Annotated in this window: 38 protein-coding genes (2 of these 38 running past the window's edge); 18 read left to right on the top strand and 20 right to left on the bottom strand. The window is 69.0% G+C overall.

Annotation, left to right across the window (positions count from 1 at the left end; all coding sequences use genetic code 11):
- Positions 1-1483, bottom strand: partial view of a non-ribosomal peptide synthase/polyketide synthase gene (locus ACFTS5_RS23255; RefSeq protein WP_378634441.1) — the 5' portion only. It extends 42662 nt beyond the left edge of the window; only the first 1483 of its 44145 coding nucleotides appear in the window; it begins with the start codon at positions 1481-1483; the stop codon falls past the left edge of the window.
- A 417-nt stretch (positions 1484-1900) separates the two neighbouring features.
- On the bottom strand, positions 1901-2644 hold the full coding sequence (gene cobM, locus ACFTS5_RS23250; RefSeq protein WP_378634439.1) for a precorrin-4 C(11)-methyltransferase: 744 nt from the start codon (positions 2642-2644) through the stop codon (positions 1901-1903).
- Between the two features lie 92 nt (positions 2645-2736).
- Here cobM and ACFTS5_RS23245 point away from each other — a divergent pair, with 92 nt between their 5' ends.
- Positions 2737-3426, top strand: coding sequence for a DUF3105 domain-containing protein (locus ACFTS5_RS23245; protein WP_378634436.1), 690 nt, complete (start codon positions 2737-2739; stop codon positions 3424-3426).
- On the opposite strand, the gene ACFTS5_RS23240 is transcribed toward ACFTS5_RS23245, so the two are convergent.
- The 3 genes from ACFTS5_RS23240 to ACFTS5_RS23230 are packed head-to-tail and all read right to left on the bottom strand — an operon-like array spanning position 3423 to position 5709.
- Positions 3423-3848 carry a PPOX class F420-dependent oxidoreductase gene (locus tag ACFTS5_RS23240; RefSeq protein WP_378634433.1) on the bottom strand — a complete coding sequence of 142 codons (426 nt, stop codon included), beginning with the start codon at positions 3846-3848 and terminating at the stop codon, positions 3423-3425. The two genes, ACFTS5_RS23245 and ACFTS5_RS23240, sit on opposite strands and share 4 nt — an antisense overlap.
- Before the next feature lie 59 nt (positions 3849-3907).
- Positions 3908-4525, bottom strand: a complete 618-nt coding sequence (locus ACFTS5_RS23235) for a LuxR C-terminal-related transcriptional regulator (RefSeq protein ID WP_378634431.1) — start codon at positions 4523-4525, stop codon at positions 3908-3910.
- On the bottom strand, positions 4522-5709 hold the full coding sequence (locus ACFTS5_RS23230) for a sensor histidine kinase (protein ID WP_378634428.1): 1188 nt from the start codon (positions 5707-5709) through the stop codon (positions 4522-4524). The genes ACFTS5_RS23235 and ACFTS5_RS23230 overlap by 4 nt, the downstream gene beginning before the upstream one ends.
- 130 nt (positions 5710-5839) lie before the next feature.
- Between ACFTS5_RS23230 and ACFTS5_RS23225 the strand changes: the two genes are divergently transcribed.
- The 4 genes from ACFTS5_RS23225 to ACFTS5_RS23210 all read left to right on the top strand — a co-directional run bounded on the left by ACFTS5_RS23225 (position 5840) and on the right by ACFTS5_RS23210 (position 9495).
- Entirely contained in the window at positions 5840-6880 is a 1041-nt protein-coding gene (locus ACFTS5_RS23225) for an ABC transporter permease (RefSeq protein WP_378634425.1), read from the top strand.
- A gap of 85 nt (positions 6881-6965) precedes the next feature.
- Positions 6966-7676, top strand: a complete 711-nt coding sequence (locus ACFTS5_RS23220; RefSeq protein ID WP_378634424.1) for an ABC transporter ATP-binding protein — start codon at positions 6966-6968, stop codon at positions 7674-7676.
- A 29-nt stretch (positions 7677-7705) separates the two neighbouring features.
- Complete coding sequence (locus ACFTS5_RS23215) at positions 7706-8137, top strand: NYN domain-containing protein (RefSeq protein ID WP_378634421.1); 432 nt, start codon at positions 7706-7708, stop codon at positions 8135-8137.
- A 47-nt stretch (positions 8138-8184) separates the two neighbouring features.
- Positions 8185-9495, top strand: a complete 1311-nt coding sequence (locus tag ACFTS5_RS23210) for a chloride channel protein (RefSeq protein WP_378634419.1) — start codon at positions 8185-8187, stop codon at positions 9493-9495.
- Between the two features lie 20 nt (positions 9496-9515).
- On the opposite strand, the gene ACFTS5_RS23205 is transcribed toward ACFTS5_RS23210, so the two are convergent.
- Positions 9516-10115, bottom strand: coding sequence for a TetR/AcrR family transcriptional regulator (locus tag ACFTS5_RS23205; protein ID WP_378634416.1), 600 nt, complete (start codon positions 10113-10115; stop codon positions 9516-9518).
- A gap of 87 nt (positions 10116-10202) precedes the next feature.
- On the opposite strand from ACFTS5_RS23205, the gene ACFTS5_RS23200 reads away from it, so the two are divergent.
- The 8 genes from ACFTS5_RS23200 (at position 10203) to ACFTS5_RS23165 (ending at position 21143) form a co-directional block, all read left to right on the top strand.
- Positions 10203-11810: a carboxyl transferase domain-containing protein gene (locus tag ACFTS5_RS23200; RefSeq protein ID WP_378634413.1), complete on the top strand. Its 1608-nt coding sequence runs from the start codon at positions 10203-10205 to the stop codon at positions 11808-11810.
- Between the two features lie 5 nt (positions 11811-11815).
- Positions 11816-13924 carry a biotin carboxylase N-terminal domain-containing protein gene (locus ACFTS5_RS23195; RefSeq protein WP_378634411.1) on the top strand — a complete coding sequence of 703 codons (2109 nt, stop codon included), beginning with the start codon at positions 11816-11818 and terminating at the stop codon, positions 13922-13924.
- The gene (locus tag ACFTS5_RS23190; RefSeq protein ID WP_266293533.1) at positions 13921-15081 is read left to right on the top strand and encodes an acyl-CoA dehydrogenase family protein; all 1161 of its coding nucleotides are present in this window, start codon (positions 13921-13923) and stop codon (positions 15079-15081) included. The genes ACFTS5_RS23195 and ACFTS5_RS23190 overlap by 4 nt, the downstream gene beginning before the upstream one ends.
- Positions 15078-15560: a MaoC family dehydratase gene (locus ACFTS5_RS23185; protein ID WP_378634408.1), complete on the top strand. Its 483-nt coding sequence runs from the start codon at positions 15078-15080 to the stop codon at positions 15558-15560. The genes ACFTS5_RS23190 and ACFTS5_RS23185 overlap by 4 nt, the downstream gene beginning before the upstream one ends.
- 43 nt (positions 15561-15603) lie before the next feature.
- The gene (locus ACFTS5_RS23180; RefSeq protein WP_378634405.1) at positions 15604-16419 is read left to right on the top strand and encodes an HpcH/HpaI aldolase/citrate lyase family protein; all 816 of its coding nucleotides are present in this window, start codon (positions 15604-15606) and stop codon (positions 16417-16419) included.
- A 56-nt stretch (positions 16420-16475) separates the two neighbouring features.
- Positions 16476-18419, top strand: a complete 1944-nt coding sequence (locus ACFTS5_RS23175) for an acetoacetate--CoA ligase (RefSeq protein WP_378634402.1) — start codon at positions 16476-16478, stop codon at positions 18417-18419.
- A 12-nt stretch (positions 18420-18431) separates the two neighbouring features.
- Positions 18432-19646: a TetR/AcrR family transcriptional regulator gene (locus ACFTS5_RS23170; protein ID WP_378634400.1), complete on the top strand. Its 1215-nt coding sequence runs from the start codon at positions 18432-18434 to the stop codon at positions 19644-19646.
- An 81-nt stretch (positions 19647-19727) separates the two neighbouring features.
- On the top strand, positions 19728-21143 hold the full coding sequence (locus ACFTS5_RS23165; RefSeq protein WP_378634397.1) for a DUF1254 domain-containing protein: 1416 nt from the start codon (positions 19728-19730) through the stop codon (positions 21141-21143).
- 19 nt (positions 21144-21162) lie between these two features.
- On the opposite strand, the gene ACFTS5_RS23160 is transcribed toward ACFTS5_RS23165, so the two are convergent.
- The 9 genes from ACFTS5_RS23160 to mftA form a co-directional block, all read right to left on the bottom strand.
- On the bottom strand, positions 21163-21816 hold the full coding sequence (locus tag ACFTS5_RS23160) for a hypothetical protein (protein ID WP_378634396.1): 654 nt from the start codon (positions 21814-21816) through the stop codon (positions 21163-21165).
- Positions 21817-21864: 48 nt separating this feature from the next.
- Entirely contained in the window at positions 21865-22080 is a 216-nt protein-coding gene (locus tag ACFTS5_RS23155) for an MbtH family protein (protein WP_056814159.1), read from the bottom strand.
- Positions 22077-24203: an AMP-binding protein gene (locus ACFTS5_RS23150; protein ID WP_378634392.1), complete on the bottom strand. Its 2127-nt coding sequence runs from the start codon at positions 24201-24203 to the stop codon at positions 22077-22079. Before ACFTS5_RS23150 ends, ACFTS5_RS23155 begins: the two co-directional genes overlap by 4 nt.
- Entirely contained in the window at positions 24203-42178 is a 17976-nt protein-coding gene (locus ACFTS5_RS23145) for a non-ribosomal peptide synthase/polyketide synthase (protein WP_378634390.1), read from the bottom strand. The genes ACFTS5_RS23150 and ACFTS5_RS23145 overlap by 1 nt, the downstream gene beginning before the upstream one ends.
- A gap of 425 nt (positions 42179-42603) precedes the next feature.
- On the bottom strand, positions 42604-43968 hold the full coding sequence (locus ACFTS5_RS23140) for a GAF domain-containing protein (RefSeq protein WP_378634389.1): 1365 nt from the start codon (positions 43966-43968) through the stop codon (positions 42604-42606).
- Positions 43969-44073: 105 nt separating this feature from the next.
- A complete protein-coding gene (gene mftG / locus ACFTS5_RS23135) occupies positions 44074-45465 on the bottom strand; it encodes a mycofactocin system GMC family oxidoreductase MftG (RefSeq protein ID WP_378634387.1) in 1392 nt (463 codons plus the stop codon).
- A 10-nt stretch (positions 45466-45475) separates the two neighbouring features.
- Complete coding sequence (mftF, locus tag ACFTS5_RS23130) at positions 45476-46873, bottom strand: mycofactocin biosynthesis glycosyltransferase MftF (protein WP_358060798.1); 1398 nt, start codon at positions 46871-46873, stop codon at positions 45476-45478.
- A 140-nt stretch (positions 46874-47013) separates the two neighbouring features.
- Positions 47014-48489 carry a mycofactocin radical SAM maturase gene (mftC, locus tag ACFTS5_RS23125; RefSeq protein WP_378634509.1) on the bottom strand — a complete coding sequence of 492 codons (1476 nt, stop codon included), beginning with the start codon at positions 48487-48489 and terminating at the stop codon, positions 47014-47016.
- 2 nt (positions 48490-48491) lie between these two features.
- Positions 48492-48596 (bottom strand): mycofactocin precursor MftA, encoded by a 105-nt coding sequence (gene mftA / locus ACFTS5_RS23120; protein WP_378634384.1) that lies wholly within the window; start codon positions 48594-48596, stop codon positions 48492-48494.
- 185 nt (positions 48597-48781) lie between these two features.
- Here mftA and mftR2 point away from each other — a divergent pair, with 185 nt between their 5' ends.
- Complete coding sequence (mftR2, locus tag ACFTS5_RS23115; protein WP_378634382.1) at positions 48782-49414, top strand: mycofactocin system transcriptional regulator MftR2; 633 nt, start codon at positions 48782-48784, stop codon at positions 49412-49414.
- A 37-nt stretch (positions 49415-49451) separates the two neighbouring features.
- Positions 49452-50507, top strand: a complete 1056-nt coding sequence (locus tag ACFTS5_RS23110) for a 2Fe-2S iron-sulfur cluster-binding protein (protein WP_378634380.1) — start codon at positions 49452-49454, stop codon at positions 50505-50507.
- Here the strand turns inward: ACFTS5_RS23110 and ACFTS5_RS23105 are convergent.
- From ACFTS5_RS23105 to ACFTS5_RS23095, 3 genes are all read right to left on the bottom strand, one after another.
- On the bottom strand, positions 50504-51277 hold the full coding sequence (locus ACFTS5_RS23105) for a DNA alkylation repair protein (RefSeq protein WP_378634378.1): 774 nt from the start codon (positions 51275-51277) through the stop codon (positions 50504-50506). The genes ACFTS5_RS23110 and ACFTS5_RS23105 overlap by 4 nt on opposite strands.
- Positions 51278-51324: 47 nt before the next feature.
- Entirely contained in the window at positions 51325-52089 is a 765-nt protein-coding gene (locus tag ACFTS5_RS23100) for a glutamate racemase (RefSeq protein WP_378634376.1), read from the bottom strand.
- A 66-nt stretch (positions 52090-52155) separates the two neighbouring features.
- Positions 52156-53355, bottom strand: a complete 1200-nt coding sequence (locus tag ACFTS5_RS23095) for an NAD(P)/FAD-dependent oxidoreductase (RefSeq protein WP_378634373.1) — start codon at positions 53353-53355, stop codon at positions 52156-52158.
- 218 nt (positions 53356-53573) lie between these two features.
- Between ACFTS5_RS23095 and ACFTS5_RS23090 the strand changes: the two genes are divergently transcribed.
- The gene (locus tag ACFTS5_RS23090) at positions 53574-53930 is read left to right on the top strand and encodes an SPW repeat protein (protein ID WP_378634370.1); all 357 of its coding nucleotides are present in this window, start codon (positions 53574-53576) and stop codon (positions 53928-53930) included.
- Complete coding sequence (locus ACFTS5_RS23085; RefSeq protein WP_378634368.1) at positions 53930-54547, top strand: TetR/AcrR family transcriptional regulator; 618 nt, start codon at positions 53930-53932, stop codon at positions 54545-54547. Before ACFTS5_RS23090 ends, ACFTS5_RS23085 begins: the two co-directional genes overlap by 1 nt.
- Before the next feature lie 13 nt (positions 54548-54560).
- Here ACFTS5_RS23085 and ACFTS5_RS23080 read toward each other — a convergent pair whose 3' ends face one another.
- A complete protein-coding gene (locus ACFTS5_RS23080; protein ID WP_378634365.1) occupies positions 54561-56075 on the bottom strand; it encodes an MFS transporter in 1515 nt (504 codons plus the stop codon).
- Positions 56076-56177: 102 nt separating this feature from the next.
- Here ACFTS5_RS23080 and ACFTS5_RS23075 point away from each other — a divergent pair, with 102 nt between their 5' ends.
- On the top strand, positions 56178-57080 hold the full coding sequence (locus tag ACFTS5_RS23075) for a helix-turn-helix transcriptional regulator (protein ID WP_378634363.1): 903 nt from the start codon (positions 56178-56180) through the stop codon (positions 57078-57080).
- A gap of 53 nt (positions 57081-57133) precedes the next feature.
- Here the strand turns inward: ACFTS5_RS23075 and fusA are convergent, their stop codons facing one another.
- Positions 57134-57671: the 3' end of an elongation factor G gene (fusA, locus tag ACFTS5_RS23070; RefSeq protein WP_378634360.1), read on the bottom strand. Its footprint extends 1541 nt past the window's final position; 538 of the gene's 2079 nt are visible here — the last part of the coding sequence; its start codon lies beyond the right edge, outside the window; its stop codon occupies positions 57134-57136.

Here is a 57671-nt window from a genome sequence, read left to right as displayed (position 1 = left end):
CGAAGTCCAGGGCGATGTTGTCCGGGGTCAGCGGGATCTGCGCGTCGAGCAGTGCGGGCAGGGTGGTCGCGGGGACCTCGTGTGCCGCGTCGTTCCACTCGGTGAGCGAGCGTTCCAGCTCGGCCGTGCCGGTGACCGGCAGGTTCCACACCGGCAGCTCGGCGTCGGCGGCCAGGAAACGGTCGAAGAACTCCAGGAACCGGCCGTGATGGGTCTGCGCGTCGGCGGCCGAGTACAGGTTCGGGTTGGTCTCGAAGTCGATATGGGAGCGGGTGCCACCGTGCGACTGATAGAAGTTGACGCCCAGGTCTTCGATGCTGCCCGTGGACAGCACGTTGAGCGTGCCCTCCATGCCGCCGAAGCTCAGGTGGTTGTCGAACAGCATGATGTTGACCCACGGGCCGAAGAACTCCGTGGAGACCATGCCCTCGCCCGCCGAATCACGGCGGATGTCCTCGTGGCGGTAGCGCTGGTGGCGCAGGGCGCCGGAGACCTCGGTGGTCACCGAACGCAGCAGCTGCGCGACCGTGGTGTCGTGGCCGACGCGCAGGCGCAGCGGGACGATGTTCGAGGTCACACCGCCCGAGCGACGCATCACCGCGGTGGTCCGGGCGGTGACCGGGAGGCTGAGGATGACGTCTTCGGTGCCGGTGATCTGGGCCAGATAGGCCGCGAAACCGGCGATCAGCAGGGGTGCGGCGGTGCTGTCGTGGCGGGCGATCGCCGCGGTGAGCAGCTCGTCCTGGGCGGTGCTCAGCGCCGCGCTGGTGACGTCGTTGACCGGCGAGGGCGGGGCCGAGCGGCCGGTGAGGCTGCTGCCCTCTTCCAGGCCCGCTACCCGCTGAGCCCAATGCTCTTTGTCGGACTGGAAGCGGGTGCTGTCGCGGTAGACGAGCTCGGACTCGTAGAGCGCGCGCAGATCGGTGGCTTTGTTCGGCGGGGCCGGGGTGCCGGTGACCTCGGCGGTATAGAGCTGTGCCGTGCGGTTGACGAAATTGTTGGCGCCGAAACCGTCGAGCACGATGTGGTGGACGCGGGCATACCAGTACCAGCGGTCATCGCTGAGCTGCAGCGCGGCGGCCTGGACGAGGCGGTCGTTGACGATGTCGAGCGGGCGGCTGTACTCGGCCCGCATCCAGGCGGCGGCGGCCGCTTCGGGGTCGGCCTCGCCACGCAGATCGACATAGATCAGCGTCGCGTCCTGGGTGGGGTCGATGGTCTGCATCGGCTCACCGTCGACCTCGACGATGCGCAGCCAGCCCGATTCGAGGTCGGTGGCCGCGTCGGCGCTCGCGCGCTCGAGCACGGCGACATCCAGGCGTCCACGCAGGTCGACGTACTGGGCGATGTTGATCGGCACCTGTGGGTCGACGTGCTGCGCGTACCAGATACCCAGCTGTGCGGGCGAGAGCGGGAAGTACTCCGAAGAGCCTCCACGTCCGTCACCAGTTTCGCCGTTTCCGCCGAAATCCAGCCGGTCCAACCCAAACCTCGCTTCCGGAACACCCGGTCAGGCGCTCCCCGACGACACCGGAACGCGAGCGCCCACCTGAATAAGCGTGGCGCCCGCGTCTCGGGTTCAGTTCTCGAATCAATCAGGCAAAAATGTCCATTGGCACTATCTGTCACCCAGGCTGGTCTCGTTACACGGCCGAGACCATGCACCTGACCGTCCGGCCGCCAGCGCCGGTCTACTCGTCGCAAACCATCGCACCAATCTACCGGTGTGCTCGCCCCGCAACCAACCACCTCCATAGCCGCCGAGCATCGGCCCAGGTAAAGCCTGCGACCCACGTTTGCTGACGCTTGTCTGCGTTCTCACATCCCCGCTGGATGACCTGTGCACCGCGGCGACTGAGTGATGGATCACACCGATTGGTCTGCTGTGCTGGAGTGGGTGTTACCGGGCCCTGGCCGGGTCGTAGAGGTGCGACTGGGCGCAGTCGATGGACGTGGCCAGCGCGCGGCCGACCAGGATCACCGCGGCTTGACGAAGGCCTGCCGCCTCCACCTGGTCGGCGATATCGGACAGGGTGCCGCGCAGGACGAGCTGTTCGGGTTGGCTGGCGCGATAGACGACGGCGACGGGGCAGTCCGCGCCGTACTCGGCGACCAGCTCGTGTGCCAGCACTCTGATCCGGGTGATCGCGAGATGCAGGACGAGCGTGGCACCGGTGGCGGCGAAGTTCGCCAGCGCCTCACCGTGCGGCATCGCGGTGGAGCGCGCCTGGGTCCGGGTGAGGACTACCGACTGGACGACCTCGGGGACGGTCAGTTCGGTGCCGAGGGCGGCCGCCGCGGCCGCGTAGGCGGGGACGCCGGGGGTGATGTCCCACGCCACGTTGCGGGCGTCGAGCCTGCGGGTCTGCTCCGTGAGAGCCGAATAGAGCGAGGGATCGCCCGAACACAGCCGGGCCACGTCCTTGCCCGCCTCGGTGGCGCGCACGAGGTGGTCGATGATCTGGTCCAGGTTCAGGTGCTGGGTGTCGATCAGTTCGGCGCCGGGCGCGCAGTGGGCGAGGACCTCGGGGTCGAGGTAGGTGCCCGCGTAGAGGCAGACGGGGCTGTCGCGCAGCAGGTTGACCGCTCGCACCGTGAGCAGGTCGGCGGCGCCGGGGCCTGCCCCGATGAAGTGCACAGTCATGGTCGGGAGTCTAGGAGTGCCCCCGGCGCGGGCAGACAAGTAGGTTCTGTGTCGGACGGCAGGTGTCGGCGACGAGGAGACGGGGGTCCGCGATGCGGGTTTCGAGTAGGTCCGGTGGGGTGCGCGGCGCAGGCGCTTGCGCGGTCGTGGTCGTGGCCGCCACGCTGGCGACCGGGTGCTCGGGTGAGAAGGTCGCCGGTCAGGCGACCGCCACCGCGGACAGCTTCGCCCCGTCCTCGGACAACCGTGACCCCTCGCTGCAGATTCGCGGCGTCGTCGTCACCGAGATCGCGCCCGGCCAGCAGCACGTGCGGCCGAACCAGCGAGTCGCCTACCCGGCGATCCCCCCGGTGGGCGGACCGCACGACGCGCAGTGGGCCGCCTGCACCGGCGTCGTCTATTCGAAGGCCCTGCGCACCGAGAACGCGGTCCACTCGCTCGAACACGGCGCGGTGTGGATCGCCTACGACCCCGCGAAGGTGAGCGCGCAGGATCAGGCGGTGCTGAGCGCCAGGGTCACCGACCGCCAGTACACCCTGATGTCGCCCATCCCCGACATGAACCACCCGATCTCACTGCAGTCGTGGGGCCACCAGCTCACCGTCGACTCCGCCACCGACGAACGCATCGACCAGTTCATCGTCGCCCTCCGCGAAAACCCGTACACCACCCCGGAAGTCGGCGCGACCTGCTCGTCTCCACTCTTCGACCGCACCGATCCCCCGCCGTACGACCCGACCCCGCCCGGCCCCGACGCGGTCCCGATGACCGGCGCCCGCTAGCCCGTCATATCGAACTGCGCGATGATCTTCGTCGGCCGCACCCGCACCACCAGTTCGCCCGCGACCCCGTTGCGCTGACCGAATTCGTCCGCCTTGTCCGGGCCCATGTACCGGGCGGCGATGGCGGTAGCGGTTCGCACGAGCTCATCGAGGTCTTCGGACAGCGTGACCGTCCCCTGCACCTCCACCAGCGCGTACGGCGGCTCCTCGAGGTCGACGCACACCGCGACACGCGGATCACGCGCGAAAGCCCGCCCCTTGGCCGTGTTCTTACCCGTATTGAAAACCAGCTCGTCACCTTCGACGACGAACCACACCGGCGTCACCAGCGGACGCCCGTCCGCCGCCGCGAACGCCACCTTGCCCGTTCGCGTTCCGTGGGAAAGAAATTCGCGCACCTTCGGATCAGACAGAGAGGCCATGCGCCCAGGGTAAACGCAGCGGCGGCGGTGGCGCCGAAGGTGAATCAGCATGTCGACAGTCAGATCGCGCCGCTTTCGCGTGCCGTGGCGACGGCGGAGGTTCGGGACTTCACGCCGAGTTTGGCGTAGATGTGGACGAGGTGGGACTTGACGGTGGTTTCGCTGAGGAACAGTTGTTTGGCGATATCGCGGTTGGACAGGCCCGCGGCTACCAGGCGGAGGACTTCTACTTCGCGGGGGCTCAGAGTGGTGTCGGCTCGGCGGACCCTGGTCATCAGGCGGGAAGCGACTGTTGGGGAGAGGACGCTTTCGCCCGCTGCGGCGGCGCGGACGGCGGCGAGGAGTTCGGTGGGTGGGGTGTCCTTGAGGAGGTAGCCGACGGCGCCCGCTTCGATGGCGCCGAGGATGTCAGCGTCGGTGTCGTAGTTGGTGACGACCAGGACATTCGGTGGGGTGGGCAGGGCCCGCAGGCCCGCGGTGGCGGAGGCTCCGGAGCGGCCGTCGCCGAAGCGCAGGTCCATCAGGACCAGATCGACGGGCGTGGCGGCGCAAAAGGCCACCGCCGCGTCGGCATCCGCGACATCGCCGACGACGGTGATGTCGGCGGCAGCGTCGAGGAGCGCGCGCAGGCCCGCACGGACGATGGCGTGATCGTCGGCGAGGAGAAGGCGGATCATGAGGCCGCTCCGAGCGGGAAGGTCACCGTCACGGCGGTGTGGCCGGGCTCGGATTCGACCGTCATCGCACCGCCCTGTTGCTCGACGCGGCTGCGCATGGCCGCGAGGCCGAAGGCCCCGGATCGGGGGTGGCGCAGCGTATCCGGATCGATGCCGATGCCGTCGTCGACGATATCCAGGTGCGCGTCGGTGTCGTCGTAGGTGAGGGTGACCCGCATGCGCTCAGCCTGCGCGTGCTGGACCACATTCGCCACCGCGCTCTGCGCGATCCGCACCAGCGCCGCCTCGACCGGCATCGGCAGTCGTTCCGGCTCACCCTCGACGAGCAACTGCGTGGTCAGTGCCGGCGACTGTGCGCGCAGGCAAATGCGTTCCAGCGCTTCGGCCAGCGATTGCCCGTCCAGTGCGGCGGGCGACAATTCGTCGATGAGCCTTCGGGTTTCGGCCAGGTCTTCGGCGGCGGTCTCGCGCGCGAGCCGAATACGGTCCAGCGCAGGATGATCCGGTGCGGCCTGCTCAGCGCTGTGCAGGAGCAGTTGGATACTGCTCAGGCCCTGGGCGACGGTGTCGTGGATTTCCTTGGCCAGGCGTTCGCGCTCGGAGAGCTTGCCCGCTGTCCGTTCCTGTTCCGCGAGAATCGCTCTGGTGCCGATCAATTCGTCGATCAGCCGCTCCCGCTCGACCGCCTCACGGCGCAGTGCCTGATAGCCGAGCCCGATCCCGATCGCCACCAGCGCGCCGAGAACAGGCCCCACCACCGCACCCGCGGACCAACCACGATGCGCCGCGAACCCGATCACACCGACCGCCGTCGCCGACACCACCGCGACCAGATTCCACGGCCGTGGCAGCAGGTGCAGGTAGACGAAGAACAGCCCGAACGCCAGGTAGACCGCATCAGGGGTGAGCGCGAGCAGGACCAGCCACAACACGGTCAGCGCCGACAGCCACACCCACACCGCCGCCGCCCCATCGGGATAGGCATGCGAACACGAGCGAGGGAACTCGGTCCCCGCGAAATACACCAGCAACCACACCACCGTCAGCGCGACCACCGCGACACCGTGACCACCGCCGCCGGGCAGCAGCGCGCGCACCGCGACCACCACCGCCAGCACCGTCACCAGCACATGCAGGCCGAGGCGCAGGGTGGTGACCACCGGGGTCAGGGGGGACGAGTGCACGTCGACCAGCTTATGTGCGGCAACTACACGGGCATCCATCGAAAGATGTAAACGCCGCCAGACCTTGGATGGACGGCGTTTCGTGCGCCGGTGCGATGGCGTCGACCGACAAGAACGACAGAGTGGAGTCATGTTCGTCGCACTCCGAGATCTGCGAGCCGCCCGTGGCCGCTTCCTGCTCATCACCACTGTCGTGCTGTTGGTGGCGGTGCTGGTGAGCTTCCTCAGTGGCCTCACCGCTGGGCTGGCGCACCAGAACATCTCCGCCGTCCAGGGGATCGACGCCGACCGGGTCGTTTTCGCCGAGACCGGGGCCGACCCGTCTTTCGACTCGTCGGTGCTCACCGAGCAGCAGATCGCGCAGTGGAAATCGGCGGACGCGACCCCGATCGGGATCTCGCGCACGAGGGCCGAGCACGCTGGTGCCAGCCCGACGCAGGTCGCGTTGTTCGGCGGCGACCCGTCGGCGTTCAGCAATCGCCCTGCTACCGAACCCGGTGCGGTGGTGCTGAGTTCGGCGGCGGCTCGTGAACTGTCCGCGGGCACCGGCGATGTCGTCCTGCTGGCGGGCCACGAGTTCACCGTCGCCGACGTAGCCGGTGACGAGTGGTACAGCCATACCCCCGTGATCTGGACGAGCATGCAGGACTGGCAGGCGGCCAGCCCGCGCGCCGGCGACGCGACCGTGCTCGCGGTGACCGGCGATGTCCCCGGCGGCCTCGACGCCGAAGCCGGAACACACTCGCTGCCCGCGAAGGATGCCGTCCAGGCGATCGGCTCCTACCAGGCCGAGAACAGCTCACTCACGCTGATGACAGTGCTGCTGTTCGCCATCTCGGCGCTGGTGATCGGGGCCTTTTTCACGGTCTGGACCGTGCAGCGCCAACCCGACATCGCCACGCTGAAAGCGCTCGGCGCGACCACCGGCTCCCTGGTTCGTGACGCACTCGCCCAAGCCGCGATCGTCCTGACCGCGGGCGTCACGGCGGGCCTCGCGATCACCGCCCTGGCCTCACTGTTCCTGGGCGAGGCGATGCCTTTCGTGCTCAGCCCGGCGACGACCCTGGTCCCCGCGCTGGCCCTGATCGTCCTCGGCCTCGCCGGCGCCGCTGTCGCCCTGCGCTTCCTGTTCACCACCGACCCGCTGACCGCGCTCGGCGCGACCCGCTGACGAACCCATGACGACCGTCGCCCGCACCGATGCCGCAGTCGCGCCGCCGATCCGGTGCACCGCGCGACCAACCGAAGGATCCACCGTGGCAATCACTCTCACCGACGTCACCCTCACCTACCCCGACGGCACCGGCCGTCTCACCGCCCTCGACCGGGTGAACATGCACGTCCCCGGCGGCACCATCGCCGCGGTGACCGGCGCGTCCGGATCAGGGAAGTCGAGCCTGCTGGCCGTCGCCGCGACCCTGATCCGGCCCGACTCGGGCACGGTCGTGCTCGAAACCGATTCGGCCACTATCGATCTGGCGACGCTGAGCCGTCGAGCAGCCGCAGCAGCTCGCCGGACCTCGATGGGCATCGTCTTCCAGCAACCGAATCTCATCCCGTCGCTCACCGCCGTCGAGCAGCTGGAAGTGACCGCCCACCTCGGCGGCCCGAAGCGGGCATCGCGTAGTGAAACCCGTTCCCGCGCACGGGAACTACTCGAAGCGGTAGGTCTGACCGAACAGGCTCACAAACGTCCCGCCCAGCTCTCCGGTGGCCAACGCCAGCGCGTCAACATCGCCCGAGCCCTGATGAACGACCCCGCCCTGCTCGTGGTCGACGAACCCACCAGCGCGCTGGATTCCGAACGCGGCGCCGCGATCATCGCCCTGATCACGACCATCGCCCGCGAACACCGCGCCGCCACCATCCTGGTCACCCATGACCCGACCCACCTGCACCGCATGGACGCGGTCTACCGCATGACCGACGGCCGCCTCACCGGCGTCGCCGTCCCCACGCCTGCCTGACGCTGCTGCCACCGGGCAGACTGGGCCCCATGAGCGATCCGAGGCATCTCATCGTGGTGGATGCGGCCAATGTCATCGGCTCGCGCCCCAACGGTTGGTGGAAGGACCGCGCGGGCGCCGCGCGCAGGCTTCTCGCCGGCCTGGCGAACCTGACTACTCGCCTGCCCGAGACCACCGAGGTCACCGTCGTCCTCGAAGGCGCGGCCAAAGCCGCCGCCGACGGCGCCGAACCCTCCGCGCCGCGGATGAAGGTGGTCCTCGCCGAACGCTCGGGCGACGACAAGATCGTCGACGTGGTCGCCGAGTCCGATTCCCACGAACAGATCACCGTCGTCACCGCCGACCGCGAACTCCGCACCAGAGTCGAAGCCCATGGCGCCGAAACCGTCGGCCCCGGCTGGTTCTGGAACCAGATCGAAGCTTCACCCGCTTCGGGTGAGGACAGGACCGAGTCGAGCTGACAGGCTGACTTCGCTCCTCGTCGCGGGGATTCGGTCATGGAGGTGTGATGGCGGATACGCATGCCCCGGACGTCGATCCGGTTGCGGTCATGCGCTCCAAGCGGTACCTCGTGGCTCTACTGCTGGCGGCGGCTCTGGGCATACCGATCTCTTTGGTCGCGTATGGCTTCCTGGCCGCGGTAACGAAGATCCAGCAGTTCCTGTTCAGCGACCTCCCGGGCGACGTCTTCTCCGGTGGCACGCCATCATGGTGGCCACTGCCCTGGTTGGTGCTCTGCGGCGTGTTGACCGGTGCGACCATCCGCTACCTGCCAGGCAACGCCGGTCACTCTCCGGCATTCGGGTTCCACGCCGGAGGCACGCCGGTCGACAAGGAAATGCCGGGCATCATCCTGGCGGCACTGGCCACGCTCAGCCTGGGGGCCGTCCTCGGTCCGGAGGCCCCGCTGATCGCGATCGGCGGCGGACTCGCGGTGCTCGCGGTGCACCTGCTGAAGAAAGACGCGCCCCCGATGGCGCTGGTGATCATGGCGTCGGCGGGCAGCTTCACCGCCATCAGCACCCTGTTCGGCTCGCCGATCCTGGCAGCGTTCCTGATCATGGAAGCCGCCGGAATCGGTGGCGCGACGCTGAGTCTCGTCGCGGTACCGGGACTACTCGCCTCCGGTATCGGTGCCGTCGTCTTCGTCGGACTGGACAGTCTCACTGGACTCGGCACGTTCTCCCTCGCGCTGACATCCGTTCCGGCGGCGGTGAACCCGACTCTGGCCACGATGTGCTGGGCTGTCGTCGTCGGCGGGATCGCGGCACTCCTCGGCTGGGCGATCCGCTGGGCCGGGCTGGCACTTCGACCGCTCGTCCACACCAATCGCATTCTCGTGACGGCAATGCTCGGGTTGCTCATCGGTCTTGCCGCCACCGCCTACCAACTGATTTCCGGGAACAGCTTCAACCAGGTGCTGTTCTCCGGCCAGGACGCCCTACCCGAACTCGTCGCCCACGCCGCCGACTATTCGGTGGGTGTCCTGCTTCTGCTCGGTCTCTGCAAAACGGTCGCCTATTCGATTTCGCTGAGTGCGTTTCGTGGTGGACCGGTGTTCCCGTCGATCTTCATCGGCGCCGTTCTCGGCATCGCGATGAGCGGACTGCCGGGCATGAGTATGGGTCCGGCGATCGCGATGGGCATCGGCGCGATGTGCGCGGTGATGCTGCGCCTCCCGTTGACCTCAGCGCTCCTGGGTGTTCTGTTGCTCGGTACCGATGGCATATCGGTGACTCCCCAGGTGGTCGTCGCTGTGGCCGTGGCCTTTGTCCTGATCAATGTCCTCCCGATCACCCCAGCCGAAGAAACCGGCTGACGGCGCTTCCGACCGGAGAACTACCCGGCCGACAGCGCTGCCAAAGCCATCTGCCTCAGCACCGGACGGGCCCGCGAAGCGCTCGCCGCCGACGCGCTGTGCGGCGTGGAGTTGATCAGGCCGAAGGCGGCGTGGGCCTGAATGCGGGCGGCTTCCTCGGGGAGGGCGGGGTTCAGTTCGCGCAGGACACCCACCCAGATCTCGACGTATTGGCGCTGGGTGCGGCGCAAGATCCGGCGGTCGTTGGCGGGCACGTTGTCGAGGTCGCGGTCCTGGATACGGATGAGTTCGGGATTACCGAAGGCGAAGTCGAGATGGAAGTCGACCAGGGCCGTCAGCGCCGAGGCGGCCGACGGCGCTTCGTCGACAACGGCGCGACCGCCCGTGAGCAGGCGCTCACTGATGCCGACCAGGAGTTCGACCAGCAGCGCCTCTTTGTTCGCGAAGTGCCGGTAGACGGCGGGGCCGCTGATGCCGACCGCCGCGCCGAGGTCGTCGAGCCGCACGCCGAAGAAGCCACGGTCGGCGATGAGCCGGGCGCCCGCGGCCAGCAACTGCTCGCGCCGCTGAGCCTTGAGCTGCTCGCGGCGGGTCGCCTGGACAGGCTCGGTAGTCGACATTGTGGCCGCCCCCTCTGGACAACTTGGTTAGTCAAGATTAACCTGAATTTCAGTTATTGGCGATTAACCGAGTGAGAGAATGGCGCGATGACGGTTACGCACGAGACCGAAGACGGCACCGTGGCCGTGACGAGCAACCGGGACGCACACGGCGCCCTGGTCGCGGATCTGCGGCAGCGGCTTGCCGCAGCCGCGCTCGGCGGTCCGGAGAAGTCCCGCGAACGGCATGTGGCCAGGGGCAAGCTGCTCCCCCGCGAGCGCGTCGAGCAGCTGCTCGACCCGGGCAGCCCGTTCCTCGAGCTGGCGCCGCTGGCCGGCAACGGCATGTACGGCGACGAGTGCCCCGGCGCGGGCATGATCGGCGGCATCGGCCGCATCTCGGGCCGTGAGTGCCTGATCCTGGCCAACGACGCGACGGTCAAGGGCGGCACGTACTACCCGATCTCGGTGAAGAAGCACCTGCGCGCGCAGGAAGTGGCCGCGCAGAACAACCTGCCGTGTGTGTACCTGGTGGACTCCGGCGGCGCCTTCCTACCGCACCAGGACGAGGTGTTCCCCGACCGCGAGCACTTCGGCCGCATCTTCTACAACCAAGCGAACATGAGCGCCAAGGGCATCGCCCAGATCGCGGCAGTCATGGGCTCGTGCACCGCGGGCGGCGCGTATGTGCCCGCGATGGCCGACGAAGCCGTCATCGTGCGTGATCAGGGCACCATCTTTCTCGGCGGCCCGCCGCTGGTGAAGGCCGCGACCGGTGAGGTCGTCACCGCCGAGGAGCTCGGCGGCGGCCTGCTGCATTCGCGGACCTCCGGCGTCACCGACCATCTGGCCGACGACGATCGCGACGCGCTGCGGATCGTCCGCAAGATCGTCGGCACGCTCGGCCCGAAGCCGGAGGCGCCGTGGGAGGTGCTGCCCAGCACCCCGCCCGCCAAGAACGAGGACGAGCTCTACGACGTGGTCCCGGTGGACCCGCGCACGCCGTATGACGTGCGCGAGGTGATCGACCGGATCGTCGACGGCGAGGCCGGATTCCACGAGTTCAAGGCCGAATACGGCAAGACCCTGGTCACCGGGTTCGCTCGCATCCACGGCCATCCGGTCGGCATCGTCGCCAACAACGGCGTGCTGTTCGCCGAGTCCGCGATGAAGGGCGCGCATTTCATCGAACTGTGCGACAAGCGCACGATCCCGCTGCTGTTCCTGCAGAACATCACCGGCTTCATGGTCGGGCGCGACTACGAGGCCGGCGGCATCGCCAAGCACGGCGCGAAGATGGTCACCGCGGTCGCATGTGCACGGGTGCCGAAGCTGACCGTGGTGATCGGCGGCTCCTACGGCGCGGGCAACTATTCCATGTGCGGGCGCGCGTATTCGCCGCGCTTCCTGTGGATGTGGCCGAACGCGCGCATCTCGGTGATGGGTGGCGAGCAGGCTGCCTCGGTGCTGTCCACGGTGCGCGGCGATCAGCTCGACAGCGCGGGCAAGCCGTGGTCCGAGGAGGATCAGGAGGCCTTCAAGGCGCCGATCCGGGACCAGTACGAGACCCAGGGCAACCCCTACTATTCGACGGCCCGGATCTGGGACGACGGCGTCATCGCGCCGACCGACACCAGAACCGCACTCGGCCTTGCCCTTTCGGTGTGCGCGCAAGCGCCGCTCGAACCCGTTTCCTACGGCGTCTTCCGGATGTGAGCGACATGCTGAACAAGAACCATCTCGTCGAATTCGACACCGTCCTGGTCGCCAATCGCGGCGAGATCGCGGTGCGTGTGATCAAGACCTTGCGCGACATGGGCATTCGCTCGGTCGCGGTGTACAGCGACGCCGATGCCGACGCGCGCCATGTGCGTGAGGCCGATGTCGCGGTGCGGCTCGGACCGGCGCCGGCGCGCGAGAGCTACCTGTCGATCGAGAAGGTCGTCGATGCCGCCGTCCGTTCGGGCGCACAGGCGGTACACCCGGGTTATGGCTTCCTGTCGGAGAACTCGGCCTTCGCGACGGCACTGGCCGACGCCGGCATCGTGTTCCTCGGCCCGCCGGCCGAGGCCATCGAGGTGATGGGCGACAAGATCACCGCGAAGAAGACGGTGACGGCGTTCGGGGTTCCGGTGGTGCCCGGCATCGCCGAACCCGGCCTGACCGATGACCAATTGATCGCCGCCGCGACGGACATCGGCTACCCGGTGCTCGTGAAGCCGTCCGCGGGCGGTGGCGGCAAGGGCATGCGCCGGGTCACCGACCCCGCCGATCTGCCCGCCGCGCTGGTGAGTGCCCGGCGCGAAGCCGCCGCGGCCTTCGGCGACGACACCCTGTTCCTCGAACGGTTCGTCAACCGGCCCCGCCACATCGAGGTGCAGATCCTGGCCGACAAGTTCGGCAATGTGGTGCACCTGGGTGAGCGCGAATGCAGCTTGCAGCGCAGGCATCAGAAGGTGATCGAGGAGGCTCCCTCACCGCTGCTGGACGCGCAGACCAGGGCCCGGATCGGCACCGCCGCCTGCAATACCGCCCGCAGCGTGGACTACGTGGGCGCGGGCACCGTGGAGTTCATCGTCTCGGCCGACCAGCCCGACGAGTTCTTCTTCATGGAGATGAACACCCGTCTGCAGGTGGAGCATCCGGTGACCGAGATGGTCACCGGTATCGACCTGGTGGAATGCCAGGTGCGGGTCGCCGCGGGCCAGAAGCTGGCGCGCACCCAGGACGAGATCCACCTCGTCGGGCACGCGATCGAAGCACGTGTCTACGCGGAGGACCCTGGTCGCGGGTTCCTGCCGACCGGCGGCGCCGTGCTCGCGCTGTCGGAGCCGGAAGGTGCCGGCGTGCGGGTGGATTCGGGGCTCTCGGTGGGCACCGTGGTCGGTAGCGACTACGACCCGATGCTGTCGAAGGTGATCGCGCGCGGCGATACTCGCGCCGACGCGCTCGTCGCGCTGGACCGCGCGCTGGAACAGACCGTGCTGCTCGGCGTCACGAGCAATATCGAATTCCTGCGGTTCCTGCTCGCCGACGATGATGTGCAGGCGGGCCGTCTCGATACCGCCTTGCTGGACCGCCGCGTCGCCGACTTCGTACCCGCCGAGGTGACCGACGACGAATTCATCGCGGCCGCGACACATCACTGGTTGCGACGCTGGCCCGCCACCGGCGGCGACCCCTGGTCGACCCCGTCGGGATGGCGCCTCGGCGAACCCGCCCCGACATCGATCAGGCTGTCCGCGGGCGACCAGGCGCGCCACGTGTTCATCACCGGCACACCGGCTTCGGCGACCGTGTGGCTCGACGAGCCGGAGTCCGGCGGACTGACGAGCCGCCCCGAACCCCGCACGCTCACCGCCGCCGTCTCGGCCGACGGTCTCGCCTCGACGCTCGACGGTCTGCGACGCACCTACCGCATCGCCGAGGCCGACGGCCAGCTGTGGGTGAGCCACGACGGCGGCCTCGCGGTTCTGCGCGAGGTCGCCGAGGCGAGCGTGCGTGGCGACGCCGCCCACGTGGGTGATGCCGAAATCCGCAGTCCCATGCCGGGTTCGGTGATCGCCACGCCGGTCGAGAGCGGCGCGACCGTCGCCGTCGGCGATCCGGTGATCGTGATCGAGGCCATGAAGATGGAGCACGCGCTCACCGCGCCGGTGGCAGGCACGGTGGAGGTGCTCGCCGTCCCCGGCGCCCAGGTGAAGCTGGACCAGGTGCTGGTGCGTGTCGTCGCCCACCCCGCAGAAACCGTCGTCGCGGCTGCCGCGACAGAACCCGCCGTCGCCGAGACCGCCGCGGCACCGACCGAGCCCGAAGGAACCCCCGCATGACCGACTACCTGTCCACCGGTTCGCTGCCGGAGGAATACCGCCAGCTCGCACTCACCGTGCGCGATTTCGCCAACCAGGTCGTCGCGCCGGTGTCGGCGAAACACGATGCCGAACACAGCTTTCCGTACGAGGTCGTGGCGGGCATGGCCGAGATGGGCCTGTTCGGCCTGCCGTTCCCCGAGGAGTTCGGCGGCATGGGCGGCGACTACTTCGCCCTGTGCCTGGCGCTCGAGGAACTCGGCAAGATCGACCAGAGCGTGGCCATCACCCTCGAGGCGGGGGTGTCGCTGGGCGCCATGCCGATCTACCGTTTCGGCAACGACAAGCAGCGCACCGAATGGCTGCCCCAGCTCACCAGCGGACAGGCGCTGGCAGGCTTCGGCCTCACCGAACCCGACGCGGGCAGCGACGCGGGCGGCACCAGGACCACCGCCGTGCAGGACGGCGAGAGCTGGGTGATCAACGGCAGCAAGCAGTTCATCACCAACTCCGGCACCGACATCACCCGCCTGGTCACCGTCACCGCGGTCACCGGACAGGCAGGCGGCAAGAAGGAGATCTCCACCATCCTGGTGCCGACCTCCACCCCGGGTTTCGTGGCCGAGCCCGCCTACAACAAGGTCGGCTGGAACGCCTCCGACACCCACCCGCTGAGCTTCACCGACGTGCGGGTGCCGCAGGAGAACCTGCTCGGCGAGCGGGGTCGCGGCTACGCCAACTTCCTGCGCATCCTCGACGAGGGCCGCATCGCCATCGCCGCGCTGGCCGTCGGCGCCGCGCAGGGCTGTGTCGACGAGAGCGTGCGCTACGCGGGCGAACGTCAAGCCTTCGGACAGGCGATCGGCCGCAACCAGGCCATCGCGTTCAAGATTGCCCGAATGGAGGCGCGGGCCCACGTCGCGCGCACCGCCTACTACGACGCCGCCGCGCTGATGCTGGCGGGCAAGCCGTTCAAGAAGGCCGCCTCGATCGCCAAGATGGTCGCCAGCGAGGCCGCGATGGACAACGCCCGCGACGCCACCCAGATCTTCGGCGGCAACGGCTTCATGAACGAATACCCGGTGTCGAGGCACTACCGTGACAGCAAGATCCTGGAAATCGGCGAGGGCACCACGGAGGTACAGCTGATGCTGATCGCACGGGAGCTGGGTCTGTGAGCGAAGTCAGGCGGGTGGTCCAGCGCGGGCTGTGGTTCGAGGAGTTCGAGATCGGCACGATCTACGAGCACCGGCCCGGCCGCACCATCACCGAGGCCGACAATGTCCTGTTCACCACGCTGACCATGAACACTCAGGCCCTGCACCTGGACGCGGCCTTCGCCGACGCGCAGCCGCCGTTCAACCAGCGCCTGGTGAATTCGATGTTCACGCTGTCGACCCTGGTCGGGCTCTCCGTCGCCCAGCTCACCCAGGGCACGCTGGTCGGCAATCTCGGTTTCTCCGAGATGACCACGCCCGCACCGCTGTTTCACGGCGACACCATGTACGCGGAAACGCTGGTCACCGACAAGCGCGAATCCAAGAGCCGTCCCGGCGAGGGCATCGTCAGCCTGGCCCACACCGCACGCAACCAGCACGGCGTGATCGTGGCGACCGCGATACGCAAGACACTGGTCCGCAAGGCGCCGCGGGCATGAGCGGCCGGCACCCCGCCACCGGGCACCGTCGAAAGGACGCAGTATGAGCTGGCAGCCGAGTGGTCCCGCGTGGTTGTTCTGCCCGGCCGACCGCCCCGAACGCTTCGCCAAGGCCGCCGCGGTGGCCGATGTGGTGATCCTCGATCTCGAGGACGGTGTCGCGGCGGGTGACAAGGCCGCGGCCAGGCAGGCGCTCATCGACACCCCGCTCGACCCGCAGCACACCGTGATCCGGGTCAACGCGGCCGATACCGACGACTACGCGGCCGATCTGGCGGCGCTCGCGCAGACCGCCTACCGCCGGGTCATGCTGCCCAAATGCGAGTCGGCCGATCAGGTTCGCAGCCTCGACGGCTACGAAGTGATCGTGCTGGTCGAATCGCCGCTCGGGGCGGTGCGGATCACCGAGTCGGTGCAGGCCGGCAATGCCATCGGCGTGATGTGGGGTGCCGAGGATCTGGTCGCCGGACTCGGTGGCAACTCGAGCAGGCATGCCGACGGCAGCTACCGCGATGTCGCCCGTCAGGTGCGTTCGTCGACTCTGCTGGCGGCCAAGGCCTTCGGGCGCTTCGCGCTGGACTCGGTGTATCTGGACATCAAGGATCTCGACGGCCTCGCCGCGGAGACGAGCGATGCGGTCGCCGTCGGATTCGACGCCAAGGTCGCCATCCACCCGAGTCAGGTCGCGGTGATCCGCGACGGTTACGCACCCGACCCCGCCGAGCTCGACTGGGCGCATCGGGTGCTGGCGGAGGTGCCCAACCATCGTGGCGTCTTCGCGTTCGAGGGCCGTATGGTCGACGCGCCGGTGCTCCGGCATGCCGAGCAGATCGTCCGGCGCGCAGGCGTGCCCAGCTGATCATCGGGTAACCCACCCCCCGAGACACGAGTAGTCCAGACCGAGGAGGACATCCGGTGCAACCGCAATGGGTCCCGAGCGCGCACGACGTCGCGTCGGCTCGAATCACCGACTTCGCCACCTTCGTCTCCACGCGAACCGGCGACCAGTACCCCGACTACCAGGCCCTGTGGCAGTGGTCGGTGGACGACATCGCCGGCTTCTGGCAGGCCGTGTGGGACTACTTCGAGCTCGGCGAGACCGCCGGTGAGGTGCTCGGCTCGCGGGAGATGCCGGGCGCGCAATGGTTTCCCGGGACCCGGCTGAACTACGTCGACCAGATCATCCGGATGGCCCAGTTCGGCCGCCCCGCGGTGATCGCCCTGCACGAGGAGGCCGAGCCGCAGGAGGTGTCCTGGGCCGAATTGATCGAACAGGTCACGGTTTTCGCGCGCACCTTGCGTGAGCAGGGCGTCGAGGCGGGCGACCGGGTGGTGGGCTACCTGCCCAATATCCCGGAAGCGATCGTCGCCTTCCTCGCCACCGCCAGTATCGGCGCGGTGTGGAGCGCCTGCGGTCAGGACTATTCCGCCAAGGCCGCGCTGGACCGGCTCGGCCAGCTCGACCCGACGGTGCTGGTCACCGCCGACGGCTACCGGTTCGGCGGCAAGGCACACGACAAACGGGCCGACATCGCGGCACTGCGCGACGGGCTGCCCGACCTGCGCGCCACCGTCGTCGTCGCGCAACTCGGACTCGAGGTCCCCGACACGCTGTCCTGGACGGACTCGGTCGCCGATGCCGGACTCGGTGTCATCGAAACAGTCCCCGTCGATTTCGATCATCCGTTGTGGATCGTGTTCTCCTCCGGCACCACCGGGCTGCCCAAGGGCATCGTCCACGGACACGGCGGCGTGCTGCTCGAACACCTCAAAGCCGTAGCGCTGCAATCGAACATGGGCCCCGAGGACACGTTCTTCTGGTACACCAGCCCGAGCTGGATGATGTGGAACTTCCAGGTAGCGGGTCTGCTCACCGGCACCACCGTCGTCACCTACGACGGCAGCCCCACCGCGGGCGGGCCGGATGCGCTGTGGCGCATCGCCGCTCAGGTGGGCGCCACCGTTTTCGGGACCAGCCCCGGCTATGTTCTCGGCTGCGTCAAGGCGGGGTCGGTGCCACGCGCCGAGCACGACCTTTCGGCCCTGCGCTCCGTGGGTATCACCGGTTCGTCGCTGCCGGTGTCGAGCGCGCTGTGGTTGAACGAGAATGCCGGAGACCACGTTCAGGTGAACTCGATCAGCGGTGGCACCGATGTGGTGTCGGCGTTCGTCGGCGGTGTCCCGACCGTGCCGGTGTGGCCGGGTGAGCTGTCGGCGCCCTATCTCGGCGTCGCCCTCGATGCCTTCGACGAGCAGGGCAACCCCGTGCGCGGCGAGGTCGGCGAGCTGGTGGTCACCGCGCCGATGCCGTCGATGCCGGTGAGCTTCTGGCGTGACGACGACGGAAAGCGCTACCACGCGGCCTATTTCGACACCTACCCCGGCGTATGGCGCCACGGCGACTGGATCACCCTCACCGAACACGGCAGCATCGTCGTGCACGGTCGCTCCGATTCGACGCTCAACCGCCACGGCATCCGCATGGGCAGTGCCGACATCTACCAGGTCGTCGAACAGTTCCCGGAGATCGCCGAGGCCCTGGTGATCGGCGCCGAACAACCCGACGGCGGCTACTGGATGCCCCTGTTCGTCGTGCTCGCCCCCGGCGCGGAACTCACCGAAGACCTGAAAACCCGTCTCGCCACCGCGATCCGCACCGAGGTCTCCCCGCGCCACGTCCCCGACGAGATCCGCGAAGCCCCCGGCATCCCCCACACCCGAACCGGCAAGAAACTGGAAGTCCCCATCAAAAAGCTCTTCCAGGGCGCCGATCCCGCTCGTGTCGTCGAACGCAGCGCCGTCGACGACCCCGCACTCCTCGACTGGTATGCCCGGATAAGCCCACCCGACAAGGGCTAATACACTTGAACTATGAATGTCAGCGAGTCTCGTGGGGCGCGTGGGGTAGCTGGGACTGAAGTTCGGCGGCGGCCGAAGAATCGCCGGGCGCAGATCGCGGCGTCGTCGGCGGTGGCGTTCGGCGCCGCCGGATATCACGGGGTGAGTATGGAGGACATCGCGTCCGGGCTGGGGATCAGTTCGGCCGCGCTGTATCGGCACTACCCCAGTAAGTACGCGTTGTTCCGGGAGGAGTTACTTCGGGTCGGGCAAGCGTTCACGGCATCGATCGTGGTGTCGGCCGAAGACACCCTGCCCGCGGCGCAACGGTTGCGGCACATGCTGACCGGGCTGATCGGCGCGACCGTCGAGAATCGGGCGACGGTACGGCTGGTGCGATGGGAGGGCCGCTACCTCGAGCCGACGGACCGGGTGGTGCTCGACGAGCAGCAGGGTTCGGTGCTGGTCGCGCTCGACGAACAGCTGGCGATCTTGCGTCCCGAATTGACCACGGCCGAGCTGCGGATGATCTCCACGGCGATTCTCGGTGTGGTCACCAGCGTCGCCGATCATCACGCCGCGCTGCCCCTTCGCACGCTGAACAAGTTGCTCGGCTCGGCGTGTATGGCGCTCACCGACACCGTATTGCCACCTGCCGCAACCGTTTCGGAGCTCGGCGCCCGCGCCCAGATTCCCGACTCGTTCAAACACGAACTGCTGCTGCGCAAAGCGGTGGAGCTGTTCCACAAACGCGGCTATCCGAATGTGAGCGTGGAGGACATCGCCTCGGCGGCGGGATTGTCGGCGGCATCGGCGGTGTACCGGTTCTATCGCGGCAAGAGCGACATCCTCGCCGCGGCGTTTCGACGCGCGGCCGACCGGGTGTCGGGGGCGATCGGGCCCGCGGTGGCGAGCACACCCGACAGCGGGGCCGCGCTCGGCGTGCTGGTCGACCAGTTCGTCGCCGACACGTTCGACGAGCGAGCGCTCGCCGTCGTCTACTACGCCGAATTCGGGCACGTGCCCGCCGAGGAACGTGCCGTCCTGCGCAATATCCAGCGGTTGAGCGTGCAGGAGTGGGCGCGGCTGGTGCGCGATATGCGGCCGGAGCTCTCCGCGGCCGAGGCGCGTTTCCTGGTGCACGCGGCGTTCGCGATGGTGATCGACCTCGGCCAGCGCTTCGGCGACGACCCGATCGCAGGCCGGGCCAGGGTCGGATACCTGATGCGGCGGGTGCTGCTCGGCTGAGGCAATTCACCCGTCGCGTATGAGGCGGTGCGTTGCTGACTCGTCATACGCTCGGCGATCAGGCCTTCGAACGGAGCGTGCATGGATTCTCGCGCGAGCGCGCTGACCAGGCGGTCGTTGCTCGGGCTCGCCGCCGCGGCCGCCACGGCGGCGGCGTTGCCCGGATGCGGTGACGAATCGGTACCCGAGCCGATCCGCACCACCGGTCGCCCGGATGTGCTCGCCCGGGCGATCGACGCCTACATCTACGGCTATCCGATGATCCTGCTGGACATGATGCGCGCGGCGAGCGGGCCGATCAACGGCTTCGATCACAGCGTCCTGCCCGATCCCGACGATCGCGGGGTGGCCAGGCTCAGCCACGACATGGTGTATTCGCAGGCGTGGCTCGACCTCACCGAAGAGCCGATCGTGCTCCAGATCCCCGGGATGGAGCCCGACCGGTTCTGGCTGTTCCAGCTGGTCGACGGGTGGGCGAACACCGTGCACGACCTGACCAGTACGACCCCGCGGACCACCGTGGACGCCGACGGTCCACCCTTCACCTATGTCCTCACCGGGCCGCAGTGGACCGGTGCGCTGCCCACGAAAGTGACCCGGCTGCACATGCCGTCGTCGATGTGCACGATCGTCGCGCGGGTCCAGATCAACGGCACCGGGGACGCGCCGACGGTCCACCAGTGGCAGGAGAAGATGAAGCTGATCCCGCTCAGCGCCTGGGATCGCGGTGAACTCGCGGGGACGGTCAGCCGCGTCCACGCGATAGACCGTGGACCCGAGCCACCGGCGAAGCGGATCGCCGCGTTGGACGGCCGCACCTATCTCAACCGCCTGTGCCGGCTGATGCTCACCGATCCCCCCGCTGCCGCCGACGCGCCACTGATGACGCAACTGGCCACGATCGGTGTCCAGCCCGGCGGGGTCGTCGACGACCAGCCCGCCGAAATCCTCGACGAGGCGGTGCGCCAGGCCCACCGCCGCATCGCCGACTGGACAGACCCGACCGCCCGCTCCGTCAACGGCTGGGAGATCCCCATCGACCTCGGCACCTTCGGTACCGACTACCTCCGCCGCGCGGCCACCACCAAGCGCTCCCCCGCCCTTGCCCCCGTCCGTGACGTGCTCTACGCGAACCGCGACGCCCCCACCACCGACGACCGGGGCAACCCACTGCGTTACCGAATCCGCTTCGAACCGGGCCGATGGCCTCCTGTCCACGCCTTCGCCTCGATCACCGCCTACGACACGCAAGGCTTCCTTGTCCCCAACCCCGACGCGATCTACTCGGTAGGTCACTTCCCCGCCGTTGTCCCCGCCCCCGACGGATCCGTGGAACTAGCCGTCCAGCACCAGGACCCACGTCCCGCCGTCCCCACCGGCAACTGGCTCCCCATCCCCGCCACCGGCGACTTCTCACTCACACTGCGCCTCTACGCACCGCGCGAGGACGCCCTCGACGGCAAGTGGGAGCCGCCGCCGATGACCCTGGTCGACTGAGCCGGGCACGGTGTGCCGATCACCCGAACTCGACAACGGTGCCGTTCTCGATCGACACCCTCGCGGCCTCGAACAGCAGCAGCCAGGTGTTCAACTCCCGGTCGAACGGGTGCGGTGAATCGCTGTCCAGCATCGTCCGGATCCTGCCGAGCTCGGCGTCGGAGAGCACCCCATCGACCAGCTCGATACCCAAATACGCTGCGACATAGACGAGTTCGCGCATCAGCGCGTTGCTCGACCCGACCATGCCACCGGCGATGTCGACGTCCTCGCCGACGAAAAGCACTTCGTCGAAATCGACCGGTACGTAGAACCCTTCGCAATCCGAATGGCAGATCAGGTGGGAGTCGAAGGTGGATCCGACCAGGTCGATGGCTGGATCATCCGAAGCGCTGTCGCCGTCGGCGACGGGTGTGAGCGGCTGCTCGGGATACTCACGCGCTCGGGCATACGCACGTCGCAGATAGTGCACGAAAGAGTAGGGCACGCTCCCTATCCGAGCGCGGTCCACCGCCGGTCCCGCAGCCCTCGGCTCGTCGTGCGGAGCAAGCCCCTCCCGCACCAGTAATTCACTGAGCGCACGCAGTTGCTCGGTCAGCGCATCGAGATACTCCGGGTCACTGCCGTCTGCCACGGCAAAGGCCAGCCCCCCGGTTCCCACTGAAAGTCCCATGGTCGCAAAGCTAGCCCGACCATCTGACAGCTAACCGGGCGTCGCAGGTCAGGGTTTGTTGGACATGGCGGCGATGAGGGAGTTGGGGCGCATGTCGAGCCAGTGGGATTCCACGTAGTGGAGACAGGAGGTTCGGGGGGCGGCGCCGAAGGCTACCGACCAGCCGCCGGGGACGGCAGCGAAGGTGGGCCAGAGGGAGTGTTCGCCTTCGGTGTTGACCAGGACGTAGAACTGGGCGTTGTCGTCGTCGAACGGGTTGGTCATGGGGTGGCCTTTCCGAGGAGGGTGCCGAGGTGGGCTAATGCTGCCGGGGTGCCTTCGATTTCGTGGTGGGCGAGCTCGCTCGTGCGGAAAAGGCGGTCGCTGTGGCTGGTGCGGGCGGGCGTGAAGTGGGGGATGAAGTCGGTGGTGGTGACGCCGTAGGCGGCGATGAGGGCGGCTAACCGGGTGGGGTCGGGCGGTTCGGTGAGAACGACGGTCGCGCCGACCCGCAGGGGAAGCAGGTAGCCGTGCCAAGCGGTGGCGTCACCGGTATGGGATTGGTGCAGATAGACATCGCGGGTGGTGAGGTGGTGGCGAGCCTGCATGGCGGTGACCCGGTGCACGGCGGCGGCATGGCTGATGGTGACACTGTGCGTTGCGCCGGGAGGGAACAGCACGAAGGCGGGGTGCTGCGGCAGGATCGGGGCGCGATGTTCGCCGCGGGCGATGGGTTCGCTCGAATAGCCGGACAGAGATGCCCGATCGATCGTCACCGTCGGGATGTCGTAGGTGCCGAGGTGCTCGCGGGCGGCGATGGTCAGGGCCAGTGCCGGGTTGACGATCGGTGGGAGCCGGGGGTTCGCGGTGTCGATCGGCACCACGGTCCCACCGGCTTTGAGGACCGCGTATGCCGCGACCACGAACTCGACGGAACGCGGGACATCCACGAGCACAGCCGATTCCGGGCCGATTCCGAGCGCGGTCAGATGCCGGGCGAGCTGATTGGTGCGCCGGTCGAGATCACCGTAGGTGATGATCGCGGTCGGGCCGTCGGTCGGCGCATGGACGACGGCCGGGTCGAAAGGGGTTGCGGCAGCCTGGGCTTCGAACTCGTCGAGCAGCAGTTCGTCGGCGAGCCCGGTCGCGCGGGCGTAGGGCCCGTCGTCGATACGGCCGACGAATTCGATCTCGGCCGTCCAGGCGTCGCCCGGCGGCCTGCGGCGCACGAGGTCGCCGGTGGCGAACATGCGGTCGTCCACCGGACCGATGGGGTTCGCGAGGAAGGTCGCCGCGGTGGCCTGTCTGCCGACGTACCCGCGCGCCAGTTGCACACCGGAGACGTAGAGTTCACCGATTTCGCCGTCGGCTACCGGGCACAGGTGCTCGTCGAGGATCAGCAGTTCGACATCGTCGGCGGCCGATCCGAACGGAACCACCTCCAGGTCGGCGCCGGTCACCTCGTGCGCGACGAACTCGCCCGCCGTCTCGGGCCTGCCGTAGACGTGCCACAGGGTCGCGCCGCTCACCGCGCGCAAGGCGGCGGCGGTTTCCGCGAGCAGTGGCCCACCCGAGCCGAGCACCACGCGCAGCGAGTCCAGACGCTCTTCGGCATCGGGCAGTGCTGCCAGCTCGGCGAGCTCGACATGATCGAAACAGGCTGCGGTCACTTGTGTTTCGGCGATCGCGTCGGCGAGCACCGCCGACGGCGAGACCACCAGCGTGGCGCCGGTTTGCAACGCGAGCAGCATCTCCCCGACCGCCGCCTGGCCTGCCAGCGGTGCGTGCCAGAGCACCGAGTCGCCGACGCCGACACCGCAGAGGCGCTGGCGCCAGCTCGAATTGGCCTGCGCCGCGCGATGTCCGACGACGACGGCGGTCGCGGCGACGACATCGACGACCAGGTAGGCGGGGTTGTCCGCGCCCGGCCCCGGTAGCTCATCGGGGGTGACGTCGACCGTGGCGTCGGTGTGCACGACCGGGAACCCGGCGGGGTGCGGTGTTCCGTCGCTGGTGAGGATCAGGACGGGCGCGGCCAGCGCGACAGTGCGTCGTTGCACGTCACCGGGGGCGGCGGGGTCGAGCAGCACGAACGCGCCACCGGCGGCGAGCACCGCGTGCACCGCTACCACCAACTCCACCGAACGCGGAAGCGACACCGCCACAGTGGTTTCGGGTCCGACACCGTGCTCGAGGAGCGCGGCGGCCAACGCATCGACTCGCTCGGCCAGTTCGCCGTAGGTGAGACCGGTTTCGCCGTCGCGCACCGCGAGGAGGTCGGGTTCGCGGTCGGCGTAGGTGGAGAAGGCGGCGAGCAGGGTCGCCGGGTCACGTGGTCGATCGCCGTCCAGGTCACGCAGGAGCGCGGCGAGGGTGGCGGCGGTCGTGACCGAATCCGTGTGCGACATCAGAGTTGTCCTTCCGAGTCGTCAACCGACGCTGTCCCGGCGATTACCGCGGCCGCATCGGTCACCAGTGTTTGCAGAGTCGAAGTGAGACCGGCCGCGCCGAGTGCGGCGAGCACACCGGGCACGAGGCCGGCCAGCGCGACGTTCACCAACGCTTCAGGTTTCATCTTCGCGCCCATCGCCCTGCTCACCGCGGCGAGCTTGGCGTCGAGTGCTCTGTAGGAGATGGCGTGCTCGCCGTGGGTGAATGCCACGGTCGCCGGCGCGAGCCGAGCTGCCGAGCCGACGAGGCCCGGAAGATCGGCGATTGTGTAGGTGGTCGGGGTCTTCTCCGCATCGGTGCGCAGGTCGATCGCGCGCACCGCCACGGTGGGGTCGGCGGCGACGGCGGTGAGTACCTTGCGGAATCGCTCGGCCATGGTCCGGACCGTCGACGCGTCGAACAGGTCGGTGGCGTAGCCGAAGTGGACGTCGAGGCCGTCCAGCGCGCCATCGTCGCGATAGCGCTGCAGGGCGGTGAGGTGCAGGTCGAATTTGGCTTCGGTGAGTCCGGGGTCCAAGGTCTGGACGTGGAGGCCGGGGAGTTCGATACCGCCTGGCGGCATGTTCTGGAAGGTCAGCATCACCTGGAACAGCGGGGTGTAGGCGCCGGTGCGGGCGCGACCCACGGCATCGACCACCTGCTCGAACGGAACGTCGGCATGGGACAGCGCGGCCAGGTCGCGGCGCTTCGCCTGGGTGAGCAGGTCGGTGAACGGTGCGCGGGCGTCGACCTCGGTGCGCAGGGCGACGGTGTTGACGAACATGCCGACGAGGTCGTCGAGTTCGCGGGCGCCACGACCGGAGACCGGTGCGCCGATGGTGATGTCCGCGCTGCCGGATTGCTTGGCCAGCAGCACTGCCAGCGCGCTGTGGATCAGCGTGAACAGGGTGGTTCCGTTGGCGCGGGCCACGTCGTCGAGGCGGGTGGTGAGCGTGGAATCGATGTCGAATTCGATTGTCGCGCCGCGCATTTCACGACGGGCCGCGCGCGGGCGGTCGGTCGGCAGCGCCAGTAGTTCGGGTGCGCCGGCGAGCTCGCGGGTCCAGTAGGCGAGCTGCTGGGTGAGCACACTGCCGGGGTCGGACTCGGAGCCGAGCAGGTCGCGCTGCCAGGCACTGAAATCGCCGTACTGGATCGTCAGGGGGGACCAGCCCGGTTCGCGCCCCTGGCTGCGATCCACGTAGGCGCGCACCAGGTCCCGGGTGAGCGGGTCGATCGAGTATCCGTCCGCGCTGATGTGGTGCACCACGACGACGAGGACGTGATCGTTGTCGCCGAGGCGATAGAGGGCGACCCGGATCGGGGGCGCGGCGGTGATGTCGAACGGCTGGGCGACGAGTGCCGCGATCCGGGTTTCGACATCGGCGGGCGCCACCGGGAGGGGGGTGAGGTCGACAGCGGCGGACCAGGCGGGCATCACCTGCTGGATCGGGCCGTCGGCGGTGTCCGGGTAGCGGGTGCGCAGGGTGTCGTGGCGGGCCAGCAGGTCGGCTACGGCCGCCTGCAGGGCGGGTAGGTCGAGCTCGCCGGTCAGTCGGATGGCGGCCGGGATGTGATAGGCCGAGGATTGTGGCGAGAGCTGGTGCAGCACCCACATGCGCTGCTGCGCGGGCGAAAGCACCGAGGGACCTTCCCCGGTGCGCTTGGTCAGCGGGGGGCGGGCGATGGAGCGATCGGCGGTGGCGAGGTGTGCGGCCAGTGCGCCGACTGTCGGTGCGTCGAAGACCGCGGCCACCGCGACGTGGACGCCGAGCGCGGCGCCGAGGCGGGCAGCCAGGCGGGTCGCCATCAGCGAGTTGCCGCCGAGGGCGAAGAAGTCGTCGTCGAGCCCGGCGGCCGCGCAGCCGATCACCTCGGTGAACGTCTGGGCGACAAGCTGTTCGACCGCGGTGACCGGAGCGCGGAAGGCCGCTTCGGCGAACTGCGGTGCGGGCAGCGCCTTCCGGTCGACTTTGCCGTTGGCGTTGAGGGGCAGCGCGTCGAGCACCACCAGCGCGGCCGGAACCATGTAGGCGGGCAGGTCGGCGGCGAGTTCTCCGCGCAGGCGGGCGGCGATGGCGGGCTCGCTGCCCGGGGCCAGGTCCGCGACCGCCGCGTAGGCGATCAGGCGGGCGCCCGCACGCTCGTCGGTCGTGGCGAGCGCGACTGCCGCCCGGACATCGGCGCAGCGCAGCAGCGCTGTTTCGACCTCGCCGAGTTCGATGCGGAAGCCACCGATCTTGACCTGGAAGTCGGCGCGTTCGAGGTATTCGACCGTGCCGTCGGCGCGCCGACGGACGATGTCGCCGGTGCGATACATCCGCGAGCCGGTGTCGGCGAAGGGGTTCGCGACGAACCGGTCGGCGGTGAGGGCGTGACGCCCGTGGTACCCGCGGGCGAGCTGATCGCCGGACAGATAGAGCTCGCCCGCGACACCGATCGGGACCGGATGCAACCGGGCGTCGAGGACGTAGAGCGCGCTGTTCCAGACGGGAGTACCGATCGGCACGACGTGCGACAGATCTTGCGCCACTTCGTACTCGGTGATCGAGACGGCTGACTCGGTCGGGCCGTACAGGTTGTGCAGGACGGCGGTGGTGCCGACGGCACGGAACTCGGTGGCCGTCGCCGCGGGCAGTGCTTCACCGATCGCGAGGACGGCGCGCAACGAAACAGGCAGTGCGGGGGTCGCTTCGGTGGCCAGGAGCATGCCGACGAGCGAGGGAACGGCATGCAAGACCGTGACGCCGTGCCGGGTCATGGTGGCGCGCAGGCGGTCCGGGTCGCGTTCGTCGCCGGGGCGGGTGACGATCAGGGCACCGCCGGAGGTGAGAGGTGACCAGAACTCCCAGACCGAGAGGTCGAAGGTCGCGGGGGTCTTCAGCAGCACCCGGTCGGCGGCGGTCATGGTGAAGCGCTCGCGCAGCCAGCCGAGCTGGTTGACGATCGCGGCGTGCGGGACGGTGACGCCCTTGGGCACGCCCGTGGAGCCGGAGGTGAAGATGATGTACGCGGGATGCTCGGGGCGCAGCGGGGCGATGCGCTCGGCATCGGTCACCGGCTCCGTCGACAGTTCCCGCAGCGCACGGTGATCCAGCTCGAAGACCGGAACATCCACGGCGATCGGCAGTCCGTCGGCGGCTGTGGTGAGCACGCACAGGGGCGCCGCGGTGGTGACGATGTAGGCGATACGGTCGGCCGGGTGGTCGGGGTCGATCGGCACGTACGCGCCGCCCGCCCGGACTACTGCGTGCATGGCGATGACGAGGTCGATGCCGCGGCGCATGGCCAGTACGACGGTGCGCTCCGGGCCGACTCCCTCGGCGATCAGGAGTCTGGCGACCTGGTTGACCTGTGCGTCGAAGGTGGCGTAATCCAGGGACTCGCCGGTTTCGCCGTCTACCAGCGCGAGCGCGTCGGGAGTCAGGTCGGTCTGGCGCGCGACCAGTTCGGCGAGGGTGGTGGACTCGACGGGACGGGCGGTGTCGTTCCATGTCCCGAGCAGCAGCTCGCGGTCGGCACCGAGCATGTCGAGGTCACCGATGGCGGTCTCCGCCGCACCGCTGACGGATGCGAGGATCCGGCACAGCTGACCGGCGAAGCGTTCGGCGGTTTCGGCGTCGAACAGATCGGTGGCGTAGCCGAGGGCCATCTCGATTCCCGCCGGGGTGCCATCCGCGGTGTAGTTGTCCAGGGCGAACAGATGCAGGTCGAACTGCGCGACACCGGCATCGAATTCGACAGCGGAGACAGACAGGCCGGGAAGTTCGAGCTGGGCGCGGTCGTGGTTCTGGAACGAGTAGCCGACCTGGAACAGCGGGTGTCGCGCGGTGGAGCGGGCGGGGTTGAGCACCTCGACCAACCGCTCGAACGGCACATCGGCGTGCGAGAACGCGGCGATGTCGGCGGCACGCGCGGTGGCGAGCAGCGCGGTGAACGGGGCGTCGCTCACGACCGGGGTCCGCAACACCAGGGTGTTGACGAACATGCCGATGACTTCGTCGAGCTCGGCTTCGCCGCGGCCCGCGTTCGGGGTGCCGACGGCGATGTCGGCGGTGCCGGAGATGCGGGCCAGCAGGGCCGCGAACGCCGCGTGCACCACCATGAACAGGGTGGCGCCGTTGTCGCGCCCGAGCGCGCACAGCGCGGCGTGCAGGTCGGCGTCGACGGTGAAACTCACCTTGTCGCCGCGCAGGGTCTGGCGGGCGGGGCGGGGACGGTCGGTCGGCAGGGCAAGCTGATCGGGAAGTCCGGCGAGCTGGGTCTGCCAGTAACCGACCTGCTGGGCGGCGAGGGATTCCGGGTCGGCTTCGTCGCCGAGCAGGTCACGCTGCCACAGCGCGTAGTCGGCGAATTGCACGGCGGGCGGGGCCCAGCCGGGGGCGGTGTCGGCGAGCCGGGCGGTATAGGCCCGCATGAGGTCGGCGACGAAGGGGGCGATCGAGGAACCGTCGGCGGCGATGTGGTGCAGGACGCCGGCCAGCACGAATTCGGTGTCGTCCACCTGGAACAGCCGCAGGCGTACCGGGATCTCGGTGGTGACGTCGAAGGTGGTCTCGGCCAGCTCGCGAATCGCGGCGGGAAGCGCTGCCTCGCCGGTCGCTACCAGTGTGAGCGTTTCGCCCATGGCCGCTTCGGCGTTCACCGGTGGAGCCAGCGCCGGCATCGCTTCGGCCGCAGCGACGATCGACTGCACGGGGGTGCCGTCGACTTCCGGGTACACGGTGCGCAGCGATTCGTGGCGGGCGACCACGTCGGCCATCGCGGCGCGCAGCGCGGTGACGTCGAGCGCCCCACTCAGGCGCAGCGCGAACGGGATGTTGTAGGCCACCGAGGCGCGGTCGAAGCGGTTGAGGAACCACATCCGCTGCTGGGCCGGCGACAGCGGGAGCAGGTCGGGGCGGGCCCGGCCGACCAGCGCGGGGCGATCGACCTTCGACTGGGCATCGATCGCGGCGGCCAGTTCGGCGACGCTCGGCGCCTCGAACAGCGTCCGTACACCCACGCGCCGGTCGAGCGCGGCGCCGATGCGGGCCACGGCCTTGGCTGCCAGCAGCGAGCTGCCGCCGAGGGCGAAGAAGTCGTCGTCGGCGCCGATCGGCTGATCGTCGGCACGGCCGAGCACCTCGGCGTACACGGCCGCGATGATCTGCTCGGTGACGGTGGTCGGCCTGCGGTAGGTGGTGGTCTCGAAGACGGGGGCGGGCAGGGCCGCGCGATCGAGCTTGCCGTTGACCGTGAGCGGAATGCGCTCCACCGCCACGACGGCCGCCGGGAGCATGTGCTCGGGCAGGGTGCGCGCCAGCTCCTTGCGCAGGGCGGCGGTGTCGAGGTGGGCGAACTCCCCGACCACGTAGGCCACGATGCGCGGCTCGTCGACGAGGTCGGTCCGCACCAGCACGGCGACTTCGCGAGGCGCGATCGAGCTGTGCAGCAGCGCCGCTTCGATCTCGCCGAGCTCGACGCGGAAGCCACGGAGGTTGACCTGCTGGTCGGCGCGGCCGAGGTATTCGAGGTCGACGTGCGTGGCGCGCGACGACGCGAGCGCCTCGGTGGCGTCGTCGGCCACGACCGTCCAGCGGGCGAGGTCACCGGACCGGTAGGCGACGGATCCGGGAGGACCGTAGGGGTCGGCGACGAAGCGGCTCGCGGTCAGGTCGGGTCGGCCCAGGTAGCCGCGCGCCAATTGCGGTCCGGAGACGTAGATTTCGCCGGGAACGCCGAGCGGGACGGGGCGCAGGCGCGAATCCAGCACGCGCACTGTGAGTCCCGCGAGAGCACCGCCGATCACGCTGGCCGAGCCGGTGTGCGGGGTGATCTCCCGGTAGGAGGCGTGGACGGTGGTCTCGGTGATGCCGTACATGTTCACCAGGCGGGGCGAGTCCGGGTAGCGGGCGAACCAGCCGGCGAGACGTTGCGGTTCGAGCGCCTCGCCACCGAAGATCACTGTGCGCAGGGCGTATTCGGTGGGCGCGGGGGCGGCCAGGTCGGCGGCGATGAGCTGGTAGAACGCGGACGGCGTCTGGTTGAGAACGGTGACGCGTTCGGTGCGGAGCAGTTCGCGGAACTGTTCGGGCGAGCGGGAGGTGAAGTAGTCGACGAGGACGATCGAGCCGCCGTGGAGCAGGGCGCCCCACAGTTCCCACACCGAGAAGTCGAAGGCGTAGGAGTGGAACATCGTCCACACGTCGGACGGTCCGAAGCCGAAGCGCCGCGCGGTGTTGTCCAGCAGCGCGATGACATTCGTGTGCGGGACGACGACACCTTTGGGGCGGCCGGTCGAGCCGGAGGTGTAGATGACGTAGGCGGTGTTGGCGGGAGCCAGCGGCGTACGCCGGTCCGCGTCGGTCAGCGCTTCGGCACCGAAGTCGGACAGATTTTCCGCGCCGGGATCGATGACCGGACCACCGAACCAGTCGTGCGCCAGGCCGGTGTCGTCGTTGGTGATCGCGCACTGCGGGCGGGCGTCGTCCAGGACGTATTCGATGCGATCGGCGGGGTAGTTGGGGTCGATCGGCAGGTAGCCCCCGCCTGCCTTCAGCACGGCGAGCAGCGCGACCGGCAGCTCCACCGACCGCGGCAGCGCCACCGCTACCAGCGATTCCGGGCCGACGCCCGCGGCGACGAGTCGGCGGGCCAGACGGTTGGACCAGGCGTCGAGCTCGCCGTAGGTCAGCGTGCGCTCGCCCGCTTTCACCGCGATGGCGGTGGGGTCGAGGGCGGCGACGCGGGCGAACCGGTCCACCATGGTGTCGGCGGCGGCCACCGATTCGCCGGTGGACGACCACTCGTGCAGGGTGCGCTGCTGTTCTTCGGCGCTGAGCAACTGGATATCGCCCACCACGACGGTCGGGTCGGCGACGACCGCGGCCAGCACCTGGGTGAAGCGACGGGCCAGCACCGCGACGCTGCCCTCGTCGAACAGATCGGTGGCGTAGGCGATCTCGACGGCCATGCCGTTCGCGCGACCGTCGATGTCGTCGGATTCGCCGAGGGTGAACTGCAGGTCGAACTTCGCCACGGCGGCATCGAAATCGAGGGGTTGCACGCGCAGGTCCGCGGCTTCCAGCGCGGGGACGGTGAAGTTCTGTAGCGCCAGCGCCACCTGGAACAGGGGGTGGCGGTTGCGGGCTCGCGCCGGGTCGATGGCATCGACGACCTGCTCGAACGGGACGTCGGCGTGCGAGAGGGCGTCGAGATCGCCCGCACGGACGGCGTCGAGGGTGGTTTCGAATTCGGCGCGCGGGTCGATCTGGGTGCGCAGTACCAGGGTGTTGACGAACATGCCGATCAGCCCGTCGAGGGCGGCCTCGCCGCGGCCGGCGACCGGTGTGCCGATGGCGATGTCGCTGCCGCCGGACAGGCGGGCCAGCAGGACCGCGAGCGCGGCGTGCACCGTGCTGAACAGGGTGGCCTCGTGCTTGCGGGCCAGTTCGCGCAGTTCACTGTGCAGGTCGGAGTCGATCTGGAAGCGGTGGACGGCGCCGCGGAAGGTGGACTCGGCGGGGCGGGGACGGTCGGCGGGCAGGTCGAGCTGCTCGGGGAGACCGGCGAGGCCATGGCGCCAGAACGCCAGCTGGGTATGTGCGAGCGACCCGGGATCGGTTGTCTCGCCCAGGTTTTCGTGCTGCCAGAGGGCGTAGTCGGCGTACTGGACGGGCAGCGGCGTCCAGGTGGGGGTGGTGCCCGCGTGACGGGCGGCGTAGGCCGCCATCAGGTCGGCGGCCAGCGGGCCGAGCGAGAAACCGTCGGCGGCGATGTGGTGGACCACCAGGACCAGCACGTGGTCGGTGTTCAGCGCGAACAAGGCCGCGCGGAGCGGGATCTCGGCGGTGAGGTCGAATCGGACCGCGGCGCACGCCAGCAGGCGTTCGGGCAGTTCCGTCTCGGTGATCGCCTCGGGCCGCAGCGTGATTACTGTGGCCTCCGAGATCACCTGTTCGGCGCCCTCCGGCCCCTCCGGGTAGCTGGTTCGCAAGGTTTCGTGCCGGGCGACCACATCGGCGAGGGCGGCTTCGAGGGCGGCGAGGTCGAGGTCGCCGGTGAGCCGCAGCGCGACCGGGATGTTGTCGACAGCGTCGCCGATGCCGTCGACATCGGCGAGGTAGCGATTGAGGAACCACATCCGGCGCTGCGCCGCGGACAGCGGAATCCGCCGGGGCCGTTCCCGCGTGGTGAGTTCGAGCCGCCCGCCGGTGCCGCGCAGGGCGGTGCACCGGTCGGCCAGATCGGCCACCGTCGGTGCGTCGAACAGCAGCCGGACCGGGATCTGGGTCTCGAGGGCGGCGCCGAGACGGGCGGCGACCTGGGTGGCGTTGAGGGAGTTGCCGCCGAGGGCGAAGAAGTCGTCGTCGAGACCGACTTCGCGGTCGGCGGGGAAGCCGAGCACCGAGGCGAAGATGGCCGCGACGATGCGAGCGACCTCGGTGGACGGCGCGCGGAAGACGGCCGCCTCGAAACTCGGTGCGGGCAGCGCCTTTCGATCGAGCTTGCCGGACGAGTTGAGCGGGAACTCGTCGAGGACGACGAAAGCCGCGGGGACCATGTAGGCGGGCAGGGTGCGGATGAGCGTGGACTTCACCGCATCCACGTCGACGTGCTGTGCGGCGACGAGATAGGCGACCAGGGTGTCGTCGCGGACGATCACCGCGGCCTGGGTGATCTCGGCAACCCCGGAGAGTACGGCTTCGATCTCGCCGAGTTCGATGCGCAGACCACGCAGCTTCACCTGGAAGTCGGTGCGGCCCAAATACTCCAGCTCGCCGGCCGACGTCCAGGTGACTAGGTCACCGGTGCGGTACATGCGCTCGGCGGAGGTGAACGGGTTGGCGACGAAGCGGTCGGCGGTGAGGTCGACGCGGCCCGCGTAGCCGCGAGCGAGCTGGGCGCCCGCCAGGTACAGCTCGCCGGCCACGCCGACGGGGACCGGGCGCAGGCGGCCGTCGAGGACGTAGACCTGGGTGTTGTGCACCGGCGCACCGATCGGGACCGTGACGGTGTCGGCGTCGATCACCTCGTGGAAGGTCACGTCCACCGCGGCCTCGGTGGGGCCGTACAGGTTGTGCACAGCCGTCCCCGTGAGCCGGCGCAGCAGCTGGGCGGGCGCGGGCGCCAGCGCCTCGCCGGAGGCGAACACCAGACGCAGCGATGCGCAGTCCCCAGCGGTCCGTGTGTCGCCGGCGTGCGCACCGTCGAGCACCGCGACGAAGACCGACAGCATCGACGGGACGAAGTGGGCGACGGTGATCTGCTCGTCGGCGATCAGCCGGATCAGATAGGCGGGGTCGCGGTGACCGTCCGGGCGGGCGAGCACGAGCCGGGCACCGATCTGCAAGGGCCAGAAGAACTCCCAGACCGACACGTCGAAGGTGGCCGGGGTCTTCTGCAGCACGGCATCGTCGGGGGTGAGCCGGTAGGCGTCCTGCATCCACACCAGGCGGTTGACGATCGCGGCGTGGGAGACGACAACGCCCTTGGGCTTGCCGGTAGAGCCGGAGGTGAAGATCAGGTAGGCAGCGTTGTCCCGGGTCAGGGTGGCCAGCCGGTCGGCGTCGGTGATCGGCTCGGCCGAGTAGTCGGTGGCGTCGATCTGCTCGAGATCGAGCACCGCGCCCTGTTCGCCCGCCTGCTCCAGGCCGGTGAGGTCGAGGTCGTCGCTGCGGCGGGTCAGCACGCAGACCGGGTCGGCGGCGGCGATCACCTGGGCGATGCGCTCGGCGGGGTGCTCCGGGTCGAGGGGCACGTAGGCGCCACCGGCGGCGATGACGGCGTACATGGCCACGACCGAGTCGATGGAACGGCGCATGCCGAGAGCCACGGTGCGTTCGGGGCGGACTCCGATCGAGATCAGCAGGCGGGCAAGGCGATTCACTGCCTCCGCGAACTCGGAATAGCTCAGCGATTCGCCCTCGAGGGTCACCGCGGTCGCGTCCGGAGTGCGTTCGGCCTGCGCCGCGAACAGCGAGGCCAGCGTCATGCGTTCGTCGACCGGGTACTCGGTGGCGTTCCAGGTGCCGAGTACGCGAGTACGCGCGTCGGCGTCGAGGAGGTCGATGTCGCCGATCACGACGTTGGGATCGGCGGTCACCGTATTCAGCGTCCGCAGGAAGCGGGCGCCGAAATCTGTGATGGTCTGCGCGTCGAAGAGGTCGGTCGCGTACTCGAAGCGGGCGAGCAGGCCGTCGGTGGTCTCGCGCAGCGTGAGGTGCAGATCGAATTTGGCTGTGTGGGTATCGATCTCGATCTCCGAGGCGGTCAGGCCCGCGAGTTCGAGTTCGGTTCGGGAGTTGTTCTGGAAGTCGAGCATCACCTGGAACAGCGGGTGCCGGGCGGTCGATCGCTCGGGGTTGAGCACCTCCACGAGCCGGTCGAAGGTGACGTCGGCGTTGGCGAGGGCGCGCAGGTCGCTGTCGCGAACGGTGCCGAGCAGTTCGGCGAAGGTGGCGTCGGGGCGGATCCGGGTGCGCAGCACGAGCGTGTTGACGAACATGCCGACCAGGTCGTCGAGCGCCTGGTCACCGCGGCCGGCGACCGGTGTGCCGATCGAGATGTCCTGCTGACCCGACAGTTCGGCGAGGGTGGTGGCGAAGGCGGTGTGCAGCACCATGAACAGCGAGGCATTGGCTCGCGCACCGATGCCGCGCAGCCGTTCGACGATCTCGGCGGGCACCGTGAACGCCTGACGCGCACCGCGACCCGAGGCCACGGCCGGGCGCGGTCGATCGCTCGGCAGCGAGAGCAGGTCGGGCAGGTCGGCCAGTTCCGCCGTCCAGAACGCGAGCTGGCGCGACAGGGCGGATTCGGCGTCGTCCTCGGCGCCGAGCGCATCGCGCTGCCAGAGGGCGAAGTCGGCGTACTGCACCGGCAGCGGCGTCCACTGGGGCGCGGCCGCGGCCAGGTGGGCGGCGTAGGCGACCATCACATCGCGGGTCAGCGGCGCGACGGACCAGCCGTCGGCGGCGATGTGGTGCAGCACGAGAACCAGAACGTGCTCGTCGGTGTCGGTGTGCAGCAGGTGCAGGCGGACCGGGGGTTCCTGGTCCACCGCGAACGGGACGGCGGCCAGCGCGCGGATCCGGCTGCCGAGGTCGACCGGGGCGATCGCGCGCGGTTCGAGGGCGATCGTCAGCTGGTCGGCGTCGAGCACCTGCTGGAACGGGATGCCGTCGACGGCGGGGTAGCGCGTCCGCAGCGCCTCGTGCCTGGCGAAGACCGCGGCGACGGCCGCGTTCATCGCGGCGTAGTCGATGACGCCGGTGAGGCGGATGGCGGCGGCGATATTGTCGGCGACCGATTCGGCGTCGAACTGGTTCAGGAACCACATGCGCTGCTGCGCGTAGGACAGCGGAATCCGGTCCGGTCGTTCGCCTGCCACCAGCGCGGGCCTCGGCGCGACCGCGTCGGCGGTGCCGAGCAGGGCGGCGAGCGCGGTGACGGTCGGCGCCTCGAACAGCGACTTCAGCGAGATCGTGCGGCCGAGTGCGGTGCCGAGGCGGGACACCACCTGGGTGGCGACGAGCGAGTTGCCGCCGAGGGCGAAGAAGTCGTCGTCGGCGCCGATCCGCGCGGCACCGAGCACCTCGCCGAAGACCTGGGCCACCACGGACTCGGTCCCGGCGGCGGGCGCGCGGAAGGAATGCGCGGCGAACACCGGCTCCGGCAGGGCCTTGCGGTCGAGCTTGCCGTTGGGGGTGAGCGGCAGGGCATCGATCACCACGAACGCGGACGGCACCATGTGCGCGGCGAGGGTGCCGCGCAGGGCGGCGGCGATCGCATCGATCGGCTCGCCGGCCTCAGCGGTGGGCACGACATATGCGATGAGCTGATCGCCTCGGTGCGGGTCGGCGCGCACCAGCACCGCGGCCTGGCGGACCGAGGGCTGGGCGAGCAGGGCGGATTCGACTTCGCCGAGTTCGATGCGGAAACCCCGGAGTTTGACCTGGTCGTCGTTGCGGCCCAGGTAGTCGAGGGTGCCCTCCGGAGTCCAGCGGACCAGGTCTCCGGTGCGGTACATGCGCTCGGACGACGCCCACGGGCAGGCGACGAAGCGGGTCGCGGTGAGGGCGGCGCGGGAGCGATAGCCGCGCGCGAGCTGGGCACCCGCGACGTACAGCTCGCCCGCGACGCCGACAGGGACCGGCCGCAGCCGGGAGTCGAGGACCCACTGGGTGATCCCGCGCAGCGGCGTGCCGAGGGTCAGCGGGGAATCGGCGGTGAGCGGGGCGCTGATGTTGGTGGCGACCGTGGTCTCGGAGGGGCCGTAGGCGTTCACGAACGCGCGGGGAACGGGTCCGGCGGTCCAGCGGGCGATCAGGTCGGGCGGGCAGGCTTCGCCGCCGACCATCACCATGCGAAGGGCGTCGAGCGGGGTGGGGTCGAGCACGGACAGGCCGGACGGGGTCATCAGGGCGTGCGTGACGCGCTGTTCCGAAAGCAGTTGGGCCAGTTCGGCTCCCACATGACGCCCGTGCGGGGCGATCACCAGGGTCGCGGCGGAATTCACCGCGAGCAGCAATTCCATCACCGAGATGTCGAAGGACGGCGACCCGACCTGGAGGACGCGGGCGTCGGCGGTGCCGAACATGCGCGCGGTCTCCTCGGCGGCGAAACCCGCGATACCCGCCTGGGTGACGAGCACACCCTTGGGCAGGCCGGTCGAGCCGGAGGTGTAGATGACGTAGGCGAGGTGCTGGGCGCGCAGAGGCCGCACGCGGTCGAAGTCGGTGACGGGATCGCTGGAACGCCCGGCGCATTCGGCCATCAGCTTCAGCTCGTCGAGGGCCAGCCAATCGAGCGGACCGGGCAGCGCGGACAGCGACTCGGACACTGTAAGACCAAGTCGGGCACCGGAATCGGTCACCATATGGGTGATCCGATCGAGCGGGTAGCTCGGGTCGACGGGCAACCAGGCGGCACCGGACTTGGCGATCGCCCACACCGCGAGAACCGACTCGATCGAGCGGGGGACGCCGACGGCGATCACGTCGTCGGGGCCGACGCCGCTGTCGATGAGGACCCTGGCCAGGCGTGACGACGCCCGGTCGAGTTCGCGGTAGGTGAGGGTGCGGTCGCCGTCGGTGACGGCATCGCGATCCGGGTCGGCGGCGACCGCGCCGGCCAGGAGGTCGGGTAGCAGACCGGTGGCGGTGACCGGTGCGCCGCGCATGCCGGTGAGCTGGGAGTGTTCGGTCGCCGACAGCAGCGGTAGGTCACCGACCGCGGTGTTCGGCGCGGCGACGGCCGCGGCGAGTAGCCGCACGAAACGCGCACCGAGGGCGCGCATCTCGGACTCGTCGAACAGGTCGGCGGCGTACAGGGTGACGGCGTCGATACCTGCGGGTTCGCTTGCGGCATCGCGTCGTTCGGCGAGGGTGAGCTGTAGGTCGAACTTGGTGATATCGAGCTCGATCTCGCGCACCGTCACCGGCGAGCCCGCCAGGTCGAAGGTGGTGTCGAGGACCGCCTGGAAGTTCAGCGCCACCTGGAACAGCGGGTGCCGGGACTGCGAGCGGGCCGGGTTGACCACGTCGACCAGACGATCGAAGGGAACGGTGGCGTGCGCGAAGGCGGCCAGGTCGGTTTCGCGGGTGTGCTCGAGCGCGCCGACGAAGCTCGCGGCGGGGTCGACCTCGGTGCGCAGCACCAGGGTGTTGACGAACATGCCGATCAGGTCGTCGATGGCGCGGTCGCCGCGGCCGGCGACGCCGGTGCCGATGGCGATGTCGGTGGTGCCCGACAGGCGGGCGAGGAGCACCGACAGCGCGGTGTGCACAACCATGAACAGCGAGGCGCCTGCCCGCTGAGCCAGGTCGGCGAGCTGACGGTGCAGATCGGCGTCGATGGTGAAGGCGGTGCGGGCGCCGCGCATGCTCGGCTCGACCGGCCGACGGCGACTCGAGGGCAGCTCGAGCTGGTCGGGCAGACCAGCCAGGGTCCGCTCCCAGAAAGCGATTTCGCGGGAGGCCAGCGACTGCGGATCGGTTTCGGCACCGAGGAGCTCGCGCTGCCAGAGGGCGTAGTCGGCGTACTGCACGCTCAGCGGCGACCAGCCGGGCGCGACGCCGTCGGTGGCGGCACCGTACGCGGTGAGCACATCGCGGACGAGCACCTGCAGCGAAACACCATCTGCCGCAATATGATGCAGCACGACAGCGAGAACACACTCCTGCGCCGCGACGCTCGATCGCCGCGGCGCCGAGTTGTCCACAGTTGTGTCGGCGGCCGGAACAACGAAGATCCCCGCACGCACCGGCGCTTCGCGTTCGAGGTCGAACCCGGCACGCGCGAATCGGGTCAGCTCCGCATCGAGGTCGGCGGCCGCCACTTCGATGGGGTCGCCGATGCGGACCAGCCCGGCATCGCGGACGACCTGCTCGGCCACCTCCCCACCGGGAGTGCCGACCGCGGGGAACACGGTCCGCAGCGCCTCGTGGCGCTCGACCACCGCGTGCAGGGCCGCGACCAGGGCGGGCAGATCGGCGGTGCCGCGCAGGCGGATGACGAACGGCATGTTGTAGCCGGGCGCCGAGGGATCGAAGCGGTTGAGGAACCAGATCCGTTGCTGCGCGGGCGACAGCGGGATCAGCGCCGGGCGGGGGCCCGCGGTGAGCACCGGGAGCTGGGCCGAGACGCCGGTGTCGTCGCGATCGGCGATGGCGGCGGCGAGGCGGGCGACGGTGGTCGCGCCGAACAGATCGCGCACGCCGAGGCGGCAGCCGAGGTCGGCGCCGAGGCGGGCCGCGACCTGGGTGGCGACCAGGCTGTTGCCGCCGAGGGCGAAGAAGTCGTCGTCGCGGCCGATGCGGTCGAGGCCGAGGACCTCGCCGAACACCCTGGCCACCGTCTGCTCCACCGGGCCGACCGGTTCGGCGTAGGTGACGACCGTGCGGGTGGGAGCGGGCAGGGCCTTGCGGTCCAGCTTGCCCGACGCGTTCACCGGAAGGGCTTCGAGCAGCACGAACGCCGCGGGCACCATGTAGGCGGGCAGCGCGCGCAGTGCGGTCTCACGCAGATCGTCGATCGACACCGAGCCCGGCTCGGCTTCCACGACGTAGGCGACCAACTGCTCGCCGACGCCCGCGTCGTCACGGACCAGCACTACCGCGCGCGCCGCGGCGTCCACGCTCTCCAACACGGACTCGATCTCGCCGAGCTCGATGCGCAGGCCGCGCAGCTTCACCTGGAAGTCGGTGCGCCCCAGGTATTCCAGCTCGCCGTTGGTGGTCCAGCGGACCAGGTCACCGGTGCGGTACATCCGCTCACCCGGCAGTGGATGCGTGGCAGTGCTGCCGGAACCACCGTCGGGCAGCGCACGCCCGGAGTCGGCGGCGACCATCGCGGGCGCGGCGACGAAACGTCCGGCGGTGAGCTCGGGACGTCCTACATAACCCCGGGCGAGCTGTACCCCCGACAGATACAGCTCACCCGGAGCCCCGACCGGAACGGGCCGCAGCCGTGAGTCGAGAACATGGAGCCGGGTGTTGAACACCGGCGCGCCGATCGGCACCGTGACCCGGTCGCTGTCGTTCACCTCGTGGAAGGTGACATCGACGGCGGCCTCGGTCGGGCCGTAGAGATTGTGCAGGCGAGCGCCCGTCAGCAGCCGCAGCCGCTGGGCAGGCGCGGCGGGCAAGGCCTCACCGGAGGCGAAGACCAGCCGCAGCGAGGTGTATTCGGCGATTTCCTGTTGGGCCAGAAACACTTCCAGCATCGACGGCACGAAATGTGCGACGGTGACGCCGTATTCGCTGATCACGTGGCGCAGATAGCCGGGATCACGGTGCCCGTCCGGCTCGGCGAGCAGCAGTGTCGCACCGATCTGCAAGGGCCAGAAGAACTCCCACACCGAGACATCGAAGGTCATCGGCGTCTTCTGCAGCACCACGTCGACCCCGTGCAGGCGGTAGGTGTGCTGCATCCAGACGAGGCGGTTCACAATCGCGGCGTGCTCGACCGCGACGCCCTTGGGCAGACCGGTGGAGCCGGAGGTGAAGATGACGTAGGCGGGATGGCCGGGGCGCAGCGGCGCGGTGCGGTCGGCATCGGTCAGCGGGGCGTCGTCGTAGCCGCTCAGATCGAGGGCGTCGACAGCCAGCACCGGCAGTCCGTCGACAGGCGCACCGTCGCGGGTGGTCGTGAGCACGGCCGCCGGGGCGGCGGTGGCGAGGATGTGGGCGATGCGCTCGGCCGGATGATCGGGGTCGATCGGCACGTAGGCCGCGCCCGCGGCGAGCACCGCGTACATCGCCACCACCAGTTCGGGTGAACGCCGAATGCTCAGCGCCACCAGCGATTCCGGTCCGATGCCGTCCGCGCGCAGCCGCCGGGCCAGCCGATTGACGCGCTGCGCCAGCTCGCGATAGGTGAGGGTCGCGCCCTCGGAAGCCACGGCGGCGGCTTCCCGAACAGCGCCGGTGTGCGAGGACGTCGCCATCCGCACGGCCACGTCGTCGGGGGTGCGCGCGACCTGGGCCTCGAACATGGCGGGCAGCGTCGCGGCCCGCACCGAACGCTCGGCCAGCGCGGCGTCCACGTCGAATCGGGTGGAGTTCCAGATCCGGGTGCTGACCTGTAGCTCCAGCTCGGTCGCGACCTCGATCGCGCCGAGCGCGGTGTCGAGATCGGTGGCGGCCAGGCGCTCGAGGAAGCCGAGGAAGCGGGCGTGGTGCCTGGCCAGGGTGTCGGCGTCGTAGAGGTGCGGGTTGGCCTCGAAATCGACGTGCACCCGGTCGCGATCGCCGTAGTAGACGTTGAGACTCAAGTCTTCGATCGGACCGGTGGACAGCACCCGGTAGCGACCGGTGGTGGTGCCGAGGGTGAGGTCACTGCGGAAGAGCATGAAGTTGGCGAGCGGGCCGAACAGTGCGCGCCGGGCGGGGCGGCCGTCGTCCTCGGCGTCGCGGCGGATGTCCTCGGCGCGGTAACGCTGATGACGCAGCGCACCCGCCACCTCGACCCTGGCCGCGCGCAGCAGTTCACCCCAGGTGGCGGGTGATCCCGCCGCACCCGTGGGCAGTCGCAGCGGCACGATATTGGACAGCATCCCCGCCGAGCGGCGCATGACCGCGGTGGTGCGGGCGGTGACGGGCAGGCTCAGTACCGCGTCCGGCCGGTCGGTGAGGCGGCCCAGATAGGCGGCGAAGGCGGCCAGCAGTACCGCGGAGATGGTCGAATCATCGCTGGCGGCAATGGTTTCCAGCCGATCGACCAGCTTTTCCGACAGGCGCCCGCCGGTCACCAGGTTGATCGCCGAACGCGGCGCGGTGCGGCCGTCGAGCGCGGTGGGGCTGTCCAGGCCCGCGATCCGCTGAGCCCAGTGCTCACGATCGCCGACGAATCGGGTGCTCTCGCGGTAGCGCTGTTCGCCTTCGACCAGCGCCGACAGTTCGCCGGGCACCACCTCGCGCGCCGGGGTACCGAGCATCCGCGCGGTGTAGAGCTCGGCGATGCGCTGGGAGTTGGTGAATGCGCCGTACCCGTCGAGCACGATGTGGTGGCCGCGCAGGTACCAGAACCAGCGGGTCTCGCCGACGCGCAGCACCGCGCCCGCCACCAGCCGGTCGGTGAGCAGGTCGATGGGGGCGCCGAATTCCGCGCGCATCCATTCCTGCGCGGCGGCCACGGGGTCGTCGTGGTGGCGCAGATCGATCAGCGGCAGCTCCTGCTCGACCGCGATGGTGTGGTCGACGTACTGATGCGGTACACCGTCGAACTCGCCGATGCGCACCAGCGGCGAGCCGTAGGTGTGCGCGGCCTCGGCCGTAACCTGCTGCAGCACAGCGGCATCGAGCTCGCCGTCGATATCGACGTACTGGGCGATGGTGATCGGGACATCGGGGTCGAGCAGCTGTGCGTACCAGACACCCAGCTGGGCCGGGGTCAGCGGAAACGGCAGACCGACGACCCGTGCTTCCTGTGGTCGCGCACTGAACCCACCCAACTCCGTACCGTGCACCAGAGCCTCCTCGTATCGCGAAAGAACAGCAGATCGAATTGTTTTCGGGCAGCACGAATACACCTCGCGCAGCGAAAGATTCGATATGAACGCGGTGGGCGTGCCGCCACACTCGCGCAAGATCCCCGACAGATCATGTGGACGAGATCGGCGACCGAGGGGTCGCCGAGGCAACGGACGCTGGGTCCGTCGCGGGTGCCTAGCTGTTGATCGTTCCTCCAACGGCTTTGTCAGTTACATCACATGGGTGCCTGTCCATGCAGTGCCGACAGTAGGCCCTCAGTTAATAAAAAGAAACTTTTTCCGCTAAAAAAATCGGTCGGCCGTCCAGTCTGTACCGATGGGTACCCACGACCAGGGCATGAGTGTGGGCTCCAACACATCGGCCATCCATATGTGAGCCACCACACCTTCAGACCGGGACACTATGAGCCGAAACGTTGCATCTGCGTTGCATCGGCGCCGATGCGCCGGTCGAGTACCCGGATCTTGGCTTCTATCTGCGCATACAGCGGCGAATCACGATCGACGGTCGACCGATAGGCGGCCCATGCGGCGGCATCGTCGCGGCCTTCCGGACACGACGTCCATCGGCGCAGCACGGCGGCGTCGGGCGCGGCGAGCACGGCGGTCCGCAATCGGACTCGCAGCTCGTCGCGGATGTCGCAAATGCCGGGAGCCGAGGAGCGTGGCAGCACCGGACCCGCGTACAAGTTCAATGCGGATGCGGTATCACCGGAGTCGAGTGCGGCCCGCAGCTCCTCCACATCGGTTGCGACATGCACGCGGAGACGGTATGGGCGCGAACCGACCACCGAGGCACCGATCACCGACCGCAGCCGCGACATCGCCGCGCGGATCGTGCCGTTGTCGAGATCGGTGTCGTCCAGCAGTAGCGCCAGATGATCGGCGCCGAGACCTTCGGGGTGTTCGGTGAGCAAAAGCAGGATCTCGGCATGGCGTTGCGAGAGCGGCACCCGCTCCCCCGCGATGCTCAACTGAGGTTGACCGAGACCCAAGACGTCCAGACCGAGCCTGGCTTGTCCGCTGCCGTCGCGGTTCGCCGGAGCCGGCGCCTTGATGCCGTGGCTCGCGCGCATGGCTCGCAGCACCAGGTCCATCTCGGCCGCGGTCGCGGCGGCTTTGACCAATGCGAGAATTTCGGGCTTGGCCACCCGCATCCCGCCGGCAATCATCAGAACGCCGATCAGCCGGCCGTCCGGCTCGTGCACGGGAGCCGCGGCGCCGGTGATCTGGTGCATGCGATGCAGGAAATGTTCGGGTCCGTGGATCCAGGTGGCGCGGCCGGTGCGCACGACGAGGCCGACGGCATTGGTGCCGATCCGGCGCTCGCTGAGATCGTCGCCCTCGCGCACGCCGATCTCGGCGGCGGCGGCGACCTGCTCCGGATGCCCGTGCACCGACAGCACCCGACCGAACTGGTCGGCCACAGTCACGATCAATCCGGCGTGCGACGCGTCCTGGACCAGCAGTTTGTCGATCAGCGGCATGAGCGCGGCGATAGGGTGGGCGTCGCGATAACGCTCCAGATCGGCGCCGCGCAGCCCGCGACCGTCGATGACGTCCGTCGGGTCGACACCGCCGCGCACACTGCGCAGCCATGATTCGAGAACGAGCGGACGTAGAAGACCGGCCAGCTGGGTAAGCTGTTCACCACCGGCACTGAGAAATCCATGGGCCTGTGCGGCATAGGCTTCCAGAGCACCGAGCTGTGCGCCCGACTCCGATGCCTGCCGTGGGGGCCTCCCACCTGCAAGATTGCTGACCATTTGCCTTTCTTTCCCGCTACAAACTGTACCGGGCAGATATCAGGCCAACCGCCAGAAGTCGGGGTTTGTCCCGCAGGTCACATCGTGGTATCAATCGTCACTTCGTCACACGACCATGTGGTCCGCTATGGACGCGGCGAGCATCACAGTGGTGGCCTGTGGACCGCGCCTCAGCGGGACCGGGACGACCGACAGATCGGCCACCGTCAGTGCCTCGATGCCGTGCACACGCCCCTGTTCGTCGACCACCGCGCGCTCGTCCCCCGCGCGGCCCATGCGACAGGTACCGGAAAGATGTTGAGACGTGCCGAGGTTGGCGCGCAGCCAGGAGTCGTCGACGGGTCCGATGCGCCGACCCAGGAGATCCGCCGTGCGTGCTACGCCCTCGCGCAACCGGGCTCGGTCCTGCTCGGCGCGCAGATAGCGTTGGTCGACGCGGGCCGCGACGGCCGGATCAGTCGAAACCAGGGTCAGCTCGCCGGTCGACTCGGGACGCATCAGGGCGACCCCCACCCGGCGAAGACCCGGCGTGAACATCGCGGTGTACGGGCGTAGTTCCAGGTCGTCCATTTCTAGGACGTACTCGAGCGCGACGGTCGACCGCGCGGGTTCCGCTCCGGCGAATTCGATGCCGATCTCCGGATGATCGGTGCACCACGCGCCCACCGGAGCGGGTCGCAGCACCGGAACGCCGAGCGAGCGCAGCAGCGGTTCGGGGCCGATCCCGGATCTGATCAGCAGCGCGGCCGACTCCACCGCACCCGCGCACAACACCACCTCATCGGCATACGTCGTCCCGTGTTCTCGCCCGCGAGCCCACTCCACACCGATTACCCGCGTGCCACGCAGTAATAGCCGGGTCACCATTGTTTCGCCGGTGAGGATCAGATTGCTTCGGTGGAGTGCGGGAAAGAGATGGGTGATCGCGGGCCCGGCGCGGCGACCTCGCGATAGCGCCAACGGCACGCGCCCGAATCCCACGCCGGTATCTGCCGGTGTGTTGAGGTCGGGAATTTCGGTGAATCCCGCTGCCACGCAATGTCGCGCGAATTCGACGCTGAACTCGGAGGGGTCGCTGGTTCGTGAGATCGGGATCGGGCCGCCGATGCCGTGACCGGGCACAGTGCCGAAATCCGCGTCGTCTTCCAGCGCGCAGAACACCGGGAGGACCGATTCGAACGACCAGCGCGGGCCCGCCACCGCGCTCCAGGCGGCGAAGTCGTCGGCGGGTGGGCGGATGAAGTAGCTGCCGTTGATCGCACCGGAGCCACCGATCACTTTGCCCCGCACCAGATTTCCCGGATAACGCCACACCAGCCGGGACTCGGGGCCGACCGGGAGATGACCTGGGTCGAGCAGTTCGACGGGCAGCTCCCCCATCGCGGCGAAAACCGGTCCGGCTTCGAAGACACGCACGGAACGCGCCGGATCGGCGCTGAGCCGCGCGGCGAGCACGCAACCCGCCGACCCGGCTCCGACGATGAGAGTGCTGGTCACGCAGCCGTCTTCAGCGGGGCGGCACGCTCGGCTTGAGCGCTTCGAAACTGCGCGCCCGGATGACGCCCAGCCACAGGCCCGTGCCGTAGGCCACGTCGTCGAGACGCTTGTAGGCCACATAGCGGACCGGGTCGAGCCCGCCCGAGTCGCGATGGGTGAACCAGTCGGCGAGACCGTCGGCGAGTGCCATCGTGATGGCGATCTTGCGGATCCGGCTCGACGCGATCACCGCGAGGAGCGTCACCGGCCAATAGTCCCGGCACATCGCCGAAGCCAGTCGCCACATCCCGGCGAAGTAACCGCGCGCGAGGTAGACCGCCGCGATCCGGGTCGGGTTGTCCAGTTCGGTGAAGACCCGGCGCAGGCGAACCAGGGCCGTGGCCAGGGTGACGAGTCCGCCGAGCAGACCCCATTTCGACAGTGTCGCGAACAGCAGACTGGCCAGCACGGTCCAGGTCGGCACCGACAGCGGCGAGACCAAGCCCGAGTGCCGTTTCCCGAGTGGTGCCGCGCCCGTGCCGTAGAACAGCTTCCGCCCGAACCAGGCGCGGAAGGCGACCCGGTGATCGTGGGCGACGTGCGCGGCGGGCTCGTAGCGCAACCGCCAGCCCGCGCGTTCGAGCCGCCAGCACAGGTCGACGTCCTCGGCCACCTGCATCGATTCGTCGAATCCGCCCTCGCCGAGCAGCGCCGCGCGCCTGGCCAGCAGCGCCGCGCTCGGCACGTACGACACGATGCCGCGGGCGTGCACCGCCGATTCGCGCCGGCCGAGATCGAGTGAGGAGCGGGTGTGTTCGTAGCGAGCGAGCGCGTTGGATTCGGAATCGAGGGCCACGATGCGCGGCGCGACCAGCGCGACCTGCGGATCGCTGAAATGTCCGAGCATGACCTCGAGCCAGCCGCTGCGCGGCACCACATCGGAGTCGAGGAACGCCACGAAGCCCGTTGTCGCCGCCTGCAATCCGGCATTTCGGGCGGCGGCGGGGCCGAGCGGGCTCTCGTGCCGCAGCACCGTCACCTGACCACGGCCCGGTCGCGGCGGGATGCGGACCGGCTCGTCGGAGCCGTCGTCGACGACGATCACATTGTGCCCACGCAGCACTGCCAGCAGACGTAGCAGCCCGTCGGCGTTGTTGTAGAGCGGAATGACGACGGTGACGTCGTCGAGGGACGGTTCGAGCCGCGGACGCGGGTTGGCCACGCCGGAATCGAGCAGCCGGCGGGCGACGATCGCGGACTTGGTGTCGGTCACCTCCAGGTATCCGTCGCCGATCAACTCGGCGGCCTCCGGGGCCAAGCGCAGCATCCGTGCGGGCGATCCTCCGATCAGGATCCGACCCCCGGAAAATGCGCGTACCCGTGGATCGATCCGTACCCCGAAGCCGTCGGGCAGACGATCATGGCGCATTCCTCGCATGCTATGCGCAGTTGAGCTCTCAGACATCATCACCCCACAAAAAAGGAGGAAAGTCTGCCTGAAATGCCGCTGTGACCGGTTGCCGGACGCGTCAACAAGATCGGCAGCGCATTTCCGGCAACCGGCCGCGGTCAGCCGAGCGGACTCTCGTTGCACGCCTTGGCAGGTGGGCGCTTCACGGTCAACGGCAGCGACACCCTGCCCCGACTGCGAACCGGGCGCGAGTGGTCGACGGCGGGGCGCGGAATGGTGCGTCCCGGCGCCGACAGCGCCGCTTCGCCGTAGCCCTGAACGCATTCCGGGTCCGGTCCGTTGGCGGGCAGGCCGGTGAAGAATTTCGCGGCCATGCAGCCACCACGACAGGAGTCGTAGTGCGAGCACTTCGTGCACGCGCCACCGTCGACCGGCTCGCGCAGTTCGGCGAAGAGCTCGGAGTCGGTCCAGACCGCCGCGAAACCACCGTCGGCGACGATGTTTCCGGCTTTGAAGCGGTCATGGATGGCGAACGGGCAGGCGTAGACGTCACCGACCGGATCGACCAGACAGACCACCCGGCCCGCACCGCACATGTTCAAACCCGGTAGGGCCGAGCCGAATGCGGACAGGTGGAAGAACGAGTCGCCGGTGAGGACGCCCTCGCCGTTGCGGACGAGCCAGTCGTAGAGCTCGCGCTGCTGTTCGGGCAGCGGATGCAGCTCGTCCCACACGTCCGCGCCGCGACCCGAGGGACGAAGGCGGGTGAGTCGCAAGGTGGCGCCGTACTTGTCGGCGATGGCCTTGAACTCGTCGAGCTGGGAGATGTTGTGCCGGGTGGCGACCACCGAGAGCTTGGCGTCCTTGAAACCCGCCGCGGCGAGGTTCGACAGCGCCTTGATCGCGGTGTCGTAGGAGCCGGGACCGCGCACGGCGTCGTTGACCGCGGCATCGGCGCCGTCGAGGGAGATCTGCACGTCGACGTAGTCGCTGGCCGCCAAACGCGCGGCGACCTCTTCGTTGATGCGAACGCCGTTGGTGGAGAACTTGACCCCCACATTGTGCGCGGTGGCGTAGTCGACCAGTTCCCAGAAGTCCGGGCGCACAGTCGGTTCACCGCCGCCGATGTTGACGTAGAAGATCTGCATGCGCTCGAACTCGTCGATCAGCGCCTTGCACTGCTCGGTGCTCAGTTCGTTCGGGTCGCGGCGACCCGACGAGGACAGGCAGTGCACGCACGACAGGTTGCAGGCGTAGGTGAGTTCCCAGGTAAGGCAGATCGGTGCGGCGAGGCCCGATTCGAAACGGTCGATCAGCCTGCCGCCCTGGGTGGCGTCACCCGCCGCCAAGGCTGTCGGCGCGGCGGTGACCGGTCCGGGCGAGGCCACGATCATGTCGGTGTCGGCCAGCTGCGCGAGCGCTGCGACGTGCGCGTCGGAGGCGTCTACGCCCTTGGCACGCAGTGCGTCGCGCACGGAGGAGTGCGCGGGCAGCGACCGGACCACATCGACGAGATCGCGGCTCTTGAGGAACGAGAGCTTGCGGGTCCCGAAGTGGTACAGCAGCGCGCCGAAGGATTCCGGGCGCAACGAGACCCGAGGGTGCAGCGTCCAGCGGGTGTCGAGGTCCAGCATGGTCAGTACACGCCGCACATGCCGTCGATGCTGACCTCTTCGATCAGCGTCTCGGTGACCAGGTCCTGGTCGGATTCGACGGTCGCGGGCGTGGTGTTCTCAGGCATGACTACCTCCATTGTGTTGCCGGTCACCACGCACCTTAACGTCAGTGACTGCCATAAAGGGCGAAATCGGAAAATCTTTCTCTGAGCACACCCCGCCCCCCTCGGCTGCGAACCCCTCTAGACTTCCGGAGGCAGGGATGGGAAAAGGGCTGATGGCCCGGTGGCAGCAGAGGTGAGGCAGAGGCTTGCGTAACCATGGTGGGGCGGGTGCTGGTTCGACACTGTCCGAGGCAGAGATCGTCGACGCGGCACTGAGGGTGGTGCGCGAGGACGGGGTCGAAAAGCTGTCGATGCGACGGCTCTCGCGCGAGCTCGGGGTGTCGCCGATGGCGCCGTACTACTACGTGGCCGACAAGCGCGAGCTACTCGATCTGGTCGCCAGCGCCGCACTGGTCGGGGTGCGCAAGCCCTCGCGCGAGTCCGGTCCGTGGCAGGAGCGCCTGCGCGATCTGATCGATCAGATAGACGATAAACTGCGCACGCATCCCGGCCTGGGCGACATCTTGCTCGAGCAGATGCTCGGCAAGCAGCTCGACCTGATCGACGCCGTGATGGAGATCCTGTTCGACGCGGGCTTCAGCGACCGCAACGTGCTGGCCGCCTACGCGACCATCCACACCTACCTGTTCGGCCGCAGCAGAGTGAACCCGCGCGACCGTTCCGCGCCGGCCGACGTGCTGCTGCCCGAGGCGGTGGCCCGAGCCACGAAGTACATGTCCGACCTGCGCGGCAAGTACTCCTACGACTTCGGGATGGAGGTGCTGGTCGCCGGACTCGAGGCGCAGCTTGCCCTGCAGGCGCGTCCCGGCCTAGCATGAAACTGAAACACGTTCTAGTTTTGCCCGAGAGGACGACATGACCACAGTCGAGGTTCCGCACGGCTCGCGCTCGGTGGTGCTGCGAGTAGCCGCGGTGATCGCCGAAACGGCCGACACCAACTCCGTGGTCTTCGAGGTGCCCGCCGAACTCCGCGAGCGCTTCGCCTACTCCCCCGGCCAGTTCCTGACGCTGCGCATCCCGAGCGAGCAGACCGGATCGGTCGCCCGCTGCTATTCGCTGGCCAGTTCGCCGTTCACCGATGATCTGCCGAAGGTGACCGTCAAGCGCACCGTGGACGGATACGGCTCGAACTGGCTGTGCGACAACATCGCCGCGGGCGACGAGGTCGAGGTGCTGCCGCCGTCAGGTGTGTTCACGCCCAAGGATCTCGACGAGGACATGCTGCTGTTCGGCGCGGGCAGCGGGATCACGCCGGTGATGTCGATCCTGAAGTCGGCACTGTCGCAGGGTTCCGGCAAGGTCGTGCTGGTCTACGCCAATCGCGACGCGACCTCGGTGATCTTCGCGGACGAACTCCGCGATCTCGTCGGTAAGCATCCCCAGCGACTCACCGTCATCCACTGGCTCGAACCGCTGCTCGGCCTGCCGACCGCCGACATGCTGGCCACCCTGGTCCGGCCCTACACCGCCTACGAGGCGTTCATGTGCGGGCCCAAGCCGTTCATGGACCTGGTGCACGACGCGCTGGCCTCGCTCGAGGTCCCGCGCAACCGCACCCATGCCGAGGTGTTCAACTCTCTCGCCGGAGATCCGTTCGCCGACCACGCGCCCGCCGAGGTGTCCGAGGCCGAAGCGGCCGACGCGGCGACGGTCGAGGTGGAGCTCGACGGCCAGGTGCACGAGATGTCGTGGCCACGCAAGCAGACGCTGGTCGACATCATGCTCGACAAGGGCCTCGACGTGCCCTACTCCTGCCAGGAGGGTGAGTGCGGGTCGTGTGCCTGCACCGTGCTGGAAGGCAAAGTGGAGATGGCCAATTCGGAGATCCTCGATCCCGAGGACATCGAGAACGGGTACATCCTCGGCTGCCAGGCGCGGCCGGTGACCGATCGGCTGCGGATCCAGTTCTAACGCATGGCGCGGTAGGCGGCGCGTTGCTCGGGGTCGAGGTGTTCGGTCGCGTAGCTCAACGCGGTGCGGCCCAGTTCGGGTGCGTTCCTGTTCAGGAAATCGGTGAGTGCGGTCTGGTCGACGCGCTTGCCGATTTCGCGCAACATCCAGCCCAGCGCCTTCTGGATCAGATCTCGGCGGTCGGTCCGAAGGATTTCGGCGAGTTCCAAGGTGGTGCTCGGGTCGCCCGCCTTGATGAACGCGAACGTCGACAACAGCGCGACTCGGCGCTCCCACAGCGAATCCTGTTCGGCCAGTTCGAACAGCAGCGTCCGGTCCTTGTCGAGTAGCCAGGGGCCGATGATGTTCTCCGCGGAGGCGTCGACCAGATCCCAGTTGTTGACCCGGCCGCGCCGGACAGCCGCCAGGTAGAGATCGACCATCTCCTGACGGGCCTTGTCGTCGAGAGCACGCGGTTTCGATGCCGCCGCGAAGCGGGCGTTGAGGATGAACAGGGCGGCCAGGCGTTCCTCGTGGAGGGGACTGTCGAGGAGTTCGTCGATCTGCGAAAGCGGCAGCGCGGGGAACTGTTTCGCCACTCTTCTGGTGACAGGTACTCGGATGCCGAGAAAGATGTCGCCCTCGCCGTATTCGCCGGGGCCGGTCTTGAAGAAGCGTTGCAGGTGATGCGCGTCAGTGGGGTTCGCCAGGTCGGCGAGGGCCTTACGCACCTGTGCAGCGGTGGGAAGCTCGGACACACGCACCTCCGGGTCGGCGGATTCCCTCCGCATTCAACACTGGTGCGGTGACATGCCCGCGCAGGCTCCCCGCCGTCCGGTCAGGCCGGTAGCGCGCCGAGCAGGCGGCCCGACTCGAATGTCGCCGCACCGGAGGGCAACTCGCCCGGCCGACCGCTCGTGCGGACGGTGACGGTGCCGGTGCCGGTGCCGGGGCGGCCGAGTTCGTCCATCTTGCGGACGGTCTGGGCGGCGACGGCTTGGGCGCTGTCGAACAGGCGCACACCGTCGGGCAGTGCGGCGACGATGGCGTCGATGACCAGTGGATAGTGGGTGCAGCCGAGGACAACGCCCTCGACGTCGGCCGGGGTGCGCGCGGCCGAGTCGGCGATCGACTCGCGGATCGCCTTGATGTCGCCGCGGTCGATCGCGTCGGCCAGCCCGTGGCAGGCGACCCCGACGACCTTCGCGTCACCGCCGAACCTGGCGATCAGATCGGCCTGGTAGCGGCTGGCAGTGGTCGCCGCCGTCGCCCACACGGCTACCGAATTACATTGTGCGGCAGCAGGTTTGATCGCGGGAACAGTGCCGATCACCGGCACCGACTCCCCCACCTCCGCCCGCACATGCGCCAACGCGGTGACACTCGCGGTATTGCACGGCAGCACGATCACCTCGGCCCCCGCCTCGATCGCCTGCCGTGCCGTGCCGACGACCCGCTCGACCACCCACTGCTCCGGCTTGGGCCCCCAGGGCGCGCCATCGGGGTCGAGCAGCAGCAGCAAGTCGACGTCGGGCCGCAGCTTGCGCAACCACGAAGCCGTAGGCAACAGGCCGAGGCCGGAATCGATGAGCGCGACGATCACCGCTACACCGTATTACAGCGGCGAGCTCGGCCGATCGCGACCACGTACGCACCGGCCCGAGCGGGCTCAGCCTGCCGCGGCGAGGAGGTCCGCCACCGGGGTGGGGGTGGCCAGTTTGGCGCGCAGTTTCATCACCTGGCTGGTCAGGCCCGCACCGAGCACGGCGGTGAGGATGCCGTCGCGCGAGTAGTAGGCGAGGAACTTGCGGCCGTCGTCGGTGACCACGGTGACGTCGTCGTGGGGCGAGGGGGTGCCGAGGGCCTGGATCTTGATGTCGTACTGGTCGCTCCAGAAGTACGGCACGCGGGCCATGGTGGGCGGTGTACCGCCGAGGAGGGCGGTGACCAGCAATTTTGCCTGTTCACCCGCGCTCGTCCAGTGTTCGACCCGCTTGCGGACGCCGGAGTCGTGCTGCCAGGCGGCGACATCACCGACCGCCCAGACGGCGTCGGCGGAGGTACGGCCGACCTCGTCGGCGAGCACGCCACCGCCCGCGGACCTGTCGGCCAGCTCGATACCGGAGTCGGCCAGCCAGTCGGTGACGGGGACCGAGCCCACGCCGACCACGACCAGGTCGGTGTCGATGTCGGTGCCGTCGGTGAAGACCGCGCCACACACCCGGCCGGAATCGTCGGCGCGCAGGGTGTCGACGCCGACACCGCAGCGCAGGTCGACGCCTTCGTCGCGATGCAGGCGCGCCACCAGGCCACCGATCTGCTCGCCCAGGACCGAGGCCAGCGGGGTCGGCTGGGGTTCGACGAGGGTGACCTCGACTCCGGCGGCACGGAAGCTGGCGGCGAGTTCGCAGCCGATGAAACCGGCGCCGATGATCAGGGCCCGGTTCGCACCGTCCAGTTCGGCGCGCAGGGTCGCGGCGTCCTCGTGGGCACGCAGCACGTGCACTCCCCCGACCTGGGGCAGACCGGGGAGCCTGCGGGGGCGCAGACCGGTCGCGATGATCAGCTGGTCGTAGGCGATGGTGGCACCGTCGGCCAGGGTGACGGTGCGCGCGGCGGTGTCGACACCGGTGACGGCCGTGCCGAGGCGCAGCTCGATGTTCTTGTCCGCGAAGAACTCCGGCGGGCGAAGGGTGGTGTCGTCGGTCTCGCCGCGCACGAACTGCTTCGACAGCGGCGGGCGGTCGTACGGCGCGCGCGTCTCGTCGCCGAGCAGCAGCACACCGCCCTCATATCCGGCCCGACGCAGTTCCTCGGCCGTGCGCAGGCCTGCCAGACCCGCTCCGACGATCACGATGGGCGCGCTCATATTGTGTCCTCTCGGCATGCTCGGTCGCTGACCGCTCGTGCCATGTTTCTGCTGTGTCGCGGACCACTACGGCCCCCAGATGTTTGTACCAGTGCGCCGGGTCACCTGTGACACCCACGTCGCAACACAACCGTGCCGCTTCCGATGTCGACCGGGCGGTCAATCAGGAGTAGACCGAGGTCAGAGGTATTTTTCGTCTCAACGAGGAGGCATTTCCCATGTTCACCAACAGTCGCGCACAGGACTTTCTGGCCGTTGTGCTCGGCGCATTCACCGCACTGTCGCCCCTGTGGCTCGACACCAACGACAACGCCCGCTGGACCCTGATCGTGCTCGGCGTACTCATCGCCGCGACGGGTCTGATCCAGATGGCCAGGGACGACCTGATCGTCGCGGACTACGCGATGGGCGTATTCGGCGTGCTGCTGTTCATCTCGCCGTGGGCCATGGACTTCACCGCGTTCAGCGGCGCGTCCTGGACCGCCTGGGTGGTCGGAGTGGTGACGGCGGTGGTGGCGGTCGCCGCGCTGCCTGCCATGAACCAGCGCCTGCACAACATGGCTCCACATCACTGATGCCGGGCCGACGAGTCGGGCGCCGCAACGCGAAACGCGATGGCGACGCCCGGCAACTCATCCTGGATGCCGCCGAGACCCTGTTCGCCGCACAGGGATTCGACGCGACGCCGACCGCGGCCGTCGCCGCGGCCGCCGATGTGCCGAAAGGACTGGTCTTCTACTACTTCCCCACCAAGAACGCGATCCTGTCCGCGCTCATGCGCGAACGCGTCCCCGAACACCCGATCGACGACCTCGCCGCCCTGGTGACCCCCGGCGATCCGGCCGCCAGCCTGATCAACCTCGACACCGCGATCAACCTGCGCGACCATCACTCCTCGGTGCTGCGGGTGATCATGTGGCGCGAAGCCGACACCCACCCCGACGTGCGCCGCAAACTCCGCGCGCTGCGCGATCAGCTCCTCGATGTCACCACCCGCGTCCTGCAAGCCAGCACCCCCGTCCCCGTCCGCCCCGGCACCCTCCACGCCTGCGCCGCGGCCTGGGTGTCCGCCATGTTCGCGATCGCCAGCACCGACCGCCTCCACGCCCTCGACGACCTCCCCGTCCCGACGGCCGACGACCTGCTGAACGTCGCCCAGGTGGTCGCGGCGGGAATGACCCACCTCGGCTGAGGGCGTCGATCCATCAGCTTCGGCTGTGTACCGTGCCTCCCGGATGAGAGGCCGAGACCGGGTCCGATCTGCGTACGGCGAGTGCCCTGCTCCGGAGAACGCGAATGGCCACCGAGCCGAGGACCACGTGCAAGGTGGCCGCGGTAGCGGCGACGACGTGCAATCCGCTGACGAAGGCGCCGCGGGCGTCGTCGAGCTCGGCGGAGGCCACCCCGGGCAGACGCAGCGTTTCACCGAGGGTCGGCGCGAGGTCCGGGCCGTGGATGCGGAAGAGCACGGCGGCCAGCGAACCGAACAGGGCGATGCCGAGGGCGTTGCCGAGTTCGTTGCCGGTTTCGGCCAGCGCGGCGGCCGCGCCCGCCCGTTCCGCCGGAACCGCAGCGACCGCGATGTCGGCGACCACGCTGAACGAGATGCCGTAGCCGAAACCGGCGACCACGGTCGCGGCGATGTACCAGCCGAGCCCGCCGCCGGTGCCGGTCGGCAGCAGCAGCGACAGCCCCATCGCGATCGTGAAGTGGGCGGTGATCAAGGCGGCCGAGCGGCCGACGCGGGCCACGACGGCCGGGGTGACCACAGCGGCCACAGTGAGAACGACGGCACCCGGAACCGCGAGCAACGCGGCGTCGGCGATAGAGATGCCCAGAACGGATTGCAGGTAGACAGCCGCCAGATACGCGGTCGCCGACCAGGCCGCCAGCGGCAGGAACCCGGTGACCATCGCGATGACGAAGACCGGGTTGCCGAACAAGGTGAAGTCGATGAGCGGATTGCCGATGCGCCGTTGCCTGCGGCCGAACCACCCGAGCACTGCCACCCCGGCCAGCCCTGCCGCAACCGACGACATGGATATACCCTGCGCGGCACTGTGTTTCACGGCGTACATGGCACTCAGCAACCCGGCGGACGAGGTGACCACGCTCGCCACATCGATGCGGCCGCCACCGGTCGCGTGTACCTCACCGAGCAGGATCGGCGCCAGCACCAGGAACACCACGACCACCGGCACATTGATCAGCAGCACCGACCCCCACCAGAACCGGGGAAGCAGCTGCCCGGCGACGATCGGGCCGATCGCGAAACCCGCGGCGAAGGTGGCGGCGAAGATACCGATGGCCTGCGCGCGTCGGCGCGGGTCGGTGAACAGTGTGCCGAGCACGGCGAGCGCCGACGGCAACAGCGTCGCGCCCGCCACACCCATCAGGACGCGGAAGGCGATCAGCAGTTCGGGGCTCGTGGCGAAGGCCGCCCCTACCGAGCCGAGGCCGAACATCGCCGCTCCGATCATCAGCAGGCGTTTGCGGCCGTAACGGTCGCCGATGGTGCCGAACGCGATCAGCAGGGCGCCGACCGCGAAGCCGTAGCTGTCCAGGATCCAGAGCGATTCGTCGGCCGAGGGCGACAGCGCCTCGGTGATGGCGGGCATGGCCAGGAACAGCACCGAGCCGTCCATGGCGACGAGCAGTACGGGGCCGAGCACCACCAGCAGGCCCAGCCAGGACCGCAGCTCGATATCGATTCGATTCATGTCCCCACCCTGCGATCGCGTGCGAGCGGCAACCAGACCCCTGACGTGGGTACACCCGGCCGGGATAGGCAGGACAGCCCGGTGGTGCCTACGATCGGAACGATGGAGTTGGAAAGCCTCGGAACGTTCCTCAAGTCCCGCCGCGACCGAACTACCCCTGAGCGGATCGGCCTACGCACCTTCGGCGTCACCCGCCGCGTCCCCGGGCTTCGCCGCGAAGAACTCGCTCAGCTCGCCGGAGTCAGCGCCGGGTACTACACACGCCTCGAACAAGATCAGGCCGGGACCGTTTCCGCACAGGTCATCGACGCCATCGCCCGGGTGCTCCAGCTCGATCCCGCCGAAACGGCCCATCTGCACAACCTCGCAGGTCAACCGGCCGTGCCGCATCTGGTCCGGACCGAACCGGAACAGCCACACCCGCGGGTTCTCACGCTGCTCAGCTCGCTCGGCGACACCATGCCCGCTGTCGTGCTCGGACGCCGTGGCGATGTGCTCGCCTGGAATCACGCCGGGCACGCGCTCGTCGGCGAGCACCTCGACTTCACCGCGCCCGAGGACCCCACACGACGTCCCTCGATTCCGCGACTGTTCTTCCTCGATCCGCTCGCCAGGGATCTGTACCGGAACTGGGACGAGCTCGCCCGCATTCACGTGGGCTACCTCCGGCTGACCGCGGGGCGCTACCCCACCGACGCGCGGCTGGCCGAACTGATCGGCGAACTCGCCATGCGCAGTACGACCTTCGCGACGCTGTGGGCCGGCGCGGAGGTCGCCGATTGCACCGTCGGGCCGATGGATCTTCGTCATCCGACGGTCGGCCGTGTCGACGTCGACTATCAGGTGTGGTTGCAGCCCGACAGTCCTGACCACCGGCTCGAGGTCTACACCGCGCGCGATGCGAGTTCGGCAGACGCGCTGCGCCTGCTCACTGCCGGATCCACCAGGACGCGCCGGGTGCCGGCGATGGTCGACTCCGAGACACCGGACGGAAGCCCCACCTAGGCCCCGTCGACGAACCGGTGACGCCGCGTGGATCGCGACGCCACCGGTGTCGATCAACTGCCCGCGATGATCGACTCCGCAGCACCCGGCGGGACCGGGGCGTAGGAGTCGAACACCATCGAGTAGTTCGCTCGGCCACGGGTTTTCGAGCGCAGATCCCCGATGTAGCCGAACATCTCCTGGAGCGGGGTCAGCGCGCGGATGATGTGCGCGCCGCCCCGTTCCGTGAGCTCGGTGACCCGGCCGCGACGGGCGTTGAGATCACCGATCACCTCGCCGACGTACTCCTCCGGCGTCACGACCTCCACGGCCATCACCGGTTCGAGCAGCACCGGCTTCGCTCGCGCGAGCGCCGCGCGCACCGCCGCCGCTCCCGCGAGACGGAACGCCAGTTCCGACGAATCCTGCACGTGGGCGGCGCCGTCGAGCAGCGTCACCTTCACGTTCACCAGCGGAAAGCCGGCGAGCGTGCCGACGCGCAGCGCGTCTTGCGCGCCCGCGTCCACCGCGGGGATGTACTCCCGCGGTACGCGCCCGCCGGTGACCCGGCTCTCGAATTCGTAGATCGCGTCGTCATCGGCCACGTGAGGT

The organism is Nocardia sp. NPDC056952, assembly GCF_042674185.1.
In the GTDB taxonomy this organism is placed as follows: Bacteria; Actinomycetota; Actinomycetes; order Mycobacteriales; family Mycobacteriaceae; genus Nocardia.
The sequence above is the reverse complement of the archived record's forward strand: the minus strand, read 5'-3'. Positions and strand labels throughout refer to the sequence as shown.

Excerpts from the sequence above, each read along its gene's own strand:
- mftC (WP_378634509.1), bottom strand. The coding sequence starts at position 48,489 with ATGCTGGACCTCGACACCCGCTGGACGCTGCACCCTCGGGTCTCGTTG.
- ACFTS5_RS23150 (WP_378634392.1), bottom strand. The coding sequence starts at position 24,203 with ATGTCGCACACGGATTCGGTCACGACCGCCGCCACCCTCGCCGCGCTC.
- ACFTS5_RS23080 (WP_378634365.1), bottom strand. The coding sequence starts at position 56,075 with ATGAATCGAATCGATATCGAGCTGCGGTCCTGGCTGGGCCTGCTGGTG.
- cobM (WP_378634439.1), bottom strand. The coding sequence starts at position 2,644 with ATGACTGTGCACTTCATCGGGGCAGGCCCCGGCGCCGCCGACCTGCTC.
- ACFTS5_RS23215 (WP_378634421.1), top strand. The coding sequence starts at position 7,706 with ATGAGCGATCCGAGGCATCTCATCGTGGTGGATGCGGCCAATGTCATC.
- ACFTS5_RS23205 (WP_378634416.1), bottom strand. The coding sequence starts at position 10,115 with ATGTCGACTACCGAGCCTGTCCAGGCGACCCGCCGCGAGCAGCTCAAG.
- ACFTS5_RS23210 (WP_378634419.1), top strand. The coding sequence starts at position 8,185 with ATGGCGGATACGCATGCCCCGGACGTCGATCCGGTTGCGGTCATGCGC.
- ACFTS5_RS23160 (WP_378634396.1), bottom strand. The coding sequence starts at position 21,816 with ATGGGACTTTCAGTGGGAACCGGGGGGCTGGCCTTTGCCGTGGCAGAC.
- ACFTS5_RS23085 (WP_378634368.1), top strand. The coding sequence starts at position 53,930 with ATGCCGGGCCGACGAGTCGGGCGCCGCAACGCGAAACGCGATGGCGAC.
- ACFTS5_RS23075 (WP_378634363.1), top strand. The coding sequence starts at position 56,178 with ATGGAGTTGGAAAGCCTCGGAACGTTCCTCAAGTCCCGCCGCGACCGA.
- ACFTS5_RS23235 (WP_378634431.1), bottom strand. The coding sequence starts at position 4,525 with ATGATCCGCCTTCTCCTCGCCGACGATCACGCCATCGTCCGTGCGGGC.
- ACFTS5_RS23245 (WP_378634436.1), top strand. The coding sequence starts at position 2,737 with ATGCGGGTTTCGAGTAGGTCCGGTGGGGTGCGCGGCGCAGGCGCTTGC.
- ACFTS5_RS23225 (WP_378634425.1), top strand. The coding sequence starts at position 5,840 with ATGTTCGTCGCACTCCGAGATCTGCGAGCCGCCCGTGGCCGCTTCCTG.
- mftA (WP_378634384.1), bottom strand. The coding sequence starts at position 48,596 with ATGCCTGAGAACACCACGCCCGCGACCGTCGAATCCGACCAGGACCTG.
- ACFTS5_RS23180 (WP_378634405.1), top strand. The coding sequence starts at position 15,604 with ATGAGCTGGCAGCCGAGTGGTCCCGCGTGGTTGTTCTGCCCGGCCGAC.
- ACFTS5_RS23140 (WP_378634389.1), bottom strand. The coding sequence starts at position 43,968 with ATGGTCAGCAATCTTGCAGGTGGGAGGCCCCCACGGCAGGCATCGGAG.
- ACFTS5_RS23110 (WP_378634380.1), top strand. The coding sequence starts at position 49,452 with ATGACCACAGTCGAGGTTCCGCACGGCTCGCGCTCGGTGGTGCTGCGA.
- ACFTS5_RS23200 (WP_378634413.1), top strand. The coding sequence starts at position 10,203 with ATGACGGTTACGCACGAGACCGAAGACGGCACCGTGGCCGTGACGAGC.
- ACFTS5_RS23170 (WP_378634400.1), top strand. The coding sequence starts at position 18,432 with ATGAATGTCAGCGAGTCTCGTGGGGCGCGTGGGGTAGCTGGGACTGAA.
- ACFTS5_RS23095 (WP_378634373.1), bottom strand. The coding sequence starts at position 53,355 with ATGAGCGCGCCCATCGTGATCGTCGGAGCGGGTCTGGCAGGCCTGCGC.
- ACFTS5_RS23190 (WP_266293533.1), top strand. The coding sequence starts at position 13,921 with ATGACCGACTACCTGTCCACCGGTTCGCTGCCGGAGGAATACCGCCAG.
- ACFTS5_RS23155 (WP_056814159.1), bottom strand. The coding sequence starts at position 22,080 with ATGACCAACCCGTTCGACGACGACAACGCCCAGTTCTACGTCCTGGTC.
- ACFTS5_RS23105 (WP_378634378.1), bottom strand. The coding sequence starts at position 51,277 with ATGCGGAGGGAATCCGCCGACCCGGAGGTGCGTGTGTCCGAGCTTCCC.
- ACFTS5_RS23195 (WP_378634411.1), top strand. The coding sequence starts at position 11,816 with ATGCTGAACAAGAACCATCTCGTCGAATTCGACACCGTCCTGGTCGCC.
- ACFTS5_RS23240 (WP_378634433.1), bottom strand. The coding sequence starts at position 3,848 with ATGGCCTCTCTGTCTGATCCGAAGGTGCGCGAATTTCTTTCCCACGGA.
- mftF (WP_358060798.1), bottom strand. The coding sequence starts at position 46,873 with ATGCGCCATGATCGTCTGCCCGACGGCTTCGGGGTACGGATCGATCCA.
- ACFTS5_RS23165 (WP_378634397.1), top strand. The coding sequence starts at position 19,728 with ATGGATTCTCGCGCGAGCGCGCTGACCAGGCGGTCGTTGCTCGGGCTC.
- ACFTS5_RS23090 (WP_378634370.1), top strand. The coding sequence starts at position 53,574 with ATGTTCACCAACAGTCGCGCACAGGACTTTCTGGCCGTTGTGCTCGGC.